This is a genomic window from Acetobacter fabarum (genome assembly GCF_029069195.1).
Taxonomy (GTDB): Bacteria; Pseudomonadota; Alphaproteobacteria; order Acetobacterales; family Acetobacteraceae; genus Acetobacter; species Acetobacter fabarum_A.
In genome coordinates this window covers 230,687-285,403 of the sequence record NZ_JARDYK010000002.1, presented here as the reverse complement: position 1 = coordinate 285,403, position 54,717 = coordinate 230,687, and the positions used below count along the sequence as shown (strand labels likewise).

The 54,717-nt window shown below is 55.6% G+C and carries 68 protein-coding genes (2 of these 68 only partly in view); 56 read left to right on the top strand and 12 right to left on the bottom strand.

The window, feature by feature from the left end; all coding sequences use genetic code 11:
• A protein-coding gene (locus tag PY793_RS04570; protein WP_275176925.1) for a heavy metal translocating P-type ATPase crosses the window boundary here: on the top strand, positions 1–1,599 show its 3' portion. It extends 552 nt beyond the left edge of the window; only the last 1,599 of its 2,151 coding nucleotides appear in the window; the start codon falls outside the window, past its left edge; it ends in the stop codon at positions 1,597–1,599.
• Between the two features lie 287 nt (positions 1,600–1,886).
• Here PY793_RS04570 and PY793_RS04565 read toward each other — a convergent pair whose 3' ends face one another.
• Positions 1,887–2,456 (bottom strand): hydrolase, encoded by a 570-nt coding sequence (locus tag PY793_RS04565; RefSeq protein WP_275176924.1) that lies wholly within the window; start codon positions 2,454–2,456, stop codon positions 1,887–1,889.
• A 104-nt stretch (positions 2,457–2,560) separates the two neighbouring features.
• Between PY793_RS04565 and PY793_RS04560 the strand changes: the two genes are divergently transcribed.
• Positions 2,561–3,178 carry a TetR/AcrR family transcriptional regulator gene (locus tag PY793_RS04560; protein WP_275177105.1) on the top strand — a complete coding sequence of 206 codons (618 nt, stop codon included), beginning with the start codon at positions 2,561–2,563 and terminating at the stop codon, positions 3,176–3,178.
• Positions 3,156–3,476, top strand: coding sequence for a transposase (locus tag PY793_RS14190; protein ID WP_408744662.1), 321 nt, complete (start codon positions 3,156–3,158; stop codon positions 3,474–3,476). The genes PY793_RS04560 and PY793_RS14190 overlap by 23 nt, the downstream gene beginning before the upstream one ends.
• Before the next feature lie 9 nt (positions 3,477–3,485).
• On the opposite strand, the gene PY793_RS04555 is transcribed toward PY793_RS14190, so the two are convergent.
• The 5 genes from PY793_RS04555 to PY793_RS04535 all read right to left on the bottom strand — a co-directional run bounded on the left by PY793_RS04555 (position 3,486) and on the right by PY793_RS04535 (position 12,154).
• Positions 3,486–4,979, bottom strand: coding sequence for an efflux transporter outer membrane subunit (locus tag PY793_RS04555; protein WP_275177104.1), 1,494 nt, complete (start codon positions 4,977–4,979; stop codon positions 3,486–3,488).
• Between the two features lie 44 nt (positions 4,980–5,023).
• Positions 5,024–6,229 (bottom strand): efflux RND transporter periplasmic adaptor subunit, encoded by a 1,206-nt coding sequence (locus PY793_RS04550; RefSeq protein ID WP_275176923.1) that lies wholly within the window; start codon positions 6,227–6,229, stop codon positions 5,024–5,026.
• Complete coding sequence (locus tag PY793_RS04545; protein WP_275176922.1) at positions 6,229–9,420, bottom strand: efflux RND transporter permease subunit; 3,192 nt, start codon at positions 9,418–9,420, stop codon at positions 6,229–6,231. Before PY793_RS04545 ends, PY793_RS04550 begins: the two co-directional genes overlap by 1 nt.
• Before the next feature lie 407 nt (positions 9,421–9,827).
• Complete coding sequence (locus tag PY793_RS04540; RefSeq protein WP_275176921.1) at positions 9,828–10,745, bottom strand: glucosamine inositolphosphorylceramide transferase family protein; 918 nt, start codon at positions 10,743–10,745, stop codon at positions 9,828–9,830.
• Between the two features lie 65 nt (positions 10,746–10,810).
• Positions 10,811–12,154 carry a lipopolysaccharide biosynthesis protein gene (locus tag PY793_RS04535; RefSeq protein WP_275176920.1) on the bottom strand — a complete coding sequence of 448 codons (1,344 nt, stop codon included), beginning with the start codon at positions 12,152–12,154 and terminating at the stop codon, positions 10,811–10,813.
• 549 nt (positions 12,155–12,703) lie between these two features.
• Between PY793_RS04535 and PY793_RS04530 the strand changes: the two genes are divergently transcribed.
• Together PY793_RS04530 and PY793_RS04525 are read left to right on the top strand one after the other, a co-directional pair.
• On the top strand, positions 12,704–13,048 hold the full coding sequence (locus PY793_RS04530; protein ID WP_275176919.1) for a glycosyltransferase family protein: 345 nt from the start codon (positions 12,704–12,706) through the stop codon (positions 13,046–13,048).
• 48 nt (positions 13,049–13,096) lie between these two features.
• Positions 13,097–14,215 carry a glycosyltransferase gene (locus tag PY793_RS04525; protein WP_275176918.1) on the top strand — a complete coding sequence of 373 codons (1,119 nt, stop codon included), beginning with the start codon at positions 13,097–13,099 and terminating at the stop codon, positions 14,213–14,215.
• A 107-nt stretch (positions 14,216–14,322) separates the two neighbouring features.
• Here the strand turns inward: PY793_RS04525 and PY793_RS04520 are convergent, their stop codons facing one another.
• Positions 14,323–15,225, bottom strand: coding sequence for a LysR family transcriptional regulator (locus tag PY793_RS04520; RefSeq protein WP_275176917.1), 903 nt, complete (start codon positions 15,223–15,225; stop codon positions 14,323–14,325).
• A gap of 190 nt (positions 15,226–15,415) precedes the next feature.
• Here PY793_RS04520 and metF point away from each other — a divergent pair, with 190 nt between their 5' ends.
• Positions 15,416–16,348: a methylenetetrahydrofolate reductase [NAD(P)H] gene (gene metF, locus PY793_RS04515; RefSeq protein ID WP_275176916.1), complete on the top strand. Its 933-nt coding sequence runs from the start codon at positions 15,416–15,418 to the stop codon at positions 16,346–16,348.
• Between the two features lie 104 nt (positions 16,349–16,452).
• Here metF and PY793_RS04510 read toward each other — a convergent pair whose 3' ends face one another.
• Both PY793_RS04510 and PY793_RS04505 read right to left on the bottom strand, forming a co-directional pair.
• On the bottom strand, positions 16,453–17,481 hold the full coding sequence (locus PY793_RS04510) for a methionine synthase (RefSeq protein ID WP_275176915.1): 1,029 nt from the start codon (positions 17,479–17,481) through the stop codon (positions 16,453–16,455).
• 27 nt (positions 17,482–17,508) lie between these two features.
• Complete coding sequence (locus PY793_RS04505) at positions 17,509–18,492, bottom strand: DUF1852 domain-containing protein (protein WP_275176914.1); 984 nt, start codon at positions 18,490–18,492, stop codon at positions 17,509–17,511.
• A gap of 450 nt (positions 18,493–18,942) precedes the next feature.
• Here PY793_RS04505 and PY793_RS14185 point away from each other — a divergent pair, with 450 nt between their 5' ends.
• A complete protein-coding gene (locus PY793_RS14185) occupies positions 18,943–19,932 on the top strand; it encodes a GlxA family transcriptional regulator (RefSeq protein WP_275176913.1) in 990 nt (329 codons plus the stop codon).
• Between the two features lie 264 nt (positions 19,933–20,196).
• Here PY793_RS14185 and PY793_RS04495 read toward each other — a convergent pair whose 3' ends face one another.
• Both PY793_RS04495 and PY793_RS04490 read right to left on the bottom strand, forming a co-directional pair.
• A complete protein-coding gene (locus tag PY793_RS04495; RefSeq protein WP_275176912.1) occupies positions 20,197–20,565 on the bottom strand; it encodes a DUF6232 family protein in 369 nt (122 codons plus the stop codon).
• 24 nt (positions 20,566–20,589) lie between these two features.
• Positions 20,590–21,336: a S24 family peptidase gene (locus tag PY793_RS04490; protein ID WP_275176911.1), complete on the bottom strand. Its 747-nt coding sequence runs from the start codon at positions 21,334–21,336 to the stop codon at positions 20,590–20,592.
• 201 nt (positions 21,337–21,537) lie between these two features.
• Here PY793_RS04490 and PY793_RS04485 point away from each other — a divergent pair, with 201 nt between their 5' ends.
• From PY793_RS04485 to PY793_RS04470, 4 genes are read left to right on the top strand one after another with little or no spacing between them, the layout of a single operon-like run.
• Positions 21,538–21,843, top strand: coding sequence for a helix-turn-helix domain-containing protein (locus PY793_RS04485; RefSeq protein WP_275176910.1), 306 nt, complete (start codon positions 21,538–21,540; stop codon positions 21,841–21,843).
• Positions 21,840–22,010, top strand: coding sequence for a hypothetical protein (locus PY793_RS04480; protein ID WP_275176909.1), 171 nt, complete (start codon positions 21,840–21,842; stop codon positions 22,008–22,010). Before PY793_RS04485 ends, PY793_RS04480 begins: the two co-directional genes overlap by 4 nt.
• Positions 22,007–22,813, top strand: a complete 807-nt coding sequence (locus PY793_RS04475; protein WP_275176908.1) for a ParB N-terminal domain-containing protein — start codon at positions 22,007–22,009, stop codon at positions 22,811–22,813. Before PY793_RS04480 ends, PY793_RS04475 begins: the two co-directional genes overlap by 4 nt.
• Positions 22,810–23,268, top strand: coding sequence for a hypothetical protein (locus PY793_RS04470; RefSeq protein ID WP_275176907.1), 459 nt, complete (start codon positions 22,810–22,812; stop codon positions 23,266–23,268). Before PY793_RS04475 ends, PY793_RS04470 begins: the two co-directional genes overlap by 4 nt.
• A 138-nt stretch (positions 23,269–23,406) precedes the next feature.
• On the opposite strand, the gene PY793_RS04465 is transcribed toward PY793_RS04470, so the two are convergent.
• On the bottom strand, positions 23,407–23,787 hold the full coding sequence (locus PY793_RS04465; protein WP_275176906.1) for a hypothetical protein: 381 nt from the start codon (positions 23,785–23,787) through the stop codon (positions 23,407–23,409).
• Positions 23,788–23,892: 105 nt separating this feature from the next.
• Between PY793_RS04465 and PY793_RS04460 the strand changes: the two genes are divergently transcribed.
• From PY793_RS04460 to PY793_RS04240, 45 genes are all read left to right on the top strand, one after another.
• Entirely contained in the window at positions 23,893–24,312 is a 420-nt protein-coding gene (locus PY793_RS04460) for a hypothetical protein (RefSeq protein WP_275176905.1), read from the top strand.
• Complete coding sequence (locus PY793_RS04455; RefSeq protein WP_275176904.1) at positions 24,302–26,266, top strand: transposase domain-containing protein; 1,965 nt, start codon at positions 24,302–24,304, stop codon at positions 26,264–26,266. Before PY793_RS04460 ends, PY793_RS04455 begins: the two co-directional genes overlap by 11 nt.
• Before the next feature lie 42 nt (positions 26,267–26,308).
• The gene (locus PY793_RS04450) at positions 26,309–27,292 is read left to right on the top strand and encodes an AAA family ATPase (RefSeq protein WP_275176903.1); all 984 of its coding nucleotides are present in this window, start codon (positions 26,309–26,311) and stop codon (positions 27,290–27,292) included.
• Positions 27,279–27,560, top strand: coding sequence for a hypothetical protein (locus PY793_RS04445; RefSeq protein WP_275176902.1), 282 nt, complete (start codon positions 27,279–27,281; stop codon positions 27,558–27,560). Before PY793_RS04450 ends, PY793_RS04445 begins: the two co-directional genes overlap by 14 nt.
• Positions 27,560–27,808 (top strand): hypothetical protein, encoded by a 249-nt coding sequence (locus tag PY793_RS04440; RefSeq protein ID WP_275176901.1) that lies wholly within the window; start codon positions 27,560–27,562, stop codon positions 27,806–27,808. The genes PY793_RS04445 and PY793_RS04440 overlap by 1 nt, the downstream gene beginning before the upstream one ends.
• The gene (locus PY793_RS04435; RefSeq protein WP_275176900.1) at positions 27,805–28,110 is read left to right on the top strand and encodes a hypothetical protein; all 306 of its coding nucleotides are present in this window, start codon (positions 27,805–27,807) and stop codon (positions 28,108–28,110) included. The genes PY793_RS04440 and PY793_RS04435 overlap by 4 nt, the downstream gene beginning before the upstream one ends.
• On the top strand, positions 28,110–28,418 hold the full coding sequence (locus PY793_RS04430; protein ID WP_275176899.1) for a hypothetical protein: 309 nt from the start codon (positions 28,110–28,112) through the stop codon (positions 28,416–28,418). Before PY793_RS04435 ends, PY793_RS04430 begins: the two co-directional genes overlap by 1 nt.
• Positions 28,415–29,038, top strand: a complete 624-nt coding sequence (locus PY793_RS04425; RefSeq protein ID WP_275176898.1) for a DUF3164 family protein — start codon at positions 28,415–28,417, stop codon at positions 29,036–29,038. Before PY793_RS04430 ends, PY793_RS04425 begins: the two co-directional genes overlap by 4 nt.
• Positions 29,038–29,343, top strand: a complete 306-nt coding sequence (locus PY793_RS04420; protein ID WP_275176897.1) for a DUF6874 family protein — start codon at positions 29,038–29,040, stop codon at positions 29,341–29,343. Before PY793_RS04425 ends, PY793_RS04420 begins: the two co-directional genes overlap by 1 nt.
• Positions 29,340–29,642 carry a hypothetical protein gene (locus PY793_RS04415; RefSeq protein ID WP_275176896.1) on the top strand — a complete coding sequence of 101 codons (303 nt, stop codon included), beginning with the start codon at positions 29,340–29,342 and terminating at the stop codon, positions 29,640–29,642. The genes PY793_RS04420 and PY793_RS04415 overlap by 4 nt, the downstream gene beginning before the upstream one ends.
• Entirely contained in the window at positions 29,642–29,959 is a 318-nt protein-coding gene (locus tag PY793_RS04410) for a hypothetical protein (RefSeq protein WP_275176895.1), read from the top strand. Before PY793_RS04415 ends, PY793_RS04410 begins: the two co-directional genes overlap by 1 nt.
• Positions 29,959–30,336: a gp16 family protein gene (locus PY793_RS04405; protein ID WP_275176894.1), complete on the top strand. Its 378-nt coding sequence runs from the start codon at positions 29,959–29,961 to the stop codon at positions 30,334–30,336. Before PY793_RS04410 ends, PY793_RS04405 begins: the two co-directional genes overlap by 1 nt.
• Positions 30,314–30,607, top strand: coding sequence for a hypothetical protein (locus PY793_RS04400; protein ID WP_275176893.1), 294 nt, complete (start codon positions 30,314–30,316; stop codon positions 30,605–30,607). Before PY793_RS04405 ends, PY793_RS04400 begins: the two co-directional genes overlap by 23 nt.
• 132 nt (positions 30,608–30,739) lie before the next feature.
• Positions 30,740–31,129 carry a hypothetical protein gene (locus PY793_RS04395; RefSeq protein ID WP_275176892.1) on the top strand — a complete coding sequence of 130 codons (390 nt, stop codon included), beginning with the start codon at positions 30,740–30,742 and terminating at the stop codon, positions 31,127–31,129.
• 62 nt (positions 31,130–31,191) lie between these two features.
• Entirely contained in the window at positions 31,192–31,896 is a 705-nt protein-coding gene (locus tag PY793_RS04390) for a glycosyl hydrolase 108 family protein (RefSeq protein ID WP_275176891.1), read from the top strand.
• An 81-nt stretch (positions 31,897–31,977) separates the two neighbouring features.
• On the top strand, positions 31,978–32,520 hold the full coding sequence (locus PY793_RS04385) for a hypothetical protein (protein ID WP_275176890.1): 543 nt from the start codon (positions 31,978–31,980) through the stop codon (positions 32,518–32,520).
• 10 nt (positions 32,521–32,530) lie between these two features.
• Positions 32,531–32,692: a hypothetical protein gene (locus PY793_RS04380; RefSeq protein ID WP_275176889.1), complete on the top strand. Its 162-nt coding sequence runs from the start codon at positions 32,531–32,533 to the stop codon at positions 32,690–32,692.
• Positions 32,673–32,957, top strand: a complete 285-nt coding sequence (locus PY793_RS04375; RefSeq protein WP_275176888.1) for a hypothetical protein — start codon at positions 32,673–32,675, stop codon at positions 32,955–32,957. The genes PY793_RS04380 and PY793_RS04375 overlap by 20 nt, the downstream gene beginning before the upstream one ends.
• Before the next feature lie 3 nt (positions 32,958–32,960).
• On the top strand, positions 32,961–33,149 hold the full coding sequence (locus PY793_RS04370) for a hypothetical protein (RefSeq protein ID WP_275176887.1): 189 nt from the start codon (positions 32,961–32,963) through the stop codon (positions 33,147–33,149).
• A gap of 4 nt (positions 33,150–33,153) precedes the next feature.
• Positions 33,154–34,881, top strand: a complete 1,728-nt coding sequence (locus tag PY793_RS04365) for a DUF935 domain-containing protein (RefSeq protein WP_275176886.1) — start codon at positions 33,154–33,156, stop codon at positions 34,879–34,881.
• On the top strand, positions 34,874–36,166 hold the full coding sequence (locus PY793_RS04360; RefSeq protein ID WP_275176885.1) for a phage head morphogenesis protein: 1,293 nt from the start codon (positions 34,874–34,876) through the stop codon (positions 36,164–36,166). The genes PY793_RS04365 and PY793_RS04360 overlap by 8 nt, the downstream gene beginning before the upstream one ends.
• Positions 36,167–36,298: 132 nt before the next feature.
• The gene (locus PY793_RS04355; RefSeq protein WP_275176884.1) at positions 36,299–36,817 is read left to right on the top strand and encodes a phage virion morphogenesis protein; all 519 of its coding nucleotides are present in this window, start codon (positions 36,299–36,301) and stop codon (positions 36,815–36,817) included.
• A 235-nt stretch (positions 36,818–37,052) separates the two neighbouring features.
• Positions 37,053–38,051, top strand: a complete 999-nt coding sequence (locus PY793_RS04350) for a phage protease (protein WP_275176883.1) — start codon at positions 37,053–37,055, stop codon at positions 38,049–38,051.
• The gene (locus PY793_RS04345) at positions 38,041–38,487 is read left to right on the top strand and encodes a hypothetical protein (RefSeq protein WP_275176882.1); all 447 of its coding nucleotides are present in this window, start codon (positions 38,041–38,043) and stop codon (positions 38,485–38,487) included. Before PY793_RS04350 ends, PY793_RS04345 begins: the two co-directional genes overlap by 11 nt.
• Positions 38,488–38,498: 11 nt before the next feature.
• Entirely contained in the window at positions 38,499–39,452 is a 954-nt protein-coding gene (locus PY793_RS04340) for a Mu-like prophage major head subunit gpT family protein (RefSeq protein ID WP_275176881.1), read from the top strand.
• 4 nt (positions 39,453–39,456) lie between these two features.
• Positions 39,457–39,822, top strand: coding sequence for an HI1506-related protein (locus tag PY793_RS04335; protein ID WP_275176880.1), 366 nt, complete (start codon positions 39,457–39,459; stop codon positions 39,820–39,822).
• On the top strand, positions 39,822–40,238 hold the full coding sequence (locus PY793_RS04330; RefSeq protein WP_275176879.1) for a gp436 family protein: 417 nt from the start codon (positions 39,822–39,824) through the stop codon (positions 40,236–40,238). Before PY793_RS04335 ends, PY793_RS04330 begins: the two co-directional genes overlap by 1 nt.
• Complete coding sequence (locus PY793_RS04325) at positions 40,235–40,816, top strand: hypothetical protein (RefSeq protein ID WP_275176878.1); 582 nt, start codon at positions 40,235–40,237, stop codon at positions 40,814–40,816. The genes PY793_RS04330 and PY793_RS04325 overlap by 4 nt, the downstream gene beginning before the upstream one ends.
• A complete protein-coding gene (locus PY793_RS04320; protein WP_275176877.1) occupies positions 40,813–41,034 on the top strand; it encodes a hypothetical protein in 222 nt (73 codons plus the stop codon). The genes PY793_RS04325 and PY793_RS04320 overlap by 4 nt, the downstream gene beginning before the upstream one ends.
• Positions 41,031–42,509, top strand: a complete 1,479-nt coding sequence (locus PY793_RS04315; RefSeq protein WP_275176876.1) for a phage tail sheath subtilisin-like domain-containing protein — start codon at positions 41,031–41,033, stop codon at positions 42,507–42,509. The genes PY793_RS04320 and PY793_RS04315 overlap by 4 nt, the downstream gene beginning before the upstream one ends.
• 3 nt (positions 42,510–42,512) lie before the next feature.
• The gene (locus tag PY793_RS04310) at positions 42,513–42,884 is read left to right on the top strand and encodes a hypothetical protein (RefSeq protein WP_275176875.1); all 372 of its coding nucleotides are present in this window, start codon (positions 42,513–42,515) and stop codon (positions 42,882–42,884) included.
• On the top strand, positions 42,881–43,324 hold the full coding sequence (locus PY793_RS04305; protein ID WP_275176874.1) for a hypothetical protein: 444 nt from the start codon (positions 42,881–42,883) through the stop codon (positions 43,322–43,324). The genes PY793_RS04310 and PY793_RS04305 overlap by 4 nt, the downstream gene beginning before the upstream one ends.
• A 14-nt stretch (positions 43,325–43,338) precedes the next feature.
• Positions 43,339–43,476 carry a hypothetical protein gene (locus PY793_RS04300; protein ID WP_275176873.1) on the top strand — a complete coding sequence of 46 codons (138 nt, stop codon included), beginning with the start codon at positions 43,339–43,341 and terminating at the stop codon, positions 43,474–43,476.
• Positions 43,477–43,481: 5 nt separating this feature from the next.
• Positions 43,482–45,893 carry a phage tail tape measure protein gene (locus PY793_RS04295; RefSeq protein WP_275176872.1) on the top strand — a complete coding sequence of 804 codons (2,412 nt, stop codon included), beginning with the start codon at positions 43,482–43,484 and terminating at the stop codon, positions 45,891–45,893.
• Positions 45,890–47,491 (top strand): DNA circularization N-terminal domain-containing protein, encoded by a 1,602-nt coding sequence (locus PY793_RS04290; RefSeq protein ID WP_275176871.1) that lies wholly within the window; start codon positions 45,890–45,892, stop codon positions 47,489–47,491. The genes PY793_RS04295 and PY793_RS04290 overlap by 4 nt, the downstream gene beginning before the upstream one ends.
• Positions 47,488–48,879: a phage baseplate assembly protein gene (locus tag PY793_RS04285; protein WP_275176870.1), complete on the top strand. Its 1,392-nt coding sequence runs from the start codon at positions 47,488–47,490 to the stop codon at positions 48,877–48,879. Before PY793_RS04290 ends, PY793_RS04285 begins: the two co-directional genes overlap by 4 nt.
• A gap of 35 nt (positions 48,880–48,914) precedes the next feature.
• Entirely contained in the window at positions 48,915–49,433 is a 519-nt protein-coding gene (locus PY793_RS04280) for a phage baseplate assembly protein domain-containing protein (RefSeq protein WP_275176869.1), read from the top strand.
• Between the two features lie 60 nt (positions 49,434–49,493).
• Positions 49,494–49,982 (top strand): phage GP46 family protein, encoded by a 489-nt coding sequence (locus PY793_RS04275; protein ID WP_275176868.1) that lies wholly within the window; start codon positions 49,494–49,496, stop codon positions 49,980–49,982.
• On the top strand, positions 49,979–51,058 hold the full coding sequence (locus tag PY793_RS04270) for a baseplate J/gp47 family protein (RefSeq protein WP_275176867.1): 1,080 nt from the start codon (positions 49,979–49,981) through the stop codon (positions 51,056–51,058). Before PY793_RS04275 ends, PY793_RS04270 begins: the two co-directional genes overlap by 4 nt.
• Positions 51,055–51,696, top strand: a complete 642-nt coding sequence (locus PY793_RS04265; protein WP_275176866.1) for a putative phage tail protein — start codon at positions 51,055–51,057, stop codon at positions 51,694–51,696. Before PY793_RS04270 ends, PY793_RS04265 begins: the two co-directional genes overlap by 4 nt.
• Positions 51,697–52,734: a hypothetical protein gene (locus tag PY793_RS04260; RefSeq protein ID WP_275176864.1), complete on the top strand. Its 1,038-nt coding sequence runs from the start codon at positions 51,697–51,699 to the stop codon at positions 52,732–52,734.
• The gene (locus PY793_RS04255) at positions 52,734–53,213 is read left to right on the top strand and encodes a hypothetical protein (RefSeq protein WP_275176863.1); all 480 of its coding nucleotides are present in this window, start codon (positions 52,734–52,736) and stop codon (positions 53,211–53,213) included. Before PY793_RS04260 ends, PY793_RS04255 begins: the two co-directional genes overlap by 1 nt.
• Positions 53,210–53,635, top strand: a complete 426-nt coding sequence (locus PY793_RS04250; protein ID WP_275176862.1) for a hypothetical protein — start codon at positions 53,210–53,212, stop codon at positions 53,633–53,635. Before PY793_RS04255 ends, PY793_RS04250 begins: the two co-directional genes overlap by 4 nt.
• A 113-nt stretch (positions 53,636–53,748) precedes the next feature.
• The gene (locus tag PY793_RS04245; RefSeq protein ID WP_275176861.1) at positions 53,749–54,132 is read left to right on the top strand and encodes a hypothetical protein; all 384 of its coding nucleotides are present in this window, start codon (positions 53,749–53,751) and stop codon (positions 54,130–54,132) included.
• Between the two features lie 145 nt (positions 54,133–54,277).
• Positions 54,278–54,717, top strand: the 5' portion of a protein-coding gene (locus tag PY793_RS04240) for a DNA adenine methylase (protein ID WP_275176860.1). It continues 358 nt past the right edge of the window; the window shows 440 of its 798 coding nt (coding positions 1–440); it begins with the start codon at positions 54,278–54,280; the stop codon falls past the right edge of the window.

Genomic DNA, 54,717 nt, shown 5'->3' with positions numbered 1-54,717 from the left:
GTGGGCGAGCTGCTTGAAGGCGTTGCCGTCAGCCATGCGCGTGATGGCATTCGGGCATTAGGCACTCTGGTACCCAAAACGGCCCTGCGCGAAAAAAACGACATGATGGAAGACGTCGCGGCAGCAGAACTTGTGCCCGGCGATGTTGTTATTGTACGGCCGGGGGATCGTATTCCTGCGGATGGAAAAATCATTTCCGGCACCGGCGGTATTGATGAAAGCCCCGTCACGGGTGAGAGCATGCCCGTAACACGCGGACCGGGTGACCCGGTGTTTGCAGGGGCAATTAATAACGAAACAGCCCTGCGCGTACAGGTAACGCGCGCAGCAGCCGACAATACGATTGCCCGGATTATCCGACTGGTTGAGCAGGCTGAAGACTCACGCGCTCCAACACAGCGCTTTATCGACCGCTTCAGCCGCTGGTACATGCCCGCCATTGTTGTTCTATCCGCGCTGGTTATAAGCATCCCGCCCCTGCTTTTTGGGCAGGCATGGTCGGTCTGGGTCTATCGTGGCCTGTCCCTGCTGCTTATCGGGTGTCCGTGCGCTCTGGTTATTTCGGTCCCCGCCGCAATTGCATCGGCTCTGTACGCGGGCGCCCGGCATGGCCTGCTTATGAAGGGTGGAGCCGTTATCGAAGCCACGGCGGCAACCAAAACGGTCGCACTGGATAAAACAGGTACCCTGACCCTGGGCCAGCCCGAGGTAACGGATATTCTATGTCTGGATGAACGCTCCGCAGCCACAGTCCTTGTTCTTGCCGCCGCAGTTGAAAAAGCCTCGAACCACCCACTGGCTCAGGCCATTGTACGCAAGGCGGAAGGTATGATTCTGCCATCCGTGCAGGATAGCCGCGCCATTCCGGGCAAAGGCGTCTCTGCGGTGTTTGATGGGCAGATCATAACTGTCGCCAGCCCCCGGCACGCAATACAGGAGGGCGCATTGTCCGGTGCTGCTGCCGCACAGGCCGCCGCTCTGGAAAGTGAAGGAAAAACGGTTGTTGTTCTCTATGCCAACACGGCTCTGGCGCTGATCGGATTGCGGGATGAGCCAAGGCAGGATGCACAGGAAACAATACGACAGCTCCGCAGCCTTGGCATCACGCCCATTATTCTGACAGGGGATAACCAGCGCACGGCCGCAGCCATTGCGGCCCTGCTGCACACGAAGTACAAAGCCGAGCTTCTGCCAGAACAGAAGCAGCAGACCATCCGTGAACTGGCAATGCATGGCCCGGTAATGATGGTGGGGGATGGCATTAATGATGCGCCTGCCCTTAAACAGGCAACCGTTGGTGTTGCCATAGGCTCGGGAACAGACGTTGCTCTGGAAACCGCAGACGCCGCCATATTGCGCAACTGTATTACAGATATTCCCGCCCTTATCCGCCTTGCCCGTTCGACCATGGGCAACATCCGGCAGAATGTATCCATAGCACTCGGCCTGAAAGGGATTTTTCTGGTAACGACCATTCTTGGCATGACGGGTCTGTGGCTGGCTATCATGGCGGATACCGGCGCAACTGTTCTTGTGACCCTGAACGCCCTGCGGCTTTTACGCACAGAACTCTCTGGTCCTGCGCAAAAGAGCGCATAGAGCCTGACAGCCTGCCCCTTGCTGATCTGCCGCAAAAGACAGGAGCAGGCAATGGCACGAGAGCAAAGTCAGTCAGGCTTTGCTCTCTGTCTGCGCATATGGCGGAAACTGCACGGCCTGAACGATACCCATAAAAAATAGTGCAGTTATTGGCTCTTAATATTTTGCATGACCATCCGCGGTTCTCCGCGCACCATACAAAATATCATCTTTATTTTCCTATACCTTTTTTAAAAAACAGAACCTCAGACAAGTATCAGGGCGGGCATATTCCAACAGTCCTGCGGTTATGCTTCAAGAGTGATGAGGTCGCTCGTTGTTACCCTCCCAAGCATCGGGAAGATGTGGTCACAGGCGAAACGCTGCATGTCCTCCGAGAAGGTCGACGTCAGATCCTCGGCGATAACAACGCCATATCCATGCTCGTAGGCGGCGCGGGCCGTGGATTCAACGCCTATATTTGTCGCGATTCCTCCCATAACGATGGTATCAATTCCACGCCGCCTGAGCTGTAGATCAAGATCAGTGCCATAGAATGCGCCCCATTGCCGTTTTGTGATCAGGAGGTCCGTCGGTTCGGCCAGACCATCCACCAGTTCGGCCCAGTCCTGAGGGAAGCCGCCCGAAGGCGGTGCGATGGGGCGGTCGACCTCTGTTTGCACAGCATCAGCAAAATCCGGAGCAAAAGCGACATTTACCAGAATTACGAGTCCTCCAGCCGCACGAAAACGGGAAGCCAGATTTTTTGAACGTTCCACCACTGTGCCACCTGCAAAAGGGGCCAGCGGTCGCCCTGCAATACCTTTCTGCAGATCAATCAGGACCAGAGCTGTTCGGGATACCGGCAGAGAAATCATGATGAAGGGTCCTTGTCCGTTTGTGCGTTTCGCGGACTTATTGTCCGACAGACGCTGGATTGATATAATTTGAGGGTAAACTCAAACAGGAGTATTATTTGAGCATGGACTCAAATACGTCAAGTGAGAAACGCGAACCTATCCAGCCACGCCGTGCCGGGGGGCGTCAGCGGGTGGCAGAATTGCTGGCCGCTGCCTCCGACATCATGGCAGAGCGTGGGTATGAGGCCACCACCATGGCTGAAATTGCAGCACGTGCAGGTGTAAAAATCGGCTCGCTTTATCGATTTTTCCCCAACAAGGAAGCCATAGCCACGGCGCTGTTGCAGCACCATACCGCCATTATGCATGAAGAATACGAGGCGTTGGCCGCACGGGCGGCAGATCTTTCGCCCGAAGAGCTGGCAGATATCCTGATCGATCTGATGGTTACTCTTTACCCGCGTGTAAAATCACTTCCTGCCTTGATGGACGCCCGGACTGACAGGGCAGAAATACGGAAAACTTCCCAAAGTAGGGCATTGCAGGGTATTGCGGCGGCACTTCGGGTTTGCGCCCCCGGACTGGATGCCTCAGCAGCACAGGATATTGCAGTCGTGGTGCTGAATAACATGAAAACCATGCTGGGCATGGTCCTGAAGGATGCACCGACCACACCGGCCGCGCCTGATGAACTGCGCAGCATGAACCGGCTTTACCTTGCCGCAAGGCTGCGGCCCTAAGGGTCGTCCTGTCCGCCTTCATCTGACTGCGGGGCAGGTCAGTGACTTCAGAGGCGCAGACGTGCTTCTGGCAGACCTCCCCGATGAGACAGAAGAAGTCATCGGGGACAGAGGCTACGACAGCAACCAGATCAGATTATCACCTGCAGAACGCAATATCACAGCCTGTATTCCGCCGAAGAAGAACCGGAAATCAAAACCACCTTGCAACCGGTATCTGTATAAGACGTGTCATCTGATCGAAAACATGTTCGCAATCCCACTTGTGGAAAGCTTTATATTCCATCTCCAAGCATGAGTCCCGAACCTATTTTTTATTAAGCTGCTGAAGCGTATCCGACGGTGTCTGCAGGCCTGAATACTGCATGACACCAAATGTCATTGTCGCATCAGGTGTGGGAAGGTCTTTCTGACGCCAGCCTCCACCCAGCGCGCGGATCAGCCCGATTGTACTTTGCAGGGCGCGGGCCTGCACCTGCACATGGTCAATCCGTGCATCCAGCGTGTTGACCTGAGCAATCAACGCATCCAGATAGTTGTCAGCTCCGCCTTTATACAGTGTCATGGTCAGGGTCTGGGCTTTTTCCGCCGTTCCTACCGCCTGTCCCAAGCGCTCGCTTTCTGCCCGCAGGCGATTGGTCATGGAAAACCCGTTCTCCACATCCGCAAATGCAGAGAGCACGGTCATACGGTAATGGTCCAGCGTTTCGCGGTAAACGGACCAGGAATGCTGCAACTGGGCACGACGCAACCCGCCTTCAAACAGAGGCATGGAAACCGATGCCCCGTAAGACCACATGCTATTAGCCAGATTAGCCAGATTGAAACCATTGGAATCAAACCCGCCATTGGCGCTAAAAAACACATGCGGATAAAACGCCGCACGCGCAATCCCAATAGCCCGGTTTGCCTGCGCCATACGTCTTTCTGATACCGCAATATCGGGCCTGCGTTCCAGCAGATCAGAGGGTAAACCCGCAGGAACAATGGGCTCTACATTGGTCAGATCATTAACCGGCAGAATATGGAAGGTCGATGGCTGCTCGTTCACCAGCACGGCAATACCGTGTTCCAGCACCTCCCGCTGGGCCTGCGCATCCAGCAGGCGGGCCTGCGTCATGTAAAGCTGGTTCTGTGCGCGGGCCACATCAATGCCGGTGGCGTTCTGGTTATCCAGCCGTGTCTGGGTAACGTGTAACGCCTGCTGATAATAGGCAATGGACTGGTTATAAATGGCGCTCTGTGCGTCCAGTCCACGCAGGGCAAAATAATCCGTTGCCAGTTCCGCCTGCAGGCTGAGCCGTGCTGCCGCATAGTCCGCCGCCTGCTCCTGTGCATAGTACTTCTGCACCCGCACCTGGTTGCGAATTCCTGACCAGATATCCGGCTCCCAGCTTGCAAGGCCGGAATAGAACTCATCCGTGGCTGTTATGGGGCCTTTGTAGCGGAACAACCTGTCTGCCGAGCTTTTGTTATCGCTTGAGCCAAACGCCATGCCAAAATGCGGCAGCAGATCCGAGCGCGCCTCCATGACAATAGCACGCGATTGCGAAAAACGCTCCGCAGCGGCCTGAAGATCAGCATTGTTGGCCAGTGCTTCCTGCTCAAGCCCGTTCAGCACGGTATCACCGAACAATGTCCACCAGTCTGTTTTCAGCGCCACTGTGCCGGGGGCTGCATCCTTAAAAGGCCCCTGCCCATGCCATGACGCGGGCACAACATACTGTGGCGGTGCATAACGGGGGGCCAGATCGCACGCACTCAGTGCCGTTAAGGAGAGCAGCAGACCAGCCCGCGCCATCAAAGCACGGACAGACAGGGGGCGGAAATATGCAGATACCTGTTTCATTCGTCATCATCCCCCTTTGTTTCAGCCGTTGCCTGTGGTGTGCTGAGGTAACCCTGCACCGGCTCCACGGGCCTGACCTTCCCCCCCTCCATCAGATCAGCAGGCGGGTTGTTGATGATCCGGTCATCGGGAGAAAGACCGGCACTGACTTCCGTGTAGGCGTCCGACATGCGGCCCACGGTTATGTTCTGGTAATGCGTGATGTGCTGGGCATTAACCGTGGCAACCTGCATACCGTGTTCCTGAAACACCAGCGCGCCGGTGGGAATGGTATAAACTCCCTTGTTGGCCGGGGCGGTCAGGGTGACGGAAGCAAAGCTGCCCGGCCACAGTTTCTGCCCGGCATTATCAATCGAAAACTCCGTAATGACCGTGCGGGTATTGGGGTCAAAACCTTTAGCAATAGTCAGGAATTTTGCCTCGAAGACAGCATTGGGGAACTGTGGCACGGAAACCTTTGCCACCAGTCCGGGCTGAAGAATGGAAGAAAATGTTTCCGGCACGGATACAAACAGGCGCATGGCATGGGTATCCGCCACGGTAAACAGTTCGCTGGCTGTGCCGTTGGCATTCATGCTGCCACTCCCCGCTCCTACGTAGTCACCCACGTTGATATTACGCGCGATGACCACGCCATCAAAAGGTGCTTCAATGCTCTTGAAGTGGATCATGGCCTGATACTGGGCCACCTTGTGTTCGGCGGCTTCCAGCTCGGCTCTGGCGGACTGTTCATTAGCGTTCTGCACAGAAACAGACTGACCGGATACAGCCTGTGACTGGCCCATGGCCCGCCAGCGTGTGGCGGTTATGGCGGCAAGGCCATATTTGGCCTGCGCCACCTTCAGGTCCGCCTGAGCCTGCGCGTATTCCGCATCCAGCCGGGGTGTATTGATTGCCGCCAGCAGGTCACCCTTTTTTACGACTGCGCCGTAATCACGGTACCACATCTGCACATAGCCAGAGACCTGCGCATATATGGGGGCTTCGTACCATGCGCTGATCGTACCCGGCAAAGACAGGGTTACTGTTGACGGTGCGGGCTTTGGCTGGACCAGAGCAACATCGGGAACCCGGTCATAGGCCGCATCCTGCTGGATGCGCACGGTATTATGGGCACGCTGCACCAGCAGATACGCAATATCCGCCATCATGACAGCCGCGAAGAAAATAATGACAATTCTGCCTTTGCTAGCAACAAACATCAGACAGTCTCCTGCCGGTTGGAGGCATCCGTGCTGGATGGCTTTTCCGGGCGATGGTGGAAAATTGCATAAACACAGGGGACAAAAAGCAGGGTGGAAACCGTAGCCACAACCAGCCCGCCAATAACCGCCTTGCCGAGTGGCGCATTCTGGGAATTACTGATGGCCATTGGCACCATGCCGATAATCATGGCCGAAGCTGTCATGATAACCGGGCGGATACGGCCAACACCGGCTTCAATCGCTGCGGTCACAGCACTGTGGTGCATGGCAAAACGTTCCTTGGCGAAGGACACGACCAGAATGGAATTGGCCGTAGCTGTTCCCATGCACATGATCGCACCTGTTAACGCAGGCACGGAAAGGCGCGTCTGGGTCAGGAACAGGCTCCACGCAATACCCGCCAGAGCCCCCGGCAATGCTGAGATGATAATAAAAGGATCAATCCAGGACTGGAAGTTGATCACAATCAGCATATAGATCAGCAAGACCGAGACAACGAGACCGGCAATCAACTCCACATAAGCGCTATGCATGGTGGTGGCCTGCCCGCGGATGTCCACAGCCACGCCGCGCGGCAGATCACTCTGTGTTGCGGCGATTTCCTGCTTGACCCGGTTCAGGACAGACCCGAGGTCCGTAAACTCGGTGGAAACGTAAATATCAATATCCGGCATGGAGTTGTAATGAGACACCTGCCCCGGTGTGCCGATCGGCGTGATGGTGCTGATGCTGCCCAGAAGCTGCATCTCCTTACCTTCGGGGTCATTATCGCCCTTATCAACCGGAATGGTCAGCAGATTGTTGTAATGTGTGAGCTGATCCTGAGAGACATAGACATTCAGCGGGAAGGTAATGCCGGTCTTGGGGTCAAGCCAGTATTGCGGGTCCACCGTCTGACTGCCGGAGAGAGTCATGAGTTCGTTACTGGCAATATCACCTTCGGTCATGCCCGTAGCCTGACCAAATGTGCGGTTGCCCTGCACAAACAGTGTTGGCGTAGCCATGGTCTGCTGGATAACCGTATCCACCGCGCCGGGTATATGCCGCAGGCGGTTCACCAGCAGGCGGGCATAGCGGTAATTATCCCGGATATCGGGGCCTGATATCTGAATATCCAGAGGTGCGGGGGAGCCAAAGTTAAGGATTTTTTCTGTCAGGTCCGCAGGCTGGAACGTAAAGACCGTACCGGGAAAACTGGCCGAAAGCGCACGCCGCAGCACCGCGCGGTCATTCCATACGGGGGAGACCTCGTTCCTGAGCGTGATGCTCAGGTCGCAATCCTGCGTACCTATTGAGGGAGTTGGAATGAACGCCTGATTATGCGGGCCTTCTGGCAGACCGCAATTGTTGATGATCCCCTCCACCCTGCCGGGCAGAAGCTGCTCGATACGGTCATCCACCAGACTGGCGATGCGCCCTGTGGTCTCGATCCGGGTACCAAGGGGGACACGCATGTGCATCTGCAACGCACCGGACCTGACCTCGGGGAAGAAGTCCTGCCCCACCACGGCAAACAGGGCGAGCGAGAGAACTGATACCCCCAAAAACACGGGCACAAACCTGTAACGCCGGGTTACCACACGTTCCAGAACCCGCCCGTAACGGAGCTTGAAGGCATGGAAAGCATGTTCAAACCTGTTCTGGAACCGCCCGAAAACACCCTTGGGCAAGGCTTCATGCTCATCCCCGTGCAGGCCGGGATGCACCTGCCCGGCCAGCAGATATTTGGCCATGGTCGGCACCAGTGTGCGCGACAGGATGAACGAGGCCAGCATGGCAAAAACAATGGCTTCTGCCATGGGCATGAACAGCCACCCCGCCACGCCACTCAGGCGGAACAGCGGGGTCCACACAATGCAGATACACAGGGTGGCAACCAGCGTGGGAATAACAATCTGGTTGGCCGCGTCGATAATGGCCGTTTCCAGATCCTTGCCCATTTCCAGATGGGTATCGATATTCTCGATCATGACAGTTGCGTCATCGACCAAAATACCGACCGCCAGAGCAAGGCCGCCCAGTGTCATGACATTAATGGTCTGCCCAGCCCATAGCAGGCAGATAATGGCGGCCAGAATGCACAGGGGAATAGATGTGGCGATAATGATGGTGGAACGCCATGAGCCAAGGAACAACAGCACAACCAGACCGGTCAGCGCTGCGGCCGTCAGCATTTCGCGCACGACGTCACGGATGGCGTCCTTAACAAAAACCGATGCATCGTTCAGAATCGAAATATGCACATCCGGCGGCACAATCTGCTGGATACGCGGTAACAGCGCCTTGGTTCTGGCAACAACATCAAGGGTTGAGGCGTCACCACTTTTCATGACAACAACCTCAACACCCTGTTTGCCCTTTACAAGCACGAGGTTGGTCTGTGGGTGACCGCCACGGTACACGTTGGCAACGTCATGCACATAGATCACGGAATTTCCCACGCGCTTGACGGGAATATCCCCCAGTTCCTGCATGGAGCGTGGGGTGGCGTTGGTCTGAACCATCCAGTCCGTGCGGTCTATTTTCTGGTCCCCGGCAGGCAGGACAATGTTCTGCTTGCGCAAGGCGTTCTGCACATCCATTGCGGAAAGGTGATGCGCCTGAAGCTGCGTCTGATTGAGCGCAACCATAATAAAGCTGTCCATCCCCCCGTAAGCATGTGGCAGAACCGAGCCCGGCACTGTTACAAGAACGGGGCGGATGCGCGTCATTGCAATCTTGTACAGGTCGGAGGGGGTCTGCTTGTCCGAGGTAACCTGCAAGGCCAGAACCGGAACCGAGGACGCATCCAGACGCATGACCATGGGGGCGGGAATATTATCAGGCAACTGCTTGATAACAGTCTGGGAAATAGCCGTAACTTCGGCTTCCGCCTCGCCAATATCCGTTCCGGGCTGGAAGTAGATATTGACGATACTGCGACCGTAATACGAACTGCTCTCCATGTGTTCTATGCCCTCCACGGTGGAGGTCACGGCCAGTTCGTAATTATAGGTTATGCGTCCGGCAAATTCCTCTGGCAGCATGCCGCCATATGTCCACACGACAGACACGACGGGCAGCTTGATGTTGGGAAAGACGTCGGTTGGCGCACGCAGTACAGACATGACGCCAAATGCGAGAATGAGCAAGGAAAGGACCACAAAAGTATAGGGTCGTTTCAATGCGATTATGACGAGAGCATTCATGCGTTCCCAGTTCTCGATGGATTGTGGTTGGGATTGGCCTGAAGCTAGGAAGTTTTTATTCAAAAATCTGTTAGAAAAAATTTTATTGATATAAAAACAAAATTAATATGCGCGCATTATTTTAATGTTGAAAAAAATAATTTTATCAACATCTGTGAAATATAAATATATTTTCTTATTTTATGGAACCAGAGAGAGACAACGTATCTGACAAATCTGGCTCCCGGGCGGAGCCTGCTCTCACCTCATCAATACAGGATATTTGTCCCTGACGCAGACAGAGCGTTCTATTCCCAGAATGAGCCATGGCCCGTCAGGGCGCCCGGTTTCCCCCCAATTCCGAGTGGATCAATGTCATCAAGGTCATTGCAGTTCTGTCTGGACGGGCCACTGGCAGCGCATGCTGCTCAGGCCCGTGATGGTATCTTATGGAATAATTTTTTAACTTCACGCCATGCCTGCAACCCCAGCCCGTGGGCAGACAGATTGGTGTATTTAACATCAATCAGGGTCACGTTTCCTGCGGCTGCAAGTGTATGCATGCCCTCAGTATAGGGTGCATAGCCTGCAGGCATGCGAATGACCGGACCGGCATGAGTTCTCACCTTCTGTGTGGTCAGTTCATCAAAGATCAGAGGGCGAATGGCTCCGCCATAGGTATGGGTGCAGTCCTGTACGGGCAGGACAACCTTGCCACCCAACACGCAAGGAGTGCCACCGGGGCGGGTGCTGGCATTATCCAGCCTTACGGGATTGGATGGGTGGCGCTGCCAGGGGCCAAGCAGGTCTGGGGCATAGGCAATGTGGAGTTCGCCCACTGGGGCCGCCGGACGTCTGGCAGGTGTGTAAAACAGCCACCATAGCCCGTCATGGAAAAAGGGGGTTGCATCTACGGCAATATCCTCACCAAGAGGAATCACAGCGGCTTCCTCCCACTGATCGGGAAAGCTGACGGCCCGATACAGCGTGAGCCTGCCCGAATGGTGGGCTTCTGGCAGCATCCATGTCTGCCCGTCTGCCTCAAAAACATAGGGATAGGAGAGGTGCCACGGAGTCTGGAGCGCCTTGCGCTGCTCTTTGAGGTTAAAGGCTGCATCATAGATAAAAACATCTATGGAACCTACACGCACGCGGTGGTCGTAATCTTCCACAAACACATACAGCCTGCCATCACGCCACAGGCCAAACGGGTCTGCACGAAAGCAGAAGCTGCGCATGGGAGGGGTCCAGACAACGGGCAGACCCTCAAGCGTGCCATGCTCAAGAATGGCACAGAGGGGGCTATCTACAATACCAACGCGCCAGATGTCTTTTCGCAGTCCCATGGTGGGTGTTCCTTGATTGTCGGGTCCGATATTGACGCTACCCCGAGACGGGCAGCATGGTCTGCCTAGCCCGGCGTAACCTGGCCTGCGGGCCGGGACTGGGCAACCTTGTAGTTAAGCTGGCGCAGAACAGGAAGCGCGCAGGCCACAAACATCATCAGCGAGGCTAGAAGGGTTTCCAGCGATGCGCCCTTGATGCCGCCAAACTCCATGAACACAAAAAGAAGCGGAAAATAAAGACACATCACAATAACACGCCACCGCAGGAGTATGGAAACCCGGTCGATCATGACAAGGAACGGCTCCAGCGGGATCAGGCAGATGTCCAGCAGGGAACCGCCGACAAGCAGCAGGAGTATGGTTTTCTGGCCGGGCCAGACATCATGCAGCATATAAGAAAACAGAAGGTTGCCGACCGTTGCCGTCAGCACAAGCGAGAGCGCTGAAAATGCAATGATGAGACCAAATATCTTGAAGATCACAGTGCGTATGCCCTGCCAGTCCTGCGCATCCCGCAGGCGAATGAATTCGGGGTAGAGTGTTGCAATCATCAACTGCGCGGGCTTGGCCAGTCCGTTACTGATCTGCCGTGCCACTTTGTACACCGCGGTCTCGCTTGCCCCCAGCCTGCCACCAATCAGCAGCGTGGCCCCTTGCGAGAACAAGGATTCCAGAACCTGATTCACACTTGTCTTGACCGTGTAGGGCCATATGCCCGTAATGCCTGCCCTGCCCAGAATGATCTGGGAAAAGGAAGGAAAACCTCCAGTCTGTTTTTTAACCAGATACACCCCGGCACAGCTACAGGATACAAACATGGTCAACTGGGTCAGGGACCAGACAAGCAGAAAGTAGCCAATACCAAAATGGCAGACAAAACCGATACCCGTGCCACCTGTGCGCACACATGTTGTTAAAAATTCATAGACAGGAACAAGTTTAAAACGGTTGCACAACCGCAGCATGCCGGTTGACCAGCCTGTATTCATGAAAAAAATGGTCAGCACGCATAAAGCGGCGTCAAACTGGACCTGTTGATCCCACCCCATAAAGGAACGACCCAGCAAAGCCACGCCGCCCAGCCCCACAACCGCGCCAATCAGCCCGCTGATAAAATCCGCACGGATGCAGAAGGCGAGCACACCATAAAATCGGTCAAACTGCTTTTGTTCAAAATAGCTGGTGCCGTAATGCAAAAGAGACTGCCACGACTGCAGGTGCGTGATATCACACACCATGGCAGCAAAAGTGGTGACAAGCAGCATAACGCCAAATTCCCGCAAGCCCAGTGTCTGGGCTGCCCAGGCAACATAGACAAAACTGCATACAGCGTTGATCACGCGGCTGCCGATCAGGATTCCTGTATTTCCCAGAATACGAACAAAAACAGAATGGTGGTTGTGGTCCATGCAATCTCACATATTCAAAGGCTCGAATGACGGCTTTTACACCAATTGGCGGTGTGTGGAAAACAAGGCGCATCCCATGCATTGATTTTCAAAATCACAGGCATAAACAATAAAAATAGCCTAAATTGAACATATATTTATTTTATCAATTAGAGATTTGTATTTTTATATATTCCTTATATTTTCTGAATACATAACCTTACAGATAGAAATGTTTTTAAAATCGGTGTTATTTTTAGGGATTTCAGGCTTGGCAGGAGCAAGCGTGCAGCCATTGATCCTGCCAATTACTGGTTCGACCCTGATTTTCTGATTCGGAGCCTGAAGAACAGACAGGACAAGCTGCTGTCTCTGGCGCATGCCTCCGCTGTGGCGTGCTGGTTCTGGCTGGGCAATCTTTTTCCTGCTTGGTACAGAAAGAAGATTGGTTGAAGCTACTTACTCATGATAGTAAAAGGCAACAATCGTTATTGCACGCCCTCTTAACCCTGTGCCGGGCGCTTGCTATTCGGGCATATAAGGGCATCAGAGCTGGATGTTCTGGCTAGAGTGAACAGCACACACGCCCTGTGCGGTGTTGCGGCCTGCCATCTGGCCGGTATTCGCTGCATTGTCTGGGAGCATTTGAACTGCAAGGTGGACATGGCCTTATACTGCCAAAAACTGGCCCCAAAAGTCAGGCCGGTCTGCACTCCCGATATGGCGCCCGCTCTGCCGTCCGTGCAATATGCCCCGGATTCATCAGGCCGTGTTCTCGCCATTGAACGGCTGACGCACCAGAAAGGCTTTGGCAGGATTCTGGCTGTCTGGGGAAAAATCATACAGGGCTGGCGCGTCCCGTGCCGGGTCTTGCGGATTATGGGGTCTGGTCCGCAGGCCTCCATGAGATTATAAAAAATACAGATATTTTATAAAAATTTAAAATATATTATGGATTCCGACATGAAGTATGCAGAACTGTCAAGCATTGGTGTAATCATTCATGATTTCAAGTTCGGTGGCTCGGAAAGAATAGCCATCAGACTTGCAAATTACTGGGCCGACAACGGGTTTTCGGTAACGGTATTCTGTGCCTCCATTCAGGGAGAAATGCACCATCTCCTCTCTGCCAGCGTCAGGGTGGTCTGCACTTCTCCCACCATGGCACGTCATTATGGCAGCATGTACCAGCTTGCACGCAAGGCACGGCAGTATTTTGCCGAACACCCCGTAGATTTCTGCTATATTCCGGGTAATTACCACTGGCCTGTCACGCGTGAACTGGCCCGTCTGCCGTTACCTTTGCGGCCTGTTCTTGTCTCCCAGATCAGTTCCCTTATTTACAAACCCGGTCGTTCACAGTTCAGGCAGATGCTGTTTAACATGCGTATGCGCTACCTGTTGAACAGGAGCGATCTTGTGGTCGCCATGGATAGCCTGAGTGCAAGCCAGAGCAACACCATCCTGCATAGAACAGACACTCTCGTCATACCGTTGCCCGCACTGGACGAAACAAACGCTCCTCCCACGCCGCGCCCTGCAACCCTGTCTGTTGTTGCCGCTGGCCGCCTGACTGAGCAGAAGGGATTTGATGATCTTGTCAGAGCTTTTGCGCAGGTGCACCACGCGCTGCCACAAGCCCGGCTGACCATTTGTGGGGAGGGAGAGGAAAGACCCGCCCTGGAACAGCTTATACACCAGCACGGGCTGGAGGACTGTGTAAAACTGGTAGGGTATGTGCCGAATATACGTCCGTATCTGGATAGGAACGCCATTTTTGTCCTCTCTTCCCGCCGGGAAGGATATGGTGCAGTTCTATTGGAAGCACTGGAAGCCGGGCGTTATGTTGTGACAACAAATTGCACGCCAGCCGTGTATGATATTTTTGACGATGGCATTTGCGGCACGGTCGTACCGCCCAACAACCCCGCAGCTCTGGCCAGAGGGTTGATTGAGGCCCTACGTAGCGGGCAGGATATTACCCACATGACCGGAGAACGTGTGGCACGTTTTCGGATCAACGTTGGCGCGCAAAAATATATTGCAGCCGTGGAAAACAGGATGCGCGCAGATCGGGTGTAAGCAGCATCAGGCAGGGGCCGGTTACCCTGTATTGCCAATAGAGCCTGATGGAGACAGCATGCCCCGAAGCTGAATAACACCCTGTCCGCCTGCAACGCCTTTGAGGGTCACAACAGACACGCCAATGGTTCAGAAGCGAATTTTATAAAATCTGCAAGGTATTTAACATCTTCATCAGTTTCTCGATGACCAAGAAATATCTGTTTTGCAATACCTTTTTTGCCCAGCTTCACAGGATGGAGTTCAAAGCGGGCGGCATACTCTTCCACCAGCCAGCGTGGAAGTGCCGCAACCCCTCTTCCATGCGCCACCATCACCAGCATGATGTCCGTTGTCTCGATCTGCTTCTGCTGCTTTGGGCCAAACCCTGCTGGTTGCAGAAACTGCGTGTAAATATCAAGCCGTTCGGACGGAACGGGATAGGTAATCAGTGTTTCGTCTGCAAGCTGTTCTGGCAGGACAAACTTTGCAGTCCGTAAAGGATGTTCCGGACCGACGGCCAGCACAAGCTCATAATCAAAAACTGGCGTGAATTTCAGGCCAGTTTTGTAAAGCGGATCAGGCGTGACCAGAATATCAATTTCATTACTGAACAGCGCACCAATTCCGCCGAATTGAAACTTCTGCCTTACATCGACATCGACTTTTGGCCATCTCTCCAGATAGGGAGAGACCACCTTGAGGAGCCACTGATAGCAAGGATGGCACTCCATGCCGATACGGAGTGTGCCCCGTCCACCATTTGCAAATTGCTCAAGGCGGCCTTCGGCCAGTTCAAACTGCGGAAGCAGCCGGTTTGCCAGTGACAACAGCCATTCTCCCGCCTGAGTGAGCACAAGAGACCGGCCCTCCCGCCGCCATATCTTGACACCAAGCTGCTGTTCGATCTTGCGAATAGAATGGCTGAGTGCTGGCTGGGTCAGGTTCAGACGCGTCCCGGCGGCCGTCAACGAACCTTCCCGCGCGACTTCCCGAATGATTGTCAGATGACTACGTTCCAGAATATTCATGCCACGCCCAATAAATGCAGAAATTTCATATACCTATAAAAACATATCATTTCAGTTCATTTTCATAAACCGTTATCGTAAGAACCTCATGATTCATTCGGATAACTTTCCATGCTCCCGATCAATACTCACGGCCTTTCCTCCAAAATCTTTGGCACAAAACATGGTGCCATGACTCTTGATAACTGACATGGCCGGCGCACTGAACAGATGGCTGTTGCAAGAGCGCGTCAATGACCTGCTCTTGCGCAAGTTCGATACCCCGGCACCTGCCATATCCTTTGAGTTTGTCCCGCCAAGAACCAACATGATGGAGCAGCGCCTGTGGCACTGTATCCGGCGTCTGGCGCCGCTATCACCCCACTTTGTCTCGGTAACCTATGGGGCTGGCGGAACCACACAGGCTGGCACTTTTTCCACCGTGTTGCGCATGAAGCAGGAGACCGATCTTGCCCTCGCCGCCCATCTGACCTGTGCCGGAACAACCCGCAGGGATGTAGATGACCTCGCCCGGCGCTATTGGGCGGCTGGTATCAGGCATATCGTGGCCCTGCGCGGTGACCCTCCTACAGGCTCGGCTAATGCCACCCCACAGCCGGGTGGTTACGCCTATGCCAGCGATCTTGTCGCTGGTCTGCGCCGCATCGCGGATTTTGAAATCTCTGTCGCCGCCTACCCTGAAACACATCCCGCCGCTCTGGGGCCGGACGCCGATCTGGACAATCTCAAACGCAAGCTGGATGCCGGAGCGACACGCGCCATAACCCAGTACTGTTTTGATACGAAGACCTATCTACGCTTTTTTGACCGGTGTCTGGCAGCCGGAATTACCGCGCCGATCATTCCCGGCATTATGCCCGTTTCGAACTACGGGCAGATTGTACGTTTCTCAGCATTATGTGGTGTAACAATACCAGACTGGCTCACAGAGCTGTTTGAAGGAACCGTAGAAAACCCTGAACTTCGTCGTATCATTGCCAGCATCGTGGCGGTGGAGCAAATCCGCACTTTACAGGCTTACGGACTCAACGCGTTTCATATCTCCACGTTAAATCGTTCTGACCTTACCTACGCGATTGCGCATCTTCTTGGAGCACGACCAGCGGGACAACACGCAGCCTAAAATTTGGCAGAGTGTTCAAAAACAGCGGGAATGGTGGAAATGCTGACATCATGGCGGGCATGAAGCACGCCATGCCCGCCTGATGGAATGTCCCGGATCGCCTGTCAGGCTGAAAGTTCTTTGCGAACGATTTCCGCGCCTGCCCCCAAAGCATTGAGTTTGCCGCGTGCCACATTACGCGGCAAAGGAGCCATACCGCAGTTCGTGCAGGGATAAAGCTTGTCAGCATCAACAAACTGAAGCGCCTTGCGCAGAATATCTGCGACTTTTTCTGGCGTCTCAATCGTTCTGGTAGCCACATCAATGGCTCCTACCATCACTTTTTTTCCGCGAATGAGTTCGATCAGATCCATCGGAACACGAGAGTTCTGACATTCCAGTGAAATCAGATCGATATTGGATTTCTGTAGTTTGGGAAATATCTCTTCATACTGGCGCCACTCTTCTCCAAGAGCATTTTTCCAGTCGATATTAGCTTTAATGCCATAACCATAGCAGATATGAACCGCAGTTTCGCATTTCAATCCCTCAATGGCTTTTTCTAACGTGGCAATACCCCAGTCATTGACCTCGTCAAAAAAAACATTGAAGGCAGGCTCATCGAACTGGATAATGTCAACACCAGCCGCTTCCAGTTCTTTTGCTTCCTGATTGAGTATCTTGGCAAATTCCCATGCCAGTTTTTCGCGGCTTTTGTAATGGCCATCATGGAGCGTGTCGATCATGGTCATGGGGCCAGGAAGAGCCCATTTGATGGGCTTTTTTGTCAGCGTGCGTAAAAACTTCGCATCTTCGACAAAAACCGGCTTTTCACGTGCCACCGCCCCTATGACAGACGGAACACTTGCATCGTAACGATTGCGAATTTTAACCGTCTGCCGGTTCTCGAAGTCGACCCCACTAAGATGTTCAATCAATGTCGTCACAAAATGCTGCCGGGTCTGTTCGCCATCACTGACGATATCAATGCCAGCATGGTCCTGGTCATCCAGCGTCAGGCGCAGCGCATCCTGTTTACCTTCAACCAGTTCTTCCCCCTGCAATTTCCAGGGCGACCAGAGTGTCTCGGGCTGTGCGAGCCATGAGGGTTTGGGCAGGCTACCAGCCGTTGAGGTGGGAAGCAGTGTTTTCATGAAAAATGACCTTGTTTTTCTGATGGATCAGGCGGCGTAACTGGCAGACCATTGTGCAAGAATATCGTGATATGGTCCGATAAAATTCTCTTCCGTATATTTTCCCTGCGCAGTCGCCAACTGGATGCGTTCTTCCCGGTCGTAGACAATCCGGGTATTTGAATAATCCTGATACTTCAGAGTAGGCTGGAAACAGTCAGCCGCAGCCGCGTTGGCGTTGTAAATTTCAGGACGGTAGATCTTCTGAAAAGACTCCATCACGCTGATGGTGCTGATAAGCTCCAGAGCGGAGTAATCAGCCAGCAGATCACCAAAAAAGTAGAACGCCAGAGGTGCAACACTGCGGGCAGGCATAAAATAACGAACCTTCATGCCCATTTTTTCAAAATACTGGTCAGTCAGGGAAAAATCATGCTGCTGGTATTCAACACCCAGAACAGGATGCTGGTTTTCCGTCCGGTGATAGGTCCTGTTGGTAGAAACACTGAGGCATATTACAGGAAGTTTCCCAAAATTCTTCCTGTAGGCTGACGAGTTCACCACAGTTTTGAAGAGAGCCCCGTGCAAATCTCCGTAATCATGAGGAACACAGAATTCTGTTTTATCTTTATTGTAGTTTTTCAGTAATACGCTAAAATCATAATCCCGGACATATGAGGAAAAACTGTTCCCTGCGAGGCCTTCTATCCGCTTGCTGTCATTTTTATCAACGATTGTAGCGTACAGAACTTCGATCAGGGGGAAGCTACCGCTCTTACCGGCAAAGGCAAGATCCATTTCCACTGAAACAATTTCAAGCTCGACAGAATAACGATCCCCTATGGGATTGTCCCAGCGCGCCAGATCATTAAAACGATTGTCAATCATGCGCTGAACATTGCGCAGGTTTTCCTGACGGCTCTCTCCTCTTGCCAGATTGGCAAAATTGGTCGTAAGGCGCGTCCTGTCGGATGGATGATAGTTCTCATCGAAACGAAGCCGACGGATATTGAATGTAGAATCCTGAATCATTGTGATCCTGCGTTTTTTCCATGAAAACCAGAGTCTGATTTATGGGATTCCAGAAACATCCCAGTTTTCATTTCTGATTTCTCAGTTGATGATGCTCATCATGTCTGCCGTTAAACACTGTCTCTGCTTTATGCCTGAACATAATGGTGAATAAAAATGATTTGATTTCATAAAAACATAAATTCTACTCATACATTGAGATAAGCAGGATCACGCTCAAAAAGGATCAAGCCAAAGGCCGATCTGCGCCTCGGCGTAATTCGCTTGCGCGTTAAGCACGTCGAGGAATGGCGTAAGGCCGAAGCCTCAGACAAATACTCCCGCTGTGCAGAAGGCATTTGTCTGTTCTGCAAGGTTTCCTGAATGAGCTGCGCATGAACTGCTCTGTGCTCAGATCGTTTCAGGAAGAAATTTGTGGCTTGAATCCCATTTTTCCCTTAAATTCAGCCCATGCATCATATCGGATTTTTTGTTTGCCCGAACCACCGGATTCTCGATCTTGCGGGGCCTCTGGGTGCTTTCGAAGAGGCGAACATCCTCATTGAGGGTGATGCCTATCGCTTGACGGTGATTTCTGAGTGTGGAGGCATCGTTGTTGGGAGTTCGGGCGTTCCCATTCACACGCAGCCCTTCCGTGATGCAGCTTTTGACACGGTCCTTTTCATCGGGGGGAACATCGGCCCTTTTCAAAACCCTGATGTCATCGCAGCGGCCAAAGAACTCGTAGCAGGCACTCTCCGTGTCGCGAGTGTCTGCTCGGGCGCCTTCCTTCTTGCAGAAACCGGACTGCTCGACGGCCGCCGCGCAACAACCCACTGGCGTCTCGCACCAGAACTGCAACAACGATATCCTCAGATCAGGGTTGAGACAGATCGTATCTTCATCTCAGACCGCAATGTGTGGACTTCCGCAGGAATTTCCGCAGGTATTGATTTGGCACTTGCACTTATCGAAACCGACCATGGGACCGAAATTGCACGCAACGTCGCGCGTGAACTTGTCGTGCCCTACCGCCGCTCCGGGGGGCAGTCACAATTTTCGGCCATGTCACAGATGGAGCCGCAATCAGACCGTATCCGCATGGCGCTTGCATTTGCACGCGACCATCTGAGCGAGCCGCTCCCGATTGAGCGGCTGGCGGAAGCGGCCAGATTAAGTGTGCGTCAGTTCGGGCGTGCTTTTCGCAGTCAGACTGGTGAAACACCGGCCAAAGCGGTTGAACGTTTGCGGGTGGAAGCGGCATGTGTCCGCTTGCAAAGCGGGTCCGAGCCGATCGAACAGATTGCAATATCTGTCGGTTTTTCTGATCCGGAACGCATGCGCCGCGCGTTTGTCAAGCTGCATGGTCACCCGCCCCAAGCGATCCGGCGAGCTGGTCGCCGGAGTTGCCTCCATATGACACGCACCGAGATATGCGAAGCCTCATGTTACCGACCATGAAGGATGGAACTACTGCGAAACCGGGATTATGTGGGATCAGCGGGGATTTCGTGGGACGAAACCTGTTGAGCGACCGGGGTTTTCTGGGTTTTGACTGGGGCTGGTGTGGGTCAAAACCCCCCGATGATTTTGGATGGAACTAACTGCGAAATTGGCCTTAAGGGGCATTTTCAGCCAGATGATTTGGAACCCACCCTGATTTTAGTATCAGCCCTTCAAATGCCTTTTAATGACCTTTCAAAGGGCCGAGATAACCAGTTAATCTTAGCGAGTAGATATGGCGCGTTCAATAGCCTGATGGAGCTGCGTAGCGGCGGTTAAATCGGCTTTTTCGAGAGCAGGATGATCGCCAGATGAGTTCTTAATCAGGACTGTGTATTTATACCAAGGGGCTTTCTTAGCCAATTTATACCAAATGAACGCAAATATTATTCCCGGAATAATATAAAGCCCAAAGCCAATCAGAACAATTATTCCCCCGAAGAATGCTAACCAAATTTGCGCTGGGTCAATTGCTTTTAGAATTGTTGTGCTGCCAATAGAAGACACAGAATAGCTTGCGCTTCCAATTTTAATTAGGGAGTTGTCTACACTTATATTTCCGTTCTTATAAATATATTCACCAGTTTCCATAACGATTTTCCTTATATTGAGGATTTATACCGTCATAGCGCCGGAGCGCCAGACTACGCGGCCTATGATCTTTGCAGGGGCTCCACCATCGCGGATCATCTGGCGGATTTCTGCGGCGTTCAATTCATCTGTGGAATAGCTGGGGTTGTCGCTGACCACCTCCACATTGCCGTTGGCTTTCAGACGCAGGCGCTTGACTAGGAGACTGTTGTCTATGCGGATAGCGTAGATTGCTCCGCTCTTGATGCTTTCTACGTCTGTTCTAATCAGAACCAAGTCTCCATCATCTAAAGATGGCTGCATGCTGTCGCCCTTAACGGTAAGGGCGCACACGTATTTTTCGTGCCCAAGCACGTCTTTTGGCAATATATCTCTAGGAATTGAAACGGTTTTCTTGATTGGCTCGCGGTTTGGATACACGCCAGAACCCGCCGACAACTGAAGGTCATAATTCAAGAAATCTACATTTGGAGATCCTGACGGTTCATCTGCATTTGCAGATGCAGTTGCCGCATCACCCCCGGAAACAAGCCAATCCAAAGACACACCGCAGGCGGCAGCTATCTTTGCTGCAGTAGAAGCGCGCATTTCACGGCCTGCAATGTAGGTGTTGAGAGTGCCAAGCGGAACTCCCGACACATTAGAGACATGCTGGTTTCCTCCAGCATTTCTAACCGCCGTCCGTAGCCGTTCACTGGCGGAGTCTGTTTCGCAGTTTGTGCTTGGAACTGCGAAATCTGCATCTGTTGGCTTCTTTCCTTCAGATGTCATTGATAAATATAGACCTTTTTAATTATTCACAGATGTATCCACAAAAAATAACTGCGAAGTCAGATTTTACCGTTGAAGCAAATCTGAGATCGCATATGTTGGCGGAACACCTCGCGACGATTTCCGGCGGCGTAAAGTCGCTGGAAAGGGGTTGAAGAAAAAGGGCGGTTGCAGCCGCCCTCGAATCAGGAGCTACACACTATGGCACAAAAGCCCATGGGAATGCACCCGGAGGACATTAAAGCCGCGCTGCGGAAAATGTTCGGTTCTCTGGCTGCGTTCTCCGTCATGATCGGGCGGGATAGCCGTGCGGTGAGCAAGACCATTGCTACCCCCGGTTATTCCGTCCCCATTGAACGCGAAATTGCGAAGGCGCTGAAGGTAGCGGTTAAGGCCATATGGCCTGATCGGTATCATTCTGACGGCACTCCGGTTTCGTTTGTTGTCTCTCGTATTCCTACCGCCCTGCGGGGTGGTGCGCACCGTCAAAATGAGGTGGCGGCATGAACACTATTTCCACAGCAACCGCCATATCAGACGACAAAAAAACAGCCTCGTTTTCGATATCTGTGGTGTGTGGTGCGTCAGAAAGGCCGGTCGCCTTTGGGACGGTCGATCTCGCCACCGGACGGGTTTTGAGCCTCCTTATTGGGTCAAAGGATGAAGTGGCATGAACATGCAGATGATCCCACTGTCGCAGATTGATGTCGGGCAGCGCCTACGTGCGATCGACCCGGATAATGCTGCTGTGATTGCTGCCAGTATGCAGGAGATCGGCCAGCGTCAGCCGATTGAAGTCCGTAAGGTTGCGAAGCCCAAGGACGGCAAGTTGTATATGCTGGTTACCGGCGCGCACCGCATGAAAGCGATGGAAATTGCCGGGATCGAAGAGGCCCAGGTCATTGTGGTCAAGGCGTCTGAGATAGAAGCACAGTTGCTGGAGATTGACGAAAATCTGTGCCGTCGTGAACTGAATGAGCTGGACCGTGCAACATTCCTTGCCAAACGCAAGGAGGTTTATGAGGCGCTGCATCCTGAAACGAAACACGGTGGGGACCGGAAGTCGGATCAAGTGGCAGAGCTTTGCCACTTGATCCCGTCCTTTACAAAAGCCACTGCGGAAAAACTGGGCCTGTCAGCCAGATCAATCCGGGCTCTTGTTGCACGATATAACAATATTATGCCGGATGTGCGCGAAAAAATTACGGGCACGTGGCTATCGGGCAGTGGTGCGCAGCTTGATATGCTGGCGCGGGAAACCCCTGACATGCAGAGGCAGATTGCGGATTTTGTGGTGCAATGGTCTGGTGTCAAAAATATCTCAGAGGTTGTCCGGCAGATTAAGGGGCAGCCCAAGAAGAAAGCCCTGACGGTTTACGACAAGCTTCTTGCTCTGTGGGATAAAGCGGACACGGACACGCGCCTACGGTTTTGCCGCCATATCGAGCCCGGTTTGCCACTAGAGGAGGCAGCATGACCCGTAAGGACGAGCGCCAGCTTTCCCTGCTGGACTGGACACCACCGGAGCCGGTTGCAGCCTTTGACCCCTTTCTGATCCGGGGCAACAGGTTTGAGGACCAGTTGGCGCGGGCTATAGCTGTATCGTTGGATGAATGCAGCCTGAGCCGTGCCGAAGTGGCCGAACGGATGAGCGACATTCTGGCGCGCCCTGTCAGCCTGAATATGCTGAATGCTTATGCCAGCGTGCAGCGTGACGGCCACCAGATCAGCGTGCCCCGCTTTGATGCCCTTGTGGGGGCTACGCAGGACCGGCGCTTGGTGGAATTTCTTGTTCAACCACGCGGCTGGACAGTGATTGAACGGCGCTTCCTGCCTATGATCGAACTGGCAGCGGTACGTGAGCGCAAGCAGGAGCTTGCCCGGATGGAAAGCGGATTGCGCAGACAGATGGTGCGTGGAGGGCGTGTGTGATGAAAGCCCACAAGAGCTTAAAACTGTTATCCGCTGCCGAAGTCGAGGCGGCAGTTGAGGGCGCGCATATCGTGGCACCTTCAACGCAGCCCTCTCCATCTCTACTGAATGAAATGCGGTCTCATGTGGATGCGGCGATCAGTGGGGTGATTTCGCAGAGCGAATTTCGTTTGCGAGTAGAGAAATCCATAGCGCGTCGTCGCTCTGTTGAGGGGACGCTATCATGAAAGGCTTTCGTTCAATGGCCGCCTGCGCCGCTGCGGCGGACAGATGCCCAATTTTTTCCGAAAATAGCCGCCATGCGCCGCACGGAAGGTTGAGCCACGCGGTCTCGTCTCCATGGCCTTCGATAAAGAGGTCAATCGCAGCATCCAGAAGTGCCGCATTGCTCTGGTCGATGGGGGTAGCTTGGATTTTCTCTGGCTCGGGGCCGAAATCTTGCATGATTTCAATGAGCGGAAAGATTATTTCGGGTGCCTTATCTGCCGATATGGCGCGCCATCCGTCTGGTAGCTTCATGGTTTCCTCCTTGATTGGGTTGTGCAGCCGCAAGGTGGATTGGGTGGTGCGAGTCTGGCAATCTGGCCAGACCGCACCTCTCCCCCGTATGATCGGGGGTGTGGCATGAGGCGCGTGGTTGAATACCGGAACCTGATGTTTGAATCCTCCAATGACGGCATCCTGCAAATCTGGTTTGAGGCGCAGTGTGATGAGGAGTTCCTGCTTGCCCGCATCTATGGACAAGACCGCGAAACGGCATTTGAGCGCATCACACCGCAGGTTCTGACGGGCTGGGCGCTGTATCGGTCCAGCAAGCCGAGGGGCTTGGTATCCGGGATTTATGCGTCCCTGCGTCCACGCGGATCTGTTGGAGATTGTCTGGCAATGGTCGAGCAGCATCTGCGACAGGCCCGTGAAAGCGAGCGACGCATGTTTGTGGAGAACGCTTTGGTTGAAGCCGTAGCAGGTATGACCGGTATGTCTTGGCTCCATCGCCCTGAAGATATCCTGAAGCACATGAATGGAGGGGGAAATGCTGAATAATGTTCAGTGGTATTCTCCTGCTGAACTGGCGGCTTTGCAGCTTCCTGGTATGCCGACGACTGCCCGGGCATATCAGATGAAAGCCAAGATGGAGAATTGGTTTGACCCGGAAAATGAAGGGAAGTGCTGGCGGCGTCGGAATGGGCGTGGCGGCGGCTATGAGTTCACGCCCTATGTTCTGGACACGATTGCCCAGGCCGCGCTGGTGGCGCGCATTCAGGCTCCGGTAGAGGCGGAATGCGAAGAAGAGCATGGAGAAAGAAACGAGTTATGGGCCAGATACAGGAAACTGCCCGAGCATAAGAGGAAACGTGCGGAGAGGGCGCATTGCATCCTGATGATGGTCGAAAGCTGGGTTGAGGCGAAGTGCTGCCAGAAAAAACTGGCCATAGTGCATATCGCCAAGGAGCAGCGTGTGGGGAAGACCACGATCTATAACTGGTATCGTGATGTGCGCGGCCTTGATAAATGCGATTGGCTGCCTGCGCTGGCCGACCGTTTGTGCGGGAGCAAAAAGAAGTATGCTGGATGCGATGAGGAAGCTCTGGAATTCTTCAAATCCCGCTGGTTGCAGCCTGAAAAGCCCAAGTTTGAGAAGTGCTACCGCGATCTGGTGAAGGCCGCAGAGGAACAGGGCTGGGTGATCCCAAGCATTAACACCATGAGGCGGCGGGTGAAGGAATTGCCGCAGATGGTAATTGCTCTGGCGCGGGGTGGCAGAGATGCCGCCAAGCAGATGATCCCTGCTCAGGAGCGTGACCGGACGTATCTACATGCCATGCAGGCGGTCAATGCAGATGGTCATAGGTGGGATATTTTCGTGCTGTGGCCGGATGGGACGATTGGTCGGCCTATGATGGCTTCATGGCAGGATCTGTATAGCAACACGATCCTGTCCTGGCGGGTTGATAAATCCGAAAACACCAACCTGATCCAACTTGCGTTTGGGGACATGATCGAGAAATGGGGCATCCCGGAGGAAGCCCTGATGGATAACGGTCGGGCCTTTGCCTCCAAGCGTATGACGGGTGGCTCGAAAACCCGCTTCCGTTTCAAGATAAAGGAGGATGATGTCAACGGCGTCATGACCATTCTGGGCGTGAAAACCCATTGGGCGATCCCCCGGCATGGTCAGTCAAAGCCTATTGAGCGTGCTTTTGGCGATATGGAAGAAAACATTGCCAAGGATTTACGATTTTCCGGGGCTTATGTGGGCAATAACCCGCTGGCCAAGCCAGAGAACTACGGCAGCAAAGCAATCCCGCTGGCGGAGTTTTTGAAGGTCGTTGAAGAGGGCATTCAGGAGCATAATAACCGCCCTAAACGGAACACACCGACCTGCGGTGGCAAGAAAAGCTTCTTTCAGGCATTTTCTGAGAGTCTTGCCATTCGCCCGGTGCGTAAGGCGACTGAAGCCCAGCGGCATCTGTGGCTGATGGCCGCTGAGAATGTGACTGTCAACAAGAACAACGGCTCCATCCGGTTCATGAAGAACCGTTATTTTGCGGACTTCCTGCATGAGCATCTGGGGCAGAAAGTTGTTGTCCGTTATGACCCGCAGAACCTTCATGCGGATCTGCATGTGTATGATGCGAAGGGAGTGTTCCTGGGGAACGCGCCGGTTATCGATAAAACCGGCTTCTTTGATATGCATGCGGCTGGGGAAACAAGGCGGAAAGAAAAGAAAATCCTGCGGAACACGAAGGAAATTCTTGATCTGCAACGCAGCATGACGCCGGAGCAGATGATCGACCTGATGCCAAAGATTTCCGAGGCGGAAGACCTTATTGAAAGCAAGGTTGTGCGCCCACTCCGGCCCAAACCGTTTGTGAGCAACGGCAATGCTGCTGTGGCGCATCATGATGACGAAGAAGAAGACTGGTTGACCAAGTATAACGAGCAGATGCGACCTGCAGAGCGCTCTCTGCGGCTTGTGGATACTGACGAAGACTGAATTGAGCCGATAACGCTCCAATAAACGAGGAAATTTTTGCGCATGACACAGATCATGAATGACCACGCACGTCTGCGTGACGCCGTAAGGGATCGTAAAGACCGCGACCAGCTCTCCCTGACGCAGATCGGGTCGGCAAGTGGTGTATCCGGCCCGGTGATCAGTTCATTCCTTGGCGGCAATTATGCCGGGGATAATGAAAAAGTGGCTGGCAAGCTCCAGTTGTGGCTGGAGGCGCAGGAAACCAAGGAACGGAACCGCTCTGAGCGGCCTGTTGTTCCGGGGTTTATCATGACGGAAACGGCTCGGACGATCATGAACCTGATTGAAACGGCACAGTATGACATTGATCTGGCCGTGATCTCCGGCAATGCGGGGACCGGAAAAACCATGGCGGCGGAGGAGTATCAGAAGCGCACCAACAACGTGTTCCTGATTACTGCGGACCCCAGCCTGTCCAGTCCTTCCGCCGTTTTGCTGGAAATTGCTGAAACCTTGGGCTGCAATGACAAAGGGCAGCGCCGTATTCGTTCCATTATCCGCCGCCTGAAGGGGACGGAGGCGGTGTTGATTATTGATGAAGCCCAGCACCTATCCGTCAAGGCTGTTGAAGAAATTCGCTCCATTCATGACCAGGCAAAGGTGGGTGTGGTGTTTATGGGGAATGCCCCGTTGAACGCCAAGTTTGATGGGTTAGGCCGCACGGCGGATTACGCGCAGTTGTTCAGCCGGATTGGGTTGCGCCGGAAGATCAACAAGCCCCGACAGAAAGACATGTGCGCCATTCTTGCCGGGTGGAACGGTGTGCAGGACGAAGAGGTGCAGCTTTACGCCAAGGAAATCGGGCGGCGCGAAGGTGGGCTGCGCAGCATGAGCAAGGTGCTGCGCAACGCCACGAAAATTGCCCGTGTGAGCAAGCGTGATCAGATCACCAGAAAAGACCTTGAATGCGCATGGTCTGAACACATGACCGGCGAGTTTCCAAAAATTCGTATGAAAGGAGATATCGGCGATGTCCAGTCTTGAAATGCCCGTGGCGTCTGACGTTCTGACAGAGGTTGTTGAGAACACCATTTTTGCCCAGCCCGAACGCCACCGTGCCCTGCTGCGCGATATTCGGGATTTCCTGCGCAGCAGCCCCACGGATGCCACGGCAAGCCATCTGGCTTTTGTCCTGACGCATGAAACCCACGTTGCCGGTGACAACAGGCGGCAGGTGATCCGTGAGTTTTTTGAAAGCTATCCCGAGGGTGCCACCGCTGGTGAAATCCTCGCGCAGATGGAGGCACTGTGATGCCTGAAGCAAGAACCGAAACACCCATCCAGTGCATTGACCGCGTGTTGCGGCAGATGCGTGTAGGGGCGCAGCTTTTTTCTCAGCCTCGGGATTTTACTGTGCTGAGTAGTGGTGATCGGCAGGAATATGCGGAGTGGCTGGATCGGATGGCGAGTGAACTGGAAGGGTCGTTCACCATGCTGCGCATTCCCGTGCAGGCCATGCCGCAGATCATTGATGCGGAATTTGTCGAGGTGCGGCCATGAGCGGGAGTTGCACGGCAGTTGTGAACCTGCCCGCCATTTTTGAAAGCATGGGAGAGGCGCTGGATGACATGGCGAAGAAGAACCCCACACTGTCCCTCGCCAGTGTCATTGATCGCATTGGCGAGGATATGGCGCAGATTGTCAGCATTACGCAGGGCAATGGCGGCATGATGAAAGAGCTGCATGACGCAGCCTGGAGTTTGGCTGTTGTCAGTGTTCTCCATTTTTCCATGGTTCAGGCCAGCATTGCGCATACCATGCGGATGATGCCTGTCAGCCTGAATAAAGGGATGATGCACTGATGGCACCGCGTGTGACTGGTGAAATTTACACCGCGTGGGTCCAGCGGAACGGGCGGATTGAGTGGCACCCCGGCGTGGGTTTTCCCGATGGTGCGCTCCCGCTGTGCTGCGGCACACGGGACGCCCTGAAAGCCTACCTGCGCCACAGGGCTTTTAACGGCGAGTTTTACGCCGTGCCCGGCATGACGGACCTCATGCCCGACCAGCAGGCTTTTGAAGCAGTCGAGAAACTGCGTGTGAGCCTGACCGGGGCCTCCAAAGACCTTTTTTCATATTACTCGGGAATGAACAGGAGAGACGTAGGATGAGCGTTAACATGGAAGGCATGGTTATGACCTGCTCTGGCCCGTGGCCCCGTGAACGGATGGCTCCGACCACGCTGTTGTCCAATGATCTGGCCATTGAGCTGGTGAACGATGCCAAGGCGCTGCATGAACTGATGGTTGAACAGAAGCGGCGCATGTTTGAAAAAGCCCGCAACTATGAAACCGCGTTGCTTGAACAGTATAGGGTCAAAAAGCGCAAAGGGTCACGGGGGGCATTTCAGGCAGAGAGTCTGGATAGCTGCTTTAAGGTTGAATTGTCGGTTGCCGACTTCCGGCGTGTCACGTCTGACATTATGGCGGCGCAAGCCCTGATGGGAGAAGTGCTGGACGATCTGACCGAGAATGTCAGCCCGGATATTCGCCTGCTGCTGTCTGCTGCGTTTGAACCGGATGAACGAACAGGGCGTGTGAACGTGGACCGTTTGCAGCAGGTACGCAAAGTGCGGCTGACACACCCGCGCTGGCCCGATGTTATGGAAGCTGTGGCGAACAGCATTGAGGTTTCCAGCAGTAAGCCATACCTGCGCTTTTACTGGCGGGAAACGCGGGACCAGGACTGGCAGGCTATCCGGCTCCAGTTCTCTTCTCTGGAGGTGGTGTGATGGCTGTAAAATTCACTGCTACGCCTGAAGAGCGGGAGATTATTGGACGAATTAGTAGCCGTGTAGCATCCCTATATCGAGACAGGGGTGACATTACACCCCGTCGGGTCATGCTGCTCGAAATTACGATGGACCTGGACGCAGCCCATTCCAACGGCTGCCCGATGGACTTCGCTCGCCTGGACAACGCAGACGATTTTAACCTGATGCATGATGTCGCGGGCATTGCCCGCCATCTGGACCGCAGAACTGGCAAGCTGACAGATATGTTTCGCCCGCGCTTTGCCAAGAAAGAGGTGGTGTGATGGCTCGGAAATTTGAAGTTGAAGTGCAATGCACGGTTGCTGTGGTGCTGCGAGAAGAAGCGTTTTCTGAGAAATTCATGGAAGAATTTCAAGAGAGCATTTCACCATTTGATACTCTTGAAGAGCATGCTGAACATATAGCGTGGCTTGTGGCGACGGGCGTTATTGATCCGGTGTATGACCCGTCCATTGGTGGCGAACAGTTTGTCGAAGGCTATGGGCGAATAGCTGACTTTGTTGTTTCTGCATCCAACACTGATACGGATGTCAGCACCATTTCTGAGAGTGAGGTGGCGTGATGGAAATAATCCAAGAATACCCATGCGCAGATGGCAGCCGAAATAATCAGCATCATGGGATCGTTGTTTTTCAATGTGGTGATTGCCGCGCAGAGATAGAGGTATCAATAGGCGGGAATTGCTACGGGGCTGGTCTGTTCGACGTATTCATTTCGGAAGCATTGGAAAAACATGCCACGAATGATGATGCTGATTACTTCAGGATACCTATGAAATATCCTGATGGTCAGTCTTTTGAGTTTGAAGGCGATGAACGTGATTTTGAGAGCATGTGTGTCGCTGTCTACATAACTCGCATCGTGCCGGAGGACGAGTGATGCCCACTACCGCCCGCTCTGACATGGTGAAGAAAGTCCATGTTGGACGCCGCCAGTTGGGGCTGGATGATGTGACCTATCGCGCGCTGCTCCAGCGCGTGACTGGGCATGTTTCCAGCACGGCCTGCTCCGTTGGCCAGTTGCATGATGTGCTGGCCGAAATGAAGCGGCTGGGCTTCAAGGCAACCAGACCGAACCACAAGCCATGGGTGCGTAAGGTCTATGCCCTGTGGCGGGAAATGAAGCCCATGCTGCGTGGGGATGGCTCCACGGAGGCACTGCGGGCCTTTGTTGAACGGTGCGTGAGTGTGAGCGCGCCCGAGTTCCTGGACGAACCACAGGCCCGCAAGGTGATTGAAGCCCTCAAGGCATGCTGATGTTTCTATTAAAAAGCCTAAAGCGCATGACGATAGGGTGGTGCTTGGTCTGCACAAATTCAGGAGCATAGGCAAATCAAAAGCATATCTGTATGCAACGATCTTTGACGCTCTACAGGATGCGTGGCGAGCGGGTGTGAAGTTTGATGAAAGCCATGTAGAGGCAATCTGCTCTTATATCATCGGTTCTTATACCTGGCGTATTGATGGGGCATTAAACGAAATCATCCGTTTAGAAATCAAGGATCGTCTGGAAAAGATGATAAAATAAGGACAATTCGGGCAAAAACCCCTAAAATGGGAGAACAGTGTACAAATATGCCGTTTGAGGCATATTTTAAGAGCCTCTGAACAGGCGTTTACCGCGACAATCCTGTTGGAAAAATCTGGAAGGAAGAGAGCCGTGTCCGATGTGCCTGAGAGCGTTGAATGCCTGGTTGACGCCGCAGGAGTGGACACGGTTCTGGCATTTCTGGAGGCATTTGGCGGGACGCGGATGTATGTGCCCAAGCGGGTAGACACCAGCCAGTTGACCCAGATGTATGGTGATGAACTGGCCGGGGCCATTTGCAGCTACTTTGGCCCCGGATATTGGGATGTTCCCATGCACAAGGCATGGCGCGTGTTATGCTACCGCAATGCGGGCATGACAGTTGGAGAAATGGCGACACGCACGGGTTTGAGTGAGCGCCAGATCTACGCGACCCTGAAGCGCGCCAGAGAAACCGGCACCCGCGTGTGTGCCCCGCGTGCCCGATGCCGGGTTGATGAACGGCAAATTTCCCTCTTCTGACGATACACCCTGTTATCTGACAGTCTGCCCGCCCCCTTCCATGCGCGCGTATCGTCGCAGGCATGGACAGCAACTTCGAAAAAATCGCACCGGATACTGAAACCCGCGAGGGGCTGTATTCGGCCACCCGGAGTGATCCGGGGAACTGGACATCCGGCATTGTTGGCATTGGCCGACTGGTGGGGTCCATGCGTGGTATTTCTGCCCCCACAATGGCCCACTGGCTGGGTTCGGCCGATCTGGTTACGCCGCAGATCATGCAGCGGATTGACCATGCAACCTTCATGGCAATTTCCCGCGCCTATTACTGGCGCGCACTGAATGCGGATGCCGTGGGCGTGGGCATTGACCGGATGCTGTTTGACTTTGGGTTTAATGCCGGTGTGTCCCGCGCGGCTAAACAGTTCCAGCAAATTGTGGGCGTGCCCGATAGCCAGATTGATGGCGACATAGGTGCAGCCACATTGAGAGCACTGAATGCCGTGCGGTTGGAAGCCATTGCTGGCTTTGTTGCGCGCGGATGGGCGGTGCAGTTGCAGCAGGATCTGGGTGTATCACCAGATGGTGCGTTAGGGCCGCTGACGCTTGCCGCTGTGAACAAGCAGGCAATGTGGCGCAGGCTTATGATTTACGCTCTCGCCTCCCGACAGGAGCTTGCCTATCGGAGTTTCCGTGGCTTCATGGAGAATGGTGACGGCTGGCTGAACCGGCTGAACTGGCGGGTGAAAGCTTCTCTTTCCGATCTGGACGCATTGGCTCTGGCGTAGCGGTTTTCCGCTGCGCGGGCGCGCGGAGCGGTATGGATTTTACGGCGGCGACGCACCGCTGTTTTTGAGGCTATTCCTCACATGAATAAAGCTCTCCTCCTGTCGTTCATTTCGCCCATGTTTAGCGTTCTGAACGCCATTGTCCCCTCCATTGCCGGTAGCAAGCTGGCCACCAGTGCGTCCATTGCCCAGACGGCGGTAAAGTCTGCCGTAACTGCCATTGATGGCGGGGTGGATCACCTGCAGGCAGCATTTGCCAATTTTGAAAGCCGCAACCCGGTTGTGGCTGCTTCCGTGGCCGAGTTTGTCATCCTGGCTGAATCTCTGGGCGTGGCACTCCCCACGCAGGATGCCATCGTGACGCATGTGAAGGCAGCGGTGGCTGACCTGGCGGGTATTCTGGTGCCGCAGGTTGTCCCTGCAACGCCTGTCCCTGCTGCCGTAACAGTGACGGCTCCAGCGGTTACCGCTGCGGCCCCCAACACGACCTCGGTTGAAGATCAGGTGGTGGATACAGCGAGCGCCGTTGAAGCAACCTCCTCCAAAACCACGGATGACGATGCCGCCAGCGCAATCGCTGCGACGTCTGCCGTGGTGATGGCTGCCTCCACCCCGACCGCCTGAGCGGCCGGGCATGTTGCAAACGGCAGGAGCGGCACAGGGAGTGCCGCCAGTTATCACGCTGCTGATCTGTGTGCTCGCCCTTGTCGTTGCAGTGGTCGCTCTCTTTTGGGTCTTTCGCCTGAGTGAGCGCCACGCGGCCCGCGAAGTGGTGATTGACCACCGCCGTCTATGACACGGATGCGTCCTACAAAGTGCTGGCAACGCCTGCGGCTGATTATGTGAGTGGAAAATTCGGCACACCGAATGCCACGGTTAAAGCCGACATCAAGACTGCCAGTGCCGCTGCCATTGCTGCGCTGGAGCCGCTGAATACGGCCGTGGAAAATAGCGCCACGATCAGCAGCAGCGATGTGGCGACCGCCCAGAGTGATCTGGCGGCACTCCAGAAAGCCATTTCGGCCGCACTGTCCAGTGTTGCCGCCAGCAAGGAACAGTAAGCCATGAACACGTCCATGATTGTGAACATTATTGGTCTGGTCGTGGCGGCTGCGGAGGAAGTGCCCTCCATTGTCACCACCATTGTGAAGGCTGTGGAAACCTCCGCCTCGGGCACGGCTCCCACGGCGGCCGAGATCGAAGCGCTCTTTGAAGAGTGCAAGAGCCTCAACACCACTATTCAGGACTCCTGAACACATGGCGCAGCTCATCAACCAGTATGGCCAGCCGATCAGTGCGTCTGATCTGACCGGAGACGTTGCTGGCGCACGGATGACCGGGCTGCGCCCTGCTGTGGTCGCCACACCGATTGGCGAACTGACACCGGCCAGAATCGGTGCGCTCATGGCGCAGGCGGATCAGGGCGACAGTCTGGCATGGCAAATTCTGGCCGAGCATATAGAGCGGCGGGATCTGCATTATCTTGGCGTGCTGAACACACGCAAACGGGTTGTGTCGCAGTTACCGATGACCGTTACTCCGGCGTCAGACGATCCAGAGCATGTCAAACATGCTGATTTTGTGCGCGCATGGGTGGACAGGGGCATTCTGCGCCGGTCGTTGTTTGATATGATGGATGCTCTGGCCAAAGGCTTTTCTGTCCATGAAATGGAATGGAACTGCGCGGCCGGGAACTTTTATCCGCAGAGCATGAGCTTTAGACCGCAGCGCTGGTTTGAGGTGAGTTACGAGGACGGTGAAAGCGTTCTGATCCGTGATGAGAATGCTACTCCAGCCCGCAGCCCCATACCCGATGGCATTGCACAGATTGGCCTGACAGACATGATGGCCAGCAAGTTTGTTGTGCATCGCCATCCGTCCTGGTCGGGACTGACAATCCAGAGTGGTCTGACGCGCGCCTGCGTGTGGGCGGTGATGTTCAAGCTGTTCACCAACCGGGACTGGGCATTGTTTGTCCAGAATTACGGGCTACCCATGCGGGTGGGCACATATGGCCCCAATGCATCCGAACAGGACCGGAATGTGCTGTTCCGGGCGATTACGGATATTGCGGGCAACTGTGCTGCCATGATCCCGCAAGGCATGCTGATCGACTTCAAGGAACCAAAGAACGGTGCGGGTGCCAATGACATCCATGAACGCCGGATGCGATTCCTGAATGAAGAAATCAGCAAGGGGGTGTTGGGGCAGACAGGCACGACCGAAAGCAAGGCGGGTGCCCATGCATCCGGTGCTGTCCACAAACAGGTTCAGGACGATATTGAGCGGGCTGACGCCCTGATGCTCTCCCACACGGCCACGACGCAATGCGCGGCCCCCATGGTGGCGTTTTCGTTCGGACCGCAGGACAAATACCCCATTATTGCCATTGGGCGGCCGGATGAACCCCCGCTGACTGAACTGGTCGCAGCCATCCAGTGGGCTGGCCCGCAGGGGTGGATGGTCCGTGCGCAGGATCTGTACGACCGCTTTGGTCTGAAGCCGCCTGAGCCTGACGACATTGTGGTGGGAATCAAGGCACAGCCACAGCCTGTGGAGCCGCCCAAAACTCTGCCTGCAGAAGCACTGGCACCTCGGACCGAGCCCGCCCGTGTGCCTGCTCCTACTGTCAGCACGCCGCGTGAGCCCGAGCAGCCGCTACCAGAGCACACTGCGGCGCATACAGCGCTTTCAGCCCGCCTGCGCAGGTTGATGCGTGCACACAGCCAGTTGCCTGCAAACCCCTCGGTCATGGATCTGGCGGTGGAGAGTATGGCGCGTGACGCGCAGGATGCCCTGAACGGCATGATTGATCAGGCGCGGCACGTTGTGATGCACGCCACGGATATGTCCGACATTGCCCGTGGGATTGCCGACCTGAAGCTATCGGACACCGCATTTGCCCATGCCATGGCCCAGGGCATGATGGTGGCCAACCTGCTGGGCGAGTTTGAGGTGTACGAAGAAATGGCGGCCAATGGCTGACGCCTCCGATCTCGGCACGGTCCTGCGTATGCCGCCATCGGAAGCGAGCGAGTTCTTTCGACAAAAGCTGAATATACCAACAAAACATTGGGATGATCTGTGGCACGAGGAACATTCGCGCGGTTTCATGGTGGCGGGGGCTACGTCCGAAGCATTGCTGTCTGATCTGCGTGCAGCAGCAGACAAGGGCATTGCGGGCGGGATTACGGCCAAGGACTTCCGCAAGGAATTTGACGCAATTGTTGCCAAACATGGCTGGGCGCACAACGGAAGTGCCGCATGGCGATCGGAACTGATCTACAGTGTAAATACCTCCATGGCACACTCAGTCGGACGTTACATCCGCCAGACCACGCCCGAAGCTCTGGAGATGTTCCCCTACTGGCAGTATCAACACCATACTTGCCAGCACCCACGACCTGAGCATGTGGCATGGTCTGGGATGGTGCTGCGTGCAGATGATCCATGGTGGAACACGCATTATCCGCCGAATGGCTGGCGGTGCCACTGCACGGTAAATGTCCTGTCCGAGCGTATGATGAAACGCATGGGGCTGACAGTTTCCAGCGCACCGCTCCTGAACGCGCGCGCATGGGTGAACAAGCGCACTGGCAAGACGCTCTGGGTGCCAGAGGGTATTGACCCCGGCTTTGCCTATAACCCCGGCAAAGCATGGCAAGAGGGACTGGCACCGCCAATAGGGAGCCGGTTCAAGGCTGAGGATGCAGGCTCCGTTGCACGTCCATCAGCTCCGCCACAAAAGCCCGCTCCAAGTCCTGCTCCTGTTGCGCACAAGCCTGAGCAGGAAGAGACCCACCTTGTGCCGGTACCGGATGTTCATAGGGACGATGCCCGTCAGGCAGACATCCTGCGTCTGCACAAGCACCCGATTGGCAACGTCAATGCCGGAGAAATGCCAGAGGCTGTGCGCAATGCGCTGGGAGCACAGACGCGTACAGTCAAAATCTCTGGCGAGACGATGGAGAAGCAGCTCCATAAACATGGGGATTTGACGGAGGCGGATTACCGGCGTCTGCCAGCCGCTCTGGCACAGCCTGATATTGTGGCGCGGCAGGGTGAGAAGCGTGTGCTGTTCTTCCACCAGGCTGGATATATTTACAGAGGTGCGCTGAAAACTACCGGCGATGGCGCAGAGAATTACCTGCTCTCCTTCCACCGGACCACGAAGGAAAAGGCCACAAAAGCCCTGCGGGATTTACCGATCCTCTCGGGCAGTCTGGACGCATTGAGCGAGACGGACACTGTGACGGATGAGGATAATTAGGGGAATGACGCGCCGGGGGGCCAGCCAGAACCCCCAAACGAACCCACCGCAAGGGTGGTCCTATGGTCGGCTGAATAACACCGTGTCGCGGCGCGTCACGCACATCATATCGGAAGTCGAGGGAGAAATTCAATGTCTGTTGCAGTGAGCATGGAATGGGACGGCCTGCATGAAACGCTGGAACGCATTGCGGCCATCGGGCTGAAGCCTGAAAAGCTGCTGGCCGCCATCGGAAACCCCCTGGAGGACAGCACACGGGCACGCTTTGATAGTGGTCGTGATCCTGATGGCGTGTCCTGGGAAAGCTACGCGCCCCTGAACCCGCTCTATGCCGCAGTGGAAAAGAAGGGTGTCGGCATTCTGGTTGAGAGCGGTAAGTTAAGGGGATCAATCCGCTCTGTCGTGGTCGGTAGTGAACTTCTGGTAGGATCGGATGAGATCTATGCGCCAGTGCATCAGTTCGGTGCGGTGATCCAGCCCAAGAATGGCAGGCACCTCTCTTTTATAATGGGCGGACATCTCTGGCACGTTGACAGTGTGCTGATAGAAGCGCGCCCATACCTTGGCCTGTCCGACGAAGATGTGCTCATGATCATGGAGGAACTGGAGGCAGTTTTTGACCGTGCTCTTGGCGGCGGTGGTGGGGTGTAAGGACTGATTGGGTTTTAAAAGGTTTCTAAAAGGGTCTAAAAGGGGTTCACAGAGCGTTTTACGCCTCCCGTGGGGAATTATGGGTCTATCCCTGTCCAGCGCCCTCTGAGGCGAAAAAACCGGCACGGGTGTTTTTCGCCTTTTCCCCCATGTTTTTCTTACCCTGCTATCTGTCAGTCTGCCCGCATGGATCGCCCCGCGCGATATTCGCGGCATGGCAAGAGCAGCACTCCACATGATCCAGCCCGCTCCGGGAGATACACCGCCGGAGTGGATACACATCCTGCCCGCAGGCACCTTTAAAGGTGATGATGGGCGTGGACCTTATGTGCTGCGTGATCCGGCAAAAGTCATTTCGGAAAGCATGGAGCGCGCCCATGGCAAGCTGACACTGGACGAAAACCATTCCACAGATATAGCCGCGAAGATCGGCATGTCATCTCCCGCCATGGGCTGGATCGTCCAGCTTGAAAACCGGGCCGATGGCATTTGGGGGCGTGTTGAGTGGACGCCGCCCGGCCAGCAGGCATGGACCAACCGTGCGTATCGCGGGGTCTCTCCTGTTTTCAAGTACACTCCAGATGGTGTTGTGACGTGCATCCAGCGCGCCGCCCTGACGAACAATCCCAATCTGGGACTGACCTCCCTTCATCATAAACAACAGGAGACGAGGATGGACCTCGCAGCCATTGCGGTAGCCCTCGGGCTGCCCGCAACAGCAACGCAGGCGGACGTTGACCGTGCGCTTGCTGACGCCAAATCCAGCCGTGCCATGCACACCAGTCTGGCCGGACTGCTCAACCTTGGGGCCGATGCGGATGCTGCCGCCATTACCACCGGCGTGCGCGGCCGCCTTGAAGGCGAAAGCGCACATGCCCAGGCACTGACTGCCGTGCAGACAGAGTTGGCCGCACTCCAGCGTAAGGACGCCGAACGCACGGCGGAAGCGGTTGTAGAGACTGCCGCACGGAATGGTCATGTGATCAGCAAAGACCTGCGCGGCGAGCTGATTGCCCTGCATGCCAGCAACCCCGAAATGGCGGCAAAGATTATCGCGCAGCTCCCCAAAATTCCGCAGGGGCAGATCGCACGCCAGAACACTTCGGCCCATGCAGCCCAGACAGCGGCGGGTGTGGACACGGATGCCGACCCCAAGGATCTGGCGAAAATGGACGCCACCTTCCAGGTGACGGATGCCGAGCGTAAAGCTCTGGGGGACGCCAATGCTTACTGATGATCGCGCGCTGACCCGTATTCCTTGCGGGCATGGCCCTGAATTTGCGTTGCCGGTTGCGGCGGGCATGAAGGTGTATCGTGGTTCCATTGCGGCCATCTGTCAGGATGGAACGCTGGTTCAGGCAGCCGCCGCCGCACCGCCTTCGCCCATCGTGGGCATTGCAGGCATTGCGCGGCATGGGCAGGACAACACTGGCACGTCCAACGTGTATGGCGACCAGACCGGCGCAGGTGATGTGTGGTGCGAACGCGGCACATGGGCGCTGCCGTTTGATGTAGCGCCCACATGGGCTGCCTATGGCAAACCCGTTTATGCGGTCGATGACGAGACCGTCTCCCTCACCCAAACACCCGAAGGTGGTTCTGCCCGTGAGCAGGTTGGCACATTTGCCGGTCTGGACGCGCAGGGCACCGCCTGGACGTATCTGGCATAAGGCGCTCTACAATGGACATTACGGTAGGTAACATCAACGCGCTGGGCGCACGCATCAGTCTGCTGTTTAACCGGCGGCTGAGTGTTGTACAGCCGACCTGGCAGAAGTTTGCGATGGAGGTACCCTCCACCACATCCGCCAACTTTTACCCGCGCCTTGCGGAGCTTCCGGGCATTCGTGAATGGCTTGGCCCGCGCCAGATCCACATGCTCTCCACTGCGGACCGCATGGTGCTGGCTAACCGCACGTTTGAGCAGACGATTGGCATAACGCGCGAAGATCTGGAAGATGACCAGTATGGCTTTCTGATGCCCGTGGTTGAGGGGCTGGGGAGCGACGCGGCTGTGTTCCCTGACAAGCTGGTTTACGAGACGCTTGCAGGTGGTCGCGCTGCCAAGTGCATGGACGGACAAAACTTCTTTGACACTGACCATGAAGCGATTGATAGCACCGGGGAAACGGTCTCTTACGCGAATATAAGCACGATTGCGGGTGGTGAGGCGGCACAGCCATGGTGGTATCTGTTTGATACAAGCCAGGCACTCAAGCCGATGATTTTCCAGAACCGTCGGCCCTTTGCGATTACACCTCGCACGCAAATTTCAGCCGATAACGTGTTTATGCATCGTCGGTTTGAATGGGGCACCGATGGCCGCTGTGCCGCTGGTTATGGATTTTATCAGTTCGCATTCTGCTCCAACCGCCCTCTGACCGGCCCTGTGTTTCAGGATGCGATTGCAAAGATGGCAGCCCAGTGCCGCCGTGACGGGACGCCTTATGGTGTTTCGCCCACCCTTATGGTTGTGCCGAAAAACCTTGAGGGGCCTGCCCGTTTGCTCCTGAAAAGCACGCAGGTGGCAACTCTGGCACCAGACAATAAAACCTATGTTTCCGGGTCCAACGTCTGGGCTGATTACTGCGATCTGCTGGTCTCTGATCGTCTGCCGCAGGCTGTGGGGGCTTAAGAATATGACCCCACGCACACCCAAAAAAGTCGATGTGTCGGAGCATAACACTGCTCCTGGCACAGTCGATAACATGAACGCGCAAGGCGCGGCCGAAGTGTTGGTCGGAGATATTGCGGACCTTGAGGCGGCAGAGGGCTCGCAGGGAAAGCCAGCGGACTATCCTTCTGGTGTGTTCTTGCTGTTAGGCAACAAGGAACAGAGGGTGCCACGCGGCAGCATTATTGTTGTGTGCCGCAAGGACGGGTTCCGGCGTGCGGGTGTGGAGCATCCACCAGTTGCGATTTACCCCGTGGATCACTTCTCGGCAGAACAGCTCTCTCAACTGAGGGCGGAGCCTGTTTTGGAACTGATTGGGGTCGCTGAATAATGGCCTACGCCACGGTTGACGACATGACGAACTCCTTTGGCGAGGATGAGCTGATTACGGTCACAACACCGCGTGGCGTTGAGCGCACGGTGATTGACCAGAATCAGGTCAACACCGCCATTGGTGTGGCAGCGGACGAGATCGACAGTTACCTGCGCCGCCGTTACGCGGTGCCGCTGGTAAGTGTTTCTCCAAAAATGTTGCAGGTTTGCTGTGTGCTGGCACGGTGGGTGCTGTGGTCAACAACCGATACAGCACCGTCTGATTCCATGCGGGCTGACCGCAAGGACGCCATTGCGTGGCTGGGGAACATCAATTCTGGCAGCGTGACGCTGGATGGAGCCACACCCCTGAACGTGGGTGAGGACTTCAGCCGCATTGCTACGCGCAGGCCATCCGTGGGGTTTGGGCTATGACCAGCTCTGTGCTGCCCCTTCTGCGTGATGGTGGCCCGTTGCTGGCGGCGTTTGAGGGAGTGCGCGCCCTGCTGGAGCCGGTCTTTCCGACCAGTCTGTTCCGGTACGAGCACGTGCAGCCTCGTATGTCTGCTGCACGCTGGGCGGAAATCGCACGGGTAGCACCCACCATTGGCATGAGCCTGGCTGACTGGAACTCCAACACTCTGTCCGGGACCGACTACCGTGGCGATGTCAGTATTCCGGTCTTTTTGGTGGTGCGCCAGGACAAGCCGGAATTTCTGCTCAAAGGCACGAAAAATCCCGGTGTGATGGGGATGATGGCTGCGGCCATTTTTGCCCTGGACAGCCAACGGATTGAGGGCGTGGGGCAGGTTAGCGTGAAGCGCGCCAGCAATCTGGAGGCCGCGAACTGGATTGATGACCGCACAGCAATCGCAACCCTGAATGTGGTCGTGAAGAATGTTGGCTACAGCAAAGAGCTGGCGCGGGCACAGTTGGCCGATTTGAGTGGCGTGGATGGCACATGGGATTTTGCTCCCGTCACCACGGCACAGAGCAGTGGAGCAGAGAAATGAATACGCTTGTGAGCGTTGTGCCCCGGCACCCGGAAACCTTGCGGGATGCGAGTGGGAAACTGATTGGCAAAGGGCCGGTTGACGTGGACCCGCGTGATCCGTTCTGGCGGCGTCTGATCCGCTGGGGGGATGTGGAGGTGCAAAAACCCGCCACGACTTCTGCCACCACTCCAGCCGTTGCAACAGCCACGGCCAGCCAGAACGGGAGTAAACCATGACATCGGTGACACTGACCGAAATTCCCGACAACTGGAATGTGCCGGGAAGCAATGCCGAAATCACCGCCGTGCGTGATGGTGATAGCCTGGTAAACATGCCACTGCGCGGGCTGCTGATTGGGCAGCTTGCAGGCGGTGTGGCCAATGCGCTGACATCTGTGCCCATTACCGATCCGGCCCAGCCTGCCGCCCTGTTTGGTGCAGGAACATCACTCGCCCGCGCGGCCGTCAGGCTGCTGGGAGCGGCTCCTTACGAGCAGATTGACGTGATTGGCGTCAAGACGTCTGGAACTTTTACCAAGGCCTCAGGGGGTGTGCTGCCCGTTGGTTCGCCCACAGCAAATGGCACCGTCGCGCTTTACGTTGGTGGGGTGCGTGTGCCGGTGGTGCTGACCCGCACCATGACGCCTGCCCAGATGCAGGTAGCCATGATTGCCGCCATTGCGACTGTGCCCGACGCTGCGGCCATTGTTGGTGCCGTCGCCAATGCCAACACGGCATCCGTTGACCTGACGGTGAATGAACCTGGTGTTGTGGGCAATGATCTGGACCTGCGCATGAGTGCGGCCCATGCGGATCAGGTGGCAGGGGTGAGTTTTACCGTAACCCCGTTTGCAGGTGGTGCGGGCTCGGTTGATATTACCGATGCGCTGGATGCGGTTTATGCGACTTGGTACACCGACATGTATCTGACGGTGAACGATGCCACGAACCTGAGCACCTTTACCACGGAGCTGACCCGCCGGTATGGGGCCATGGTCAAACAGGACGCGCATGGGTTTGTGGGCTTCCGAGGCACCTATTCGGATACGCTGGCCCTGCTGGCGACACTGAACTGCCCATACCTGTCTCCCATTCCCGCTAACGCTTCACGCTGGGCACCGTGGGAGGCTGCTGCCGTGCTGGGTGGTATTGCGTCCCAGGCATCCAACAATGACCCGGCGCGGCAGATGCAGGATCTGGTTCTGACGGGGTTGCAGGGGCTGGCCCCGGATGCGGCTGACCTGTTCAACGAGGACATGCGCAACGTCATTCTTGGTCAGGGGGGCACGACTTTCAAGGTGGAGCAGGATGGCACGGTGCTGATTGAGCGCGTGCCGACAACCTATAAAACCGACGCCAACGGAATGGCCAGCACGGCTTATTTCGACATCATGACCCCCAAGACAGATACGCGCGTGCGCTATGAATGGCGCAGCTACACATCTGGCTGGAGCCGCATGAAGCTGGCGGATGATGGTGATCCGCTGGGGCTGGCTGACGGGGTAATGACACCCAAGATCGCCAAGACCGAATGCCTGATCCAGCTCAAGCTTTACGAGGCTCAGGGCTGGATCATGGATGTGGATGCGCTGGCGGATCAGGTGGTGTTCTGGATCGACCCGGCCAACAAGAACCGCCTTCTTTACAAGATGCCCATCAAGGTCATCGGCAACCTGATCCGGCTCGATGGCCAGATCCAGACGGAGTATTGATGCATGGCGAATGCTGGCGACGTAATCGGCATTATCCAGATTTATTCTGGATCAACGCTGATCGACTGCACACCGGGCAGCAAGATACGCCTGCCCGGCCGCAAGAACGCGGCAGTGCCCACCGGATACAAGACCCGCACGGCTGCGGGCTATCAGGGTGGGCAGGTGGATGCCACGGCCCTGATGGGGACCGGGGATGATCTGGACTGGCCCGACCCGTCCGTACGTGGGCCGTTGCAGGTGCGCTGTGACACCGGACAGGTCATTGCCATCACCGACGCCATTATCGAGCAGAAGCCCGACATCAGCGATGGCGGCGGCAAGGCCGCCCTGCGCTGGTTCTTCGATAACTACACTATTCAGGTGACATCATGAGCAAGCACGAAGCCCCTTTGGTTTCCCATGAAGACAACTCTTTCCTTCGGGATCACATGGACCAGGAAGTCTCAGATACTTCTTTGGAAACCGAACTGGAGGACGAGGAAGAGCTGCCAGCGTTACCCAAGCGGGCAAAATGGCAGCCCGATGGTACTGTGCTTCTGACGTTGCGGAAATCGGTGGTGCAGACCACTGAGGTTCCGGGGGGTGGTCATTCTGAGCAGACTGTATCGACACTGACTTTCCACCCGCTGACGGGGGCTGCAATGTTGCGTATTCAGGCCGTAAAGGGCGATGGTCCGCGTGCGCTGATGATGATGAAGGAGTCAACCAAAATGGGAGGCTTCGTTGGAGAAGCCATCTTAAAACGGTTGGATGCACGGGACTATGTCGCGGCCACAGTAATTTCGTCGATTTTTACCAATCCTGGCCTGTAAACTGGGGTGTTGTCGTGACCGCCCTGGCGAATGGTCAGGGTTGGTCCAAGGCAGAATACATGGCCATGACATGGCCGGAGTTGCAGTTCTGGTCTGAGCAGCTCCGTGCTTTTTTTGAAGAGCAGGCCGCACAAGCGCAGGGTGGGAGTTAAAAACAGTGGATGGTTCTCAACTGACCGCTGCCCTGCGGCTGACGCTCAAAGACGAGGCATCCAGCGGCGTAAAGGCCTTTGATGATGTTATTGGCAAGCTGAATGCAACACTTGACCGACTGACAACCGCACTGGCCCCCCTTGCCCAGCTTGGGGAGGCGTTGTCTGCCACAACAGCAGGGACCGTGCGCCTGGACGAAGCACTCGGGGCTTCCGCAGGGGCGGCAACCCGGATGGCGGAGGCCACCCGAGGTGCGTCTGTGGCGGCAGACGTTATGGCAACGGCGTTCGGCACTGCTGCGTGGCAGGTTTCCGAACTGAATGTGGCGTTTGGCGAGCTGGGGGCCGCAGAGACAGTGGCAGGCACCACGGGCGAGGCCATGGGTGCTGAAATTGCTGGTGGTGCCGAAAAGGCGACCAGCGCCGTGGATGCGCTGCTAACCCGTGTGCGTGCGCTGCGCGATGCCATGGGGGCGGCTGGCAGTTCTGTCATGAACGGTCCCGTGGGAGCATGGGCCGGTGACATGCACGGTGCAGGGAAGGGTTTTGCGGATAGCCTGCAGGGCAGCATGCACCATGCCATGACGGCGGGTCTGTCCACAATGGCCATGCTGGAGCCGATCCATGCCTATGCAGACTATGGGAATGCGCTGACCCATATCGGTTTGACGCTTGGGCTACATGGTCAGGCCAACGCCGATTATGCTGCCGGTCTCGGCAGACAAATTGATGCGTGGTCACGACAGTATGGGCAGCGCGGATCCGATATGGTGGAGGCTGCGACCTTTCTTAATCAAGAAGGTTACAGTCAGGAACGTATGAATGCGCTGGTGCCTGTCATTGGGCAGATATCCACGGCATACAACGCACATCCTGACGCCGTTGCGAGGACGGCCTTCGCGCTCAATCAAAATCTTGGTGTTTCGACACAGGATACGAATATAGGTTTGGCCATGCTGGCGCGCGTGGGCAAAATGTCGGCGCTCCCTTTTGAAGAACTGGCTCCCCTCTTCCCGGAGCTTGCCTCATCGGCTGCGGGCGTTGGCGTAAAGGGACTGGATCAGGTGGCAGACCTTGGTGGTATGCTCGCTCTTATTCGGAAAAATACAGGCACGTCAGGCGAAGCCACAACGGCATTACGTGCATTTATCCAGACTATTTCCAGTCCGCATGCGCGGCATAGATTTGATAAATACGGTATTGATCTTAATCGCACCGTTCTGGATGCACAGCATCATCATACAGACCCGTTGGCGGCTGTGCTGAACAGCATTATGGCCATCGGAGATTCTGACAGGCGCTATACTGCCATCGGTGACCTGTTTGGAAACGAGCGCGATCAGCTTTTTACCCGCGCCATGACACGGGACTGGAAACAGTACACCGGCATGCGTGATGAAGTTCATCAAACATCCGCCTCCATGATCGGAGAGGATTACGATACAGCCCGGAAAAACTCGCCGCTCACCCACTTGAATGCGTTTGAGGAAAGCCTCTCCCAGCTCAACCGGCGTATTGGGAAAGGTTTTGTGCCAACGCTCAACATCATGACGTCGGCACTTAATAAAGTAAATTCCGGCTTTGAATGGCTGGATGGGCATGTGCCTGGGGCGAGTTCAGCCATTATTGGTGTGACTGGCGCAGTGCTTGGTCTGTCTGCGGCAACGGCCGCTCTGGGCGTTGTCTGGGGGCCGCTCAAAGCTGGATTTGCCGTGGTTCAAACCGCCTTGCGTGGGGTGGCTCTGGCTGAAATGTGGGCCACCACAGGGCTGGCATCCTTCCTCGGCATTTCAACGGCCGCAGCAAGTGCCATTGTGGCTGCATTTGTTGTTGTGGGCGTGGCGATTGCCGACATTGCCCTGCACTGGTCCCGGTTTTCTGGATCGTTTGCCACCATTGGTCGTGGGCTGATGGAAGAGGCACGGGGTATAGGTAACGTGTTGGCTGGCATCTTCCATCTGGACTGGCAACGTGTCCTGGCAGGAATGGGACAAGGAATGCGCGGTATTGGGACTGTGTTTTCTGGATCGTGGGGTGTTATCCGGCAGCTCTTCGTAGACTTTGCGGGCTGGTTAAACGGCTGGGGTGCGGGCATTCCATTGCGTATTCTGGATGGGATCGCCTCTGGATGGCATGCACTGACTGACGGTCTGGCGGGCAGGATCGGCCAGTTGGAAACCACATTTGATACGAGCTGGCTGGGACGGCATATGGGGTTTGCCGCCCCGGTGCCTGCTGGAGCGCCAGCACATGTGCCGACCATGGCCGGAGCTGCGGCAGCAACGGGAGCACAGGGTGGCAGGTATGGTGTGCACATCACCACTGATCGTGGTGTTACTGCGCGTCAGGTCTCTGGCCCGGCACAAGGGCTGACCATTGCATCCCCTGATACAGGTCGGATGGTAGGGCGGCCATGAGCGGAGCATTAAGCAGGATCGGTTCTACGATTGGCAATGTAGCGGGAACCGCCAGTGGCGTTCTCTCTACGGCCAGGAGCCTGACCGGCACGCTCTCCAATGCAGTAGGCATGCTCAACGGTTCTGTCGGGGCCATGGGGGGGCTGGCCAACCTGTCTGGACTTGGAGGTATGACATCGCTCATTGCCTCGACACTGGCCGAAGCCAGTTTTCGGGGGGTGACATTTTCCATGCCTGCCTCGGAGGATGAGGTCGGGCGTCGCGTTGTGCAGATGTTTTTCCCCGGTGTGGATACCTTCGCCCTACAGGATATGGGCGTTCTGGACGGTCCCATCCATATTCGTGGGCTGATCTGTGGAGATGACTATGTTTACCGCGCCGGGTTAATGCGCGCAGCGCTTGCCACAACTGGACCAGCAACGCTTGTGCATCCGTGGTGGGGGGAACTCAGGGTCAGGCTGATCGGGGAACCTGCCCGGATCGGGTTTGATGAGAACCGCCAGGGTATCGCCACGCTGGAAATGACAGTGGTGCGTGAGCCCAAACCTGCCACAGCCAAAAAATCCAGCAGTTCGTTTCTGGATAGCCTGACCAGGCTACTCAATGAAGCGGACAGTATGCTGGATAAGGCAACGTCCGTAATGCGGCAGGTTCTGTCTCCGCTTCTGATCGGGGTTTCTCTGGCACGATCTGTGGAGAACAGTGTATCCCAGATCGGTGCGATGTTCTCGGGACTGATCGCCAGCGCGTCTGAACCCGTTTCTACTGCATGCGCAACGCCACTGGCGGCATTGGGCCTTGGCATTGCGCTCCCTGCAAAAAATACGGGTATGATCTTTGCCGATGCCGTGACGGATGCATTGGTGGCTGTGCCTGTCGCCATTGCCAATGCCGTTCTGCCCGCACCCATAGCAGCGGTCGGGTCTGCACAGGACACCATCAGCGAGACCGGCTCCAATGGCATGTTCGTACCTGCCTCTGTCACCACGTCTGATTATCTGGGGCAACTGACGGCGCAGGGGGCGGGAGGGGGCATCACGCTCGCGCCAACCCCGGCGGCCGGGACGGCATTGCTGATTGCCGCGGCCAGAGAATGCGTGAGCATTGGCGCAAAACTGGCGACCGCCCCGGGTGGGTCCGCTGCCCTGAGCATCACACTGGTGGCGGCTGTGGCCTGCGTGACGCAGGCGATTGCTACGGCTGCGGCAATCACCTTCGCCAACACTCAGGAGGCATTGAGCACACGGGATGCGCTAGTGGCGGCACTGGATGGGTTGAGCAATGCTGTTGTTGCGGCGGGAGCGATAACCACTGGCGACGGTATTGCTCCTGCGGGAATTGCGGATCTGTTTAGTGCCATCCAGTCCACCCGTGCTGCGGTTTATGCCGATATTTCCGAACAGTTGGGGCGGTTGCCATCCATTGTTGCCGTGCAGGTTCCTGTGGAAATGAACCCATGGCTGCTGGCCTATGCCCTGGCAGGTGACACGGCAGAAAATGTGGTGCCCATGCTGAATGATATGATGACCCGCAATACCATTCTGACACCCGCAGTCATTCCGGCCGGAACGCTGTATGTGCTGGAGCAGGGCATATGAGCACAACAGAAACGGTAACAGTTCACGGCGGGCAGCGGCCCATGGTGGTCAGGATCGCAGGGCGTGAGTTGGTGGAATATACATCTGCTGAGGTCGGGCGGGATCTGGCGGACATAGCCGGGCAGTTCCGCATCGGTTATTTCCCCCGGTATGACCTGAAGTTGTTTGGCGACAGTTCTCCTCCTCCAATAACCAAAACAGCTCTGGCCGAATTTTTTCATATTACCGAACATGATCCGGTTGAAATCCTGATTCATGGGCAGACAGTGCTGAAGGGATGGGTAGATGACATCCAGCTCCGCATGGAAGGCGGTAATTTTGAAGCATGGATTACTGGCCGGGACGTAACGGGCGATCTGGTGGATGGCACAGCCAACCCGACTGGACCTGGCGAATACCGGATGGTGACGCTGGCTAAGTTGGTACAGACAATCTGCACACCGTTCGGGTTTACCGTGGCGGCTGACGTGGACATGGGCACACCTTTTACACTTGTAGCACTTGAACCGGCCGAGACTGCCATGGCCGCGATTGAACGCCATTCCCGCCAGAGGGGCATTCTGGTCACATCTGATGGCGTAGGTGGGGTGGTGCTGACAAAATCCGGGCAGACCCGCGCCCCGGACAGCCTGCGTAATCCCGGCAATGTGCATGCGATGGAAGCGCGCCTTTCCTCCCGAGAGCGGTTTTCAGACGTGTATGTTAAGGGGTCTTTCAATAGCCATTTAAGACCAGCTCAAAGCCCATTAAAAGCGGGGGGAGCGCCACTAGCTGTCCCATTGAATGGTGCAGGTGCTCAGTTCTCTCCAGATCAGGCGGAAGCTGCGGCCACCCTGCGGTGGGGGCACGCCATTGACCCGGATGTAAGGCGTTTCCGGCCACGGGTTTTTTTGTCTGCGACACAGAGCGGCGGGTCTGTAGAGGCCCAACAGGCCGTAAACCCTGTTGACCCCAATGCGGGCTCCCAAAGTCCCGCATCTGGTGCTTACCGGGGGTATGCTCACAAGCACCGTCGTAAAGCAATGACGCCGCGCACAGATACCAGCCCATGGACGATGCAGGACCAGGCGGAATGGCGGATGCGCTCCACCCGCGCCGGTGCCGCCATGCGTGTCTATTCGGTGATCGGGTTACGGGCAGCCAGTGGCGCACTATGGCTTCCCAACCAGTTGGTGCTGGTGCAGGACCACTTTGCAGGCATTGACCAGGATATGCTGATTGGTGCCGTAACATGGGTTGCAGCGCAGGACGGATACCGAACCCGCATATCTGTTGTGGACCCAGACGTCTACGATCTGACGGGGGACATGGACACCCGCCATAATGGCCTGCGCCGGACAAAGCGGGCGCGCTCATTTGACGGGACAGCCAAGAGCCGCAGGTCATGACGATGGAGAGCGACAACGCCCAGAAGCTCCGATCAATGACCAGGCGTGCTGTTGTGCATGCGATCAATGATAATGGCGCAGGGCAGACCGTGACTTTGGAAGCCCATGCAGGTTACCCGCGTAGCAACGTGCCTGTGCATCAGCAGTTCGGGCTTTCCTCCCGCGCGCCACTGGAAGGCGCTGTTACGCATGTGATGGCGCTTGGCGGGGACGAGGCCGACCTGCTGGCGTTGCCTCCGGCCAATCCGTCTTTGGCACATATGGGTAATCTGGCCTCTGGCGAGACTGTTCTCTACGATGCTGTGGGGCAGGCTGTCTATTTACAGGGTGGCAAGTTTGTCCGTGTGCTGGCTGCCACGGGAATGACGGTTGAGATTGGCGGCGTGACCGTGCTGGAACTGACCAGTAAGCAGGCCACACTCAATGTGTCGCTGCAGGTCAATGGCGGCATAACGGCCAGTCAGGATATTGTTGCCGGGACCGTAAGCGTGCAGGACCACCTGCATGGTGGTGTGCAAAAAGGCTCCGACACAACGGGTCAGCCACAGGCATGAAAGTCACCCTGTTATCTGACAGTCTGCCCTAAAAACTGCGCGCGCGCGATGTTCTGCTGCATGACGTACGTGCCATACACCAACATTGCGATAGGATGGTCCGCCCCCTTTGCCCGGTGTGACGTGCGTGTTGCTTCAAAAGGCAATGGGCGTGGGTCTGTGGTTATTGACCGCACTCCGGCCAGCACGTTCCTGATTGCCATGGGGTCTTACCGTCGTGCGCGAACTGATGACCGCATTCCAGGCACTCTGAATGGTGTGGCTCCCGGTGAGTTGCTGGCCAAACGGGGCTGGCCGGGGGACGGGCTGCGCAGTGATGGACGGCAGACAGGTTGCCGTCTGTGGTTATTGGAAGATGCCAAGCAGACTGAAGCCACACGGCAGGCCGCGATCCGGTATCTGGACGAAAGTATCGGGCAGATCGCAACTGATCATGGGCATGATTACTCTGTATCCGCCACATGGACCGCACGCGGCCGGTTGCAGGCCAGCGCATCCGCGTTTGGCACTGTTGTATCCACTCCGGTTGTTGTCGGGGGTGGGGCGTGACACTGGTTATTCCAACACCGGATGCGTTGGCCGAGCGCTTCTGCACCTTTCTGGACGGGCGGCAGTTTACTGCTGATGACGGGTCTTTAGTGACGCTGGATGGTCGCGCGGCCAATACGTTTGAGAACGTGCTGGCGGCCGTCCATGCCATGGGGTTGTATGAACTGTATCTGGCTGTGCAGCAGCTCGCCAAGGAAATGTTTATCCAGACTGCAACGATTGGCGGTCTGCTGCCCCTACATGCGGACACATGGGGGGTGCCACGTATTGGGGCGACCACTGCTGTTGGCTATGTTCTGCTGAGTGCCAGCCAGGACGTTATTGTTCCAGCCGGAACGGAGTTGACTGTGGATGGCTCCGTGCGCTGGGCAACGACATCTGCCGTGACTGTTCCGGCTGGCTCAAACGGCACTGCAGCGTCCGTCATATCTGAGACGGCGGGTGCGCTTGGTAATCTGGCTGCCAACACAGCCCTGACGCTGGTATCCACCATTGCGGGGATTACGTCCGTTGGTACGGATGGGTCTGGCATTGCAGGCGGCAATGATATTGAGGAGGTGGAGGTCTGGCGCTCTCGCATTCTGCTACGTGTGCGCAAGCGTTCCGCAGGAGGCACTACAGCACAATACGAGGAACTGGCAGGCGATGCCGGGGCTGGATATGTGAATGTGGTGCCGGGCTGGCTGGGTAACAACATGGTGGGCATTATTGTGCTCATGCCCGGTCCGACCGTGCCAACAGAAGCACAGATTGAGACCATCCAGACCTACATCGACGGTATTCGGCCCGTGCGTGGTAATGTCACGGTAGTGGCGGGACAGATTGCAGCCCAGAACCCGACCATATCCCTCAACCCGGATACGCAATCTGCCCGCTCGGAAGTGCAGGCCGCTGTTGCTGCCTATTATGCCGGGATTGCCATGGGGGGATGGCTTTACGTCTCCGATCTGTCCGATGCAGTATCTGCGGTTGCAGGGGAAACCAGTCACTTTATCTCCGCCCCTACGGCAGATTTTAAACTTGCAGCCAACCAGGTGCCTGTATTGGGCGCGATTACATGGGGAGACGTGGCATGAGCCGCACCCCCGATGAAATTTTGGCCGCCCGCCTGAATGCGCTCTGCCCAGATGGGTTTGCCTGGGCAAAGGACGAAACCAGCAATATTGCAGGCTATCTTTACCCTGGTGCTGGACTGATTGCTGACGCTGAAGCCATGTTGGACGCTCTGAAGCTGGAGATTAATCCCGGCACGGCAACGCTCCTGCTTTCTGATTATGAGAGAACGCTTGGACCAGATCCATGCGGACGGGACGCACTGGCTGTAACGCCCGCCCTGCGCCAGTCGTTGGCGCACCAGCGCTGGGTGTCTGTTGGGGACAACAGCATTCCTGCTCTAATCCAGCTGGCTGCCAGCCTGGGAGTGGAAATCGAGATTGAGGAGCCATACCCGCCTGTGTGCGGCACTGCGATCTGTGGTGATGCCATTTGTGGAGATGAAAACCTGCTGTGGGATTGGGTTGTCCACGTCAAAACTGGAGCTGCAAACCTTGAAGCAGATGCTGCGATTGCAGGTGTTGCGGTTTGTGGAGTGTCCATTTGCGGTTCTGTCGTGACGCCCGCTACAGCGGACATTCTGCAACGTCTGTTCTGTCCTCTCCAGAATGAAGCACCAGCCGACACCAACCTTTACATCAAAGACCAGGAGCTTTCCTGAATGGTAGATTATACAAAAGCTAGCGGTGCTGTAGTTGATGCGCAGGGACGACGGCAATTTGTAGACCGTAATGACGCATTAGGCATACAGGGCACATATCTTAACGCTGATGATCTCAATCAGAACCGCAACTCTCTGGTTGATGCGGTAACAGCCGCTGGAATTACACCAGATGGAGCTGACGAAACACAAGTCACGCAGGCGATGCAATATTTTGGTAAAAAAGCAGCGTCTGGCATGGTTTCCGGCTCTCCAGGCGTGTTGGCAGAGGGGGATGTTGCTGGGGCCATTCTGTATTATTCGGGCGCAGGAAAAGGACCTGCATTTATATATGGTGGTACCACCGTATTACTACTGACCAGCAGTGATCTAAGCAGCTACGCCACACAGGACTGGGCGAATGGCCTGTTCGCCACGCTGACGCAGCTTGCGGATGAAATTGCGCGCGCCAAAGAGGCAGAGGCCACCAAGGCCAATCTGGATGGCGGTAACACGTTCACAGGGCAGCAAGTCTTTGGCGGGAATGTCGTTACTGCCGGAACGGCTCATTTCGAGGCATACGATCAGAAGGGGGGACAGGCGAGTACGGTTTTCGGTGCGTATGATCCCGGAACCGGCAATGATAATGTTGAGGCATTTTTCAACATCATCAATTCGGCCAGAACGCAGGTTCAGCAGTTTATGCTCATGGGCAGTGGCAGAATTGCCTCTTCCAGTCTGGGCAATGTAGCGTTTGAATCACAGCTTCCGCAAACGGGGTTTGTTACGGGTGGCATTTATTCAATTGTGAAGGGTGATACTTCAGGGGTTTCGGTCATGAGCCTTTCCTTCGTCGCCACCATCACCACGCGCAATCAGTTCGTACCATTCCCTATGGCCTTTTCATCCGCGCCTATTATCAACGTCAATAATGGCGGCAGCGCGTCCAGTCAGGGTGGGGTGCAGATACGCGCATACGGCGCAACCGCTCTGGGGGTCTATATCGACATAGCAGATACTCTGGGCGGCGTTCACATAACAGCGCGAGGGTCGGTCTGATGAGCAACGCAACCGAAAAAACTGAAACCATAACGACAGCCACCGCTGCCGCGCCGTGGTGGAACGCGGCTTATCCTGCGCAGTATTACGCTGTTAAAACTGGCGAAACCCTTGGTGGTTATCCGCTGATGGGGTGGGTTGATGTTTCATTATTCCAGTCCGCACCCGACTGGCTTCCTGCCGCGTCAGCAATGATCGCGCTCACCACCAAGCAATGGTCCGCGCGTGCGTCTGATCAGATACTGGTCAATGGGGCAATAGAACAATACACGCCTCCCGCCATAACGCTGACGGCGCAGGCAGCCACCGCGCTCTCTGCAGCCCGCACGACTGTTTATAACAATTACGGCATTCTGAACGAGGCCACGCCGGATGTGTGGGTGACGTATCTCAAGGCCCTCATGGCCATTGCCGATGGTACGGATACGACCAGTACGGCGCTGCCGGGCGAGCCGAATGCCAGTGTGACGGCGGCATGAGCCTGTCACACTTTCTTGGCGAATATGGCAACCTGATCATGACGGTCGGAGCAGGTGTAGGCGGATGGTGTGCCAATATGATGAATGGCTACCTGAAGGCACAGCGCCAGAAATTTGATGCAGGTCAGCAAGCACTTGCCATACTTGACCGAGCCTCTGAGCGAGACCGGCAAATGGACACCCTGGTAACAACAATGACATTGCGGGTGAATGACCTCATGCTTTTACGTTGGCGACTGGATGACGTGATGCAGGAGGTTTACGCTCAGGCGATAGCCGCACGCATGATCGTGCATGAATTGGATGCCCAGGCGAAGCGTTTTCCGCGTGACTTTGCACCGTTGCCCGCATACCCGCTTGCCGCTAATGGCGCCTCCATCCTTAAGAGCGGACATTCGGAGCAAACGCATGACGCCGGATGACGAGTTCTTTTTGGTGCTAGGTGCTGGTGGGGTGCTGGTGGGTGCTTTGATGGTAGGGGGACTTCTGCTTCTACTATCCAGGCGCACGGACCCATTTCAGAAGATGAGAGACGATGAAGCGGACTAGATTGTGTCTGTTGCTGCTTGTGGCGTCCTGCTCTTCCATTCCGGTTCGGGCCAAGCATGACATTATTGGTATCTCCCGGTCCTCGCTGATTGCCTGTGCAGGTGTTCCGGACAATACGGCCATTCTGGATGACGGAGAGGTTTTGCAATGGCGGCAGGATCAGGCCGTACAAGGACCATTTACCGTCAAGGGTCCATTTGGCCTTGAAGTGGACCTGTCTGGACATGGAACCTGCCATGTAGTCGCAAGGCTGCATGAAGGGCGTGTGGCTCAGGTTGAATACACCGGACCAAGTAGCACATTACTCGGGCCATATTCTGCGTGCAGGCCATTGGTGGCGGCATGTGAGCAATTGGTTTCTCGGGACTAAGGGATACCCCGCCATATCAACCGGACGCGGTTTAAGTGGCGGGGGCTAGGCTGCTCTAACAGCCAAGCCGGGTGCTTCAACACCCACGGATAACCGCCCCGCCCACCGCTGCGCAGCGGCGGGGTCTGTATGGAATAAAACCTCTATGGAGTCGAATCTGCGGCCAATTCAGCCAGTCAAACCTGTTGCCCCGTATCTGGGTGGGAAGCGTCGCCTAGCATCCCGAATTATAGAGAGAATGCGGGCTATCCCGCACTCTGCCTATGTTGAACCATTCGTTGGTATGGGGGGTGTGTTCCTGCGTAGGGATTTTTATGTTGAGTGCGAGGTCATCAATGACCTGAACCGAGATGTGGCGAATCTATTTCGTATTCTGCGATGGCACTACGTCCCCTTGATGGACATCCTGCGTTGGCAGATTACCACACGAGACGACTTTCAGCGTCTGACCTCGGCTGAACCAGATACCCTGACGGATTTACACCGTGCGGCGCGGTTCCTTTATCTCCAACGCACGGCGTTTGGTGGCAAGGTCAGTGGCCAGAACTTCGGGGTGTCTTTAAGGCGGGCTCGTTTTGACGTGCA

Bases quoted from the DNA above. Each gene is read 5' to 3' on its own strand.
- PY793_RS04290 (WP_275176871.1), top strand. From the start codon at position 45,890: ATGAGCGGAGCATTAAGCAGGATCGGTTCTACGATTGGCAATGTAGCG.
- PY793_RS04340 (WP_275176881.1), top strand. From the start codon at position 38,499: ATGGACATTACGGTAGGTAACATCAACGCGCTGGGCGCACGCATCAGT.
- PY793_RS04445 (WP_275176902.1), top strand. From the start codon at position 27,279: ATGTCCAGTCTTGAAATGCCCGTGGCGTCTGACGTTCTGACAGAGGTT.
- PY793_RS04450 (WP_275176903.1), top strand. From the start codon at position 26,309: ATGACACAGATCATGAATGACCACGCACGTCTGCGTGACGCCGTAAGG.
- PY793_RS04475 (WP_275176908.1), top strand. From the start codon at position 22,007: ATGAACATGCAGATGATCCCACTGTCGCAGATTGATGTCGGGCAGCGC.
- PY793_RS04250 (WP_275176862.1), top strand. From the start codon at position 53,210: ATGAGCCTGTCACACTTTCTTGGCGAATATGGCAACCTGATCATGACG.
- PY793_RS04350 (WP_275176883.1), top strand. From the start codon at position 37,053: ATGATCCAGCCCGCTCCGGGAGATACACCGCCGGAGTGGATACACATC.
- PY793_RS04520 (WP_275176917.1), bottom strand. From the start codon at position 15,225: ATGAATATTCTGGAACGTAGTCATCTGACAATCATTCGGGAAGTCGCG.
- PY793_RS04440 (WP_275176901.1), top strand. From the start codon at position 27,560: ATGCCTGAAGCAAGAACCGAAACACCCATCCAGTGCATTGACCGCGTG.
- PY793_RS04245 (WP_275176861.1), top strand. From the start codon at position 53,749: ATGAAGCGGACTAGATTGTGTCTGTTGCTGCTTGTGGCGTCCTGCTCT.
- PY793_RS14185 (WP_275176913.1), top strand. From the start codon at position 18,943: ATGCATCATATCGGATTTTTTGTTTGCCCGAACCACCGGATTCTCGAT.
- PY793_RS04305 (WP_275176874.1), top strand. From the start codon at position 42,881: ATGAGCAAGCACGAAGCCCCTTTGGTTTCCCATGAAGACAACTCTTTC.
- PY793_RS04330 (WP_275176879.1), top strand. From the start codon at position 39,822: ATGGCCTACGCCACGGTTGACGACATGACGAACTCCTTTGGCGAGGAT.
- PY793_RS04545 (WP_275176922.1), bottom strand. From the start codon at position 9,420: ATGAATGCTCTCGTCATAATCGCATTGAAACGACCCTATACTTTTGTG.
- PY793_RS04535 (WP_275176920.1), bottom strand. From the start codon at position 12,154: ATGGACCACAACCACCATTCTGTTTTTGTTCGTATTCTGGGAAATACA.
- PY793_RS04455 (WP_275176904.1), top strand. From the start codon at position 24,302: ATGCTGAATAATGTTCAGTGGTATTCTCCTGCTGAACTGGCGGCTTTG.
- PY793_RS04460 (WP_275176905.1), top strand. From the start codon at position 23,893: ATGAGGCGCGTGGTTGAATACCGGAACCTGATGTTTGAATCCTCCAAT.
- PY793_RS04280 (WP_275176869.1), top strand. From the start codon at position 48,915: ATGACCAGGCGTGCTGTTGTGCATGCGATCAATGATAATGGCGCAGGG.
- PY793_RS04425 (WP_275176898.1), top strand. From the start codon at position 28,415: ATGAGCGTTAACATGGAAGGCATGGTTATGACCTGCTCTGGCCCGTGG.
- PY793_RS04320 (WP_275176877.1), top strand. From the start codon at position 40,813: ATGAATACGCTTGTGAGCGTTGTGCCCCGGCACCCGGAAACCTTGCGG.
- PY793_RS04260 (WP_275176864.1), top strand. From the start codon at position 51,697: ATGGTAGATTATACAAAAGCTAGCGGTGCTGTAGTTGATGCGCAGGGA.
- PY793_RS04525 (WP_275176918.1), top strand. From the start codon at position 13,097: ATGAAGTATGCAGAACTGTCAAGCATTGGTGTAATCATTCATGATTTC.
- PY793_RS04485 (WP_275176910.1), top strand. From the start codon at position 21,538: ATGGCACAAAAGCCCATGGGAATGCACCCGGAGGACATTAAAGCCGCG.
- PY793_RS04365 (WP_275176886.1), top strand. From the start codon at position 33,154: ATGGCGCAGCTCATCAACCAGTATGGCCAGCCGATCAGTGCGTCTGAT.
- PY793_RS04510 (WP_275176915.1), bottom strand. From the start codon at position 17,481: ATGAAAACACTGCTTCCCACCTCAACGGCTGGTAGCCTGCCCAAACCC.
- PY793_RS04355 (WP_275176884.1), top strand. From the start codon at position 36,299: ATGTCTGTTGCAGTGAGCATGGAATGGGACGGCCTGCATGAAACGCTG.
- PY793_RS04410 (WP_275176895.1), top strand. From the start codon at position 29,642: ATGGAAATAATCCAAGAATACCCATGCGCAGATGGCAGCCGAAATAAT.
- PY793_RS04490 (WP_275176911.1), bottom strand. From the start codon at position 21,336: ATGACATCTGAAGGAAAGAAGCCAACAGATGCAGATTTCGCAGTTCCA.
- PY793_RS04255 (WP_275176863.1), top strand. From the start codon at position 52,734: ATGAGCAACGCAACCGAAAAAACTGAAACCATAACGACAGCCACCGCT.
- PY793_RS04565 (WP_275176924.1), bottom strand. From the start codon at position 2,456: ATGATTTCTCTGCCGGTATCCCGAACAGCTCTGGTCCTGATTGATCTG.
- PY793_RS04390 (WP_275176891.1), top strand. From the start codon at position 31,192: ATGGACAGCAACTTCGAAAAAATCGCACCGGATACTGAAACCCGCGAG.
- PY793_RS04465 (WP_275176906.1), bottom strand. From the start codon at position 23,787: ATGAAGCTACCAGACGGATGGCGCGCCATATCGGCAGATAAGGCACCC.
- PY793_RS04495 (WP_275176912.1), bottom strand. From the start codon at position 20,565: ATGGAAACTGGTGAATATATTTATAAGAACGGAAATATAAGTGTAGAC.
- PY793_RS04310 (WP_275176875.1), top strand. From the start codon at position 42,513: ATGGCGAATGCTGGCGACGTAATCGGCATTATCCAGATTTATTCTGGA.
- PY793_RS04345 (WP_275176882.1), top strand. From the start codon at position 38,041: ATGCTTACTGATGATCGCGCGCTGACCCGTATTCCTTGCGGGCATGGC.
- PY793_RS04470 (WP_275176907.1), top strand. From the start codon at position 22,810: ATGACCCGTAAGGACGAGCGCCAGCTTTCCCTGCTGGACTGGACACCA.
- PY793_RS04275 (WP_275176868.1), top strand. From the start codon at position 49,494: ATGACGTACGTGCCATACACCAACATTGCGATAGGATGGTCCGCCCCC.
- PY793_RS04325 (WP_275176878.1), top strand. From the start codon at position 40,235: ATGACCAGCTCTGTGCTGCCCCTTCTGCGTGATGGTGGCCCGTTGCTG.
- PY793_RS04480 (WP_275176909.1), top strand. From the start codon at position 21,840: ATGAACACTATTTCCACAGCAACCGCCATATCAGACGACAAAAAAACA.
- PY793_RS04405 (WP_275176894.1), top strand. From the start codon at position 29,959: ATGCCCACTACCGCCCGCTCTGACATGGTGAAGAAAGTCCATGTTGGA.
- metF (WP_275176916.1), top strand. From the start codon at position 15,416: ATGGCCGGCGCACTGAACAGATGGCTGTTGCAAGAGCGCGTCAATGAC.
- PY793_RS04560 (WP_275177105.1), top strand. From the start codon at position 2,561: ATGGACTCAAATACGTCAAGTGAGAAACGCGAACCTATCCAGCCACGC.
- PY793_RS04435 (WP_275176900.1), top strand. From the start codon at position 27,805: ATGAGCGGGAGTTGCACGGCAGTTGTGAACCTGCCCGCCATTTTTGAA.
- PY793_RS04540 (WP_275176921.1), bottom strand. From the start codon at position 10,745: ATGGGACTGCGAAAAGACATCTGGCGCGTTGGTATTGTAGATAGCCCC.
- PY793_RS04315 (WP_275176876.1), top strand. From the start codon at position 41,031: ATGACATCGGTGACACTGACCGAAATTCCCGACAACTGGAATGTGCCG.
- PY793_RS04360 (WP_275176885.1), top strand. From the start codon at position 34,874: ATGGCTGACGCCTCCGATCTCGGCACGGTCCTGCGTATGCCGCCATCG.
- PY793_RS04385 (WP_275176890.1), top strand. From the start codon at position 31,978: ATGAATAAAGCTCTCCTCCTGTCGTTCATTTCGCCCATGTTTAGCGTT.
- PY793_RS04335 (WP_275176880.1), top strand. From the start codon at position 39,457: ATGACCCCACGCACACCCAAAAAAGTCGATGTGTCGGAGCATAACACT.
- PY793_RS04550 (WP_275176923.1), bottom strand. From the start codon at position 6,229: ATGTTTGTTGCTAGCAAAGGCAGAATTGTCATTATTTTCTTCGCGGCT.
- PY793_RS04555 (WP_275177104.1), bottom strand. From the start codon at position 4,979: ATGGCGCGGGCTGGTCTGCTGCTCTCCTTAACGGCACTGAGTGCGTGC.
- PY793_RS04430 (WP_275176899.1), top strand. From the start codon at position 28,110: ATGGCACCGCGTGTGACTGGTGAAATTTACACCGCGTGGGTCCAGCGG.
- PY793_RS04265 (WP_275176866.1), top strand. From the start codon at position 51,055: ATGAGCCGCACCCCCGATGAAATTTTGGCCGCCCGCCTGAATGCGCTC.
- PY793_RS04285 (WP_275176870.1), top strand. From the start codon at position 47,488: ATGAGCACAACAGAAACGGTAACAGTTCACGGCGGGCAGCGGCCCATG.
- PY793_RS04420 (WP_275176897.1), top strand. From the start codon at position 29,038: ATGGCTGTAAAATTCACTGCTACGCCTGAAGAGCGGGAGATTATTGGA.
- PY793_RS04505 (WP_275176914.1), bottom strand. From the start codon at position 18,492: ATGATTCAGGATTCTACATTCAATATCCGTCGGCTTCGTTTCGATGAG.
- PY793_RS04380 (WP_275176889.1), top strand. From the start codon at position 32,531: ATGTTGCAAACGGCAGGAGCGGCACAGGGAGTGCCGCCAGTTATCACG.
- PY793_RS04370 (WP_275176887.1), top strand. From the start codon at position 32,961: ATGAACACGTCCATGATTGTGAACATTATTGGTCTGGTCGTGGCGGCT.